The 55,134-nt window shown below is 65.2% G+C and carries 54 protein-coding genes and 2 tRNA genes (2 of these 56 only partly in view); 18 read left to right on the top strand and 38 right to left on the bottom strand.

Features of this window, described 5'->3' with window-relative positions; translation table 11 throughout:
• The 6 genes from trpB to AC1ROK_RS05035 form a co-directional block, all read right to left on the bottom strand.
• On the bottom strand, positions 1-494 hold the start of the coding sequence (gene trpB, locus AC1ROK_RS05060; protein WP_492844447.1) for a tryptophan synthase subunit beta. Its footprint begins 727 nt before the window's first position; only the first 494 of its 1,221 coding nucleotides appear in the window; the start codon lies at positions 492-494; the stop codon falls past the left edge of the window.
• A gap of 10 nt (positions 495-504) precedes the next feature.
• Positions 505-1,155, bottom strand: a complete 651-nt coding sequence (locus AC1ROK_RS05055; protein WP_492844445.1) for a phosphoribosylanthranilate isomerase — start codon at positions 1,153-1,155, stop codon at positions 505-507.
• A 10-nt stretch (positions 1,156-1,165) separates the two neighbouring features.
• Positions 1,166-1,513, bottom strand: coding sequence for a lipopolysaccharide assembly protein LapA domain-containing protein (locus AC1ROK_RS05050; protein ID WP_055047554.1), 348 nt, complete (start codon positions 1,511-1,513; stop codon positions 1,166-1,168).
• Between the two features lie 15 nt (positions 1,514-1,528).
• Positions 1,529-1,813 (bottom strand): integration host factor subunit beta, encoded by a 285-nt coding sequence (locus AC1ROK_RS05045; protein ID WP_055876189.1) that lies wholly within the window; start codon positions 1,811-1,813, stop codon positions 1,529-1,531.
• 35 nt (positions 1,814-1,848) lie between these two features.
• Complete coding sequence (gene sppA, locus AC1ROK_RS05040; protein ID WP_492844442.1) at positions 1,849-2,796, bottom strand: signal peptide peptidase SppA; 948 nt, start codon at positions 2,794-2,796, stop codon at positions 1,849-1,851.
• A gap of 255 nt (positions 2,797-3,051) precedes the next feature.
• Entirely contained in the window at positions 3,052-5,538 is a 2,487-nt protein-coding gene (locus AC1ROK_RS05035) for an ATP-binding protein (RefSeq protein WP_492844440.1), read from the bottom strand.
• Positions 5,539-5,667: 129 nt separating this feature from the next.
• On the opposite strand from AC1ROK_RS05035, the gene AC1ROK_RS05030 reads away from it, so the two are divergent.
• Positions 5,668-5,862 (top strand): hypothetical protein, encoded by a 195-nt coding sequence (locus AC1ROK_RS05030; RefSeq protein WP_492844438.1) that lies wholly within the window; start codon positions 5,668-5,670, stop codon positions 5,860-5,862.
• Between the two features lie 18 nt (positions 5,863-5,880).
• Here AC1ROK_RS05030 and AC1ROK_RS05025 read toward each other — a convergent pair whose 3' ends face one another.
• From AC1ROK_RS05025 to AC1ROK_RS05015, 3 genes are all read right to left on the bottom strand, one after another.
• A complete protein-coding gene (locus AC1ROK_RS05025; RefSeq protein WP_492844436.1) occupies positions 5,881-6,387 on the bottom strand; it encodes a GNAT family N-acetyltransferase in 507 nt (168 codons plus the stop codon).
• A 148-nt stretch (positions 6,388-6,535) separates the two neighbouring features.
• Positions 6,536-8,233: a 30S ribosomal protein S1 gene (rpsA, locus tag AC1ROK_RS05020; RefSeq protein WP_492844434.1), complete on the bottom strand. Its 1,698-nt coding sequence runs from the start codon at positions 8,231-8,233 to the stop codon at positions 6,536-6,538.
• A gap of 194 nt (positions 8,234-8,427) precedes the next feature.
• A complete protein-coding gene (locus AC1ROK_RS05015; protein ID WP_492844432.1) occupies positions 8,428-9,060 on the bottom strand; it encodes a (d)CMP kinase in 633 nt (210 codons plus the stop codon).
• Between the two features lie 188 nt (positions 9,061-9,248).
• Between AC1ROK_RS05015 and AC1ROK_RS05010 the strand changes: the two genes are divergently transcribed.
• Positions 9,249-9,671: a TIGR02300 family protein gene (locus AC1ROK_RS05010; protein ID WP_492844430.1), complete on the top strand. Its 423-nt coding sequence runs from the start codon at positions 9,249-9,251 to the stop codon at positions 9,669-9,671.
• A gap of 196 nt (positions 9,672-9,867) precedes the next feature.
• Positions 9,868-9,943, top strand: a tRNA-Ala gene (locus AC1ROK_RS05005).
• Positions 9,944-10,170: 227 nt separating this feature from the next.
• Here the strand turns inward: AC1ROK_RS05005 and AC1ROK_RS05000 are convergent.
• Both AC1ROK_RS05000 and AC1ROK_RS04995 read right to left on the bottom strand, forming a co-directional pair.
• On the bottom strand, positions 10,171-10,677 hold the full coding sequence (locus AC1ROK_RS05000) for a hypothetical protein (RefSeq protein WP_492844428.1): 507 nt from the start codon (positions 10,675-10,677) through the stop codon (positions 10,171-10,173).
• 346 nt (positions 10,678-11,023) lie between these two features.
• On the bottom strand, positions 11,024-12,142 hold the full coding sequence (locus AC1ROK_RS04995) for an epoxide hydrolase family protein (protein ID WP_492844426.1): 1,119 nt from the start codon (positions 12,140-12,142) through the stop codon (positions 11,024-11,026).
• A gap of 419 nt (positions 12,143-12,561) precedes the next feature.
• Between AC1ROK_RS04995 and AC1ROK_RS04990 the strand changes: the two genes are divergently transcribed.
• From AC1ROK_RS04990 to AC1ROK_RS04980, 3 genes are all read left to right on the top strand, one after another.
• A complete protein-coding gene (locus tag AC1ROK_RS04990; RefSeq protein WP_492844424.1) occupies positions 12,562-13,839 on the top strand; it encodes a VpsF family polysaccharide biosynthesis protein in 1,278 nt (425 codons plus the stop codon).
• A gap of 103 nt (positions 13,840-13,942) precedes the next feature.
• On the top strand, positions 13,943-14,953 hold the full coding sequence (locus AC1ROK_RS04985; RefSeq protein ID WP_492844422.1) for a sterol desaturase family protein: 1,011 nt from the start codon (positions 13,943-13,945) through the stop codon (positions 14,951-14,953).
• Positions 14,950-16,158 (top strand): GNAT family N-acetyltransferase, encoded by a 1,209-nt coding sequence (locus AC1ROK_RS04980; RefSeq protein WP_492844420.1) that lies wholly within the window; start codon positions 14,950-14,952, stop codon positions 16,156-16,158. The genes AC1ROK_RS04985 and AC1ROK_RS04980 overlap by 4 nt, the downstream gene beginning before the upstream one ends.
• A gap of 125 nt (positions 16,159-16,283) precedes the next feature.
• Here AC1ROK_RS04980 and AC1ROK_RS04975 read toward each other — a convergent pair whose 3' ends face one another.
• Positions 16,284-16,541, bottom strand: coding sequence for a DUF1344 domain-containing protein (locus AC1ROK_RS04975; protein WP_492844418.1), 258 nt, complete (start codon positions 16,539-16,541; stop codon positions 16,284-16,286).
• A gap of 215 nt (positions 16,542-16,756) precedes the next feature.
• Here AC1ROK_RS04975 and AC1ROK_RS04970 point away from each other — a divergent pair, with 215 nt between their 5' ends.
• The 5 genes from AC1ROK_RS04970 to AC1ROK_RS04950 all read left to right on the top strand — a co-directional run bounded on the left by AC1ROK_RS04970 (position 16,757) and on the right by AC1ROK_RS04950 (position 22,520).
• Entirely contained in the window at positions 16,757-17,437 is a 681-nt protein-coding gene (locus AC1ROK_RS04970) for a response regulator (protein WP_492844416.1), read from the top strand.
• Complete coding sequence (locus AC1ROK_RS04965; RefSeq protein WP_492844414.1) at positions 17,421-18,794, top strand: sensor histidine kinase; 1,374 nt, start codon at positions 17,421-17,423, stop codon at positions 18,792-18,794. The genes AC1ROK_RS04970 and AC1ROK_RS04965 overlap by 17 nt, the downstream gene beginning before the upstream one ends.
• A gap of 124 nt (positions 18,795-18,918) precedes the next feature.
• The gene (locus AC1ROK_RS04960; protein WP_492844412.1) at positions 18,919-19,320 is read left to right on the top strand and encodes a hypothetical protein; all 402 of its coding nucleotides are present in this window, start codon (positions 18,919-18,921) and stop codon (positions 19,318-19,320) included.
• Positions 19,321-19,542: 222 nt separating this feature from the next.
• Positions 19,543-20,802 carry an Hsp70 family protein gene (locus AC1ROK_RS04955; protein ID WP_492844410.1) on the top strand — a complete coding sequence of 420 codons (1,260 nt, stop codon included), beginning with the start codon at positions 19,543-19,545 and terminating at the stop codon, positions 20,800-20,802.
• 59 nt (positions 20,803-20,861) lie between these two features.
• Positions 20,862-22,520, top strand: a complete 1,659-nt coding sequence (locus AC1ROK_RS04950) for a vWA domain-containing protein (protein WP_492844408.1) — start codon at positions 20,862-20,864, stop codon at positions 22,518-22,520.
• An 8-nt stretch (positions 22,521-22,528) separates the two neighbouring features.
• Here the strand turns inward: AC1ROK_RS04950 and AC1ROK_RS04945 are convergent, their stop codons facing one another.
• On the bottom strand, positions 22,529-22,738 hold the full coding sequence (locus AC1ROK_RS04945) for a hypothetical protein (protein ID WP_492844406.1): 210 nt from the start codon (positions 22,736-22,738) through the stop codon (positions 22,529-22,531).
• A 259-nt stretch (positions 22,739-22,997) separates the two neighbouring features.
• Here AC1ROK_RS04945 and AC1ROK_RS04940 point away from each other — a divergent pair, with 259 nt between their 5' ends.
• Positions 22,998-23,429, top strand: coding sequence for a hypothetical protein (locus tag AC1ROK_RS04940; RefSeq protein WP_492844404.1), 432 nt, complete (start codon positions 22,998-23,000; stop codon positions 23,427-23,429).
• Between the two features lie 197 nt (positions 23,430-23,626).
• Here AC1ROK_RS04940 and AC1ROK_RS04935 read toward each other — a convergent pair whose 3' ends face one another.
• Together AC1ROK_RS04935 and uxaC are read right to left on the bottom strand one after the other, a co-directional pair.
• Positions 23,627-23,953: a cupin domain-containing protein gene (locus AC1ROK_RS04935; protein WP_492844402.1), complete on the bottom strand. Its 327-nt coding sequence runs from the start codon at positions 23,951-23,953 to the stop codon at positions 23,627-23,629.
• 8 nt (positions 23,954-23,961) lie between these two features.
• Positions 23,962-25,368, bottom strand: a complete 1,407-nt coding sequence (gene uxaC, locus AC1ROK_RS04930; protein WP_492844400.1) for a glucuronate isomerase — start codon at positions 25,366-25,368, stop codon at positions 23,962-23,964.
• A 112-nt stretch (positions 25,369-25,480) separates the two neighbouring features.
• Here uxaC and AC1ROK_RS04925 point away from each other — a divergent pair, with 112 nt between their 5' ends.
• On the top strand, positions 25,481-26,383 hold the full coding sequence (locus AC1ROK_RS04925; RefSeq protein WP_492844398.1) for a hypothetical protein: 903 nt from the start codon (positions 25,481-25,483) through the stop codon (positions 26,381-26,383).
• A 214-nt stretch (positions 26,384-26,597) separates the two neighbouring features.
• Here the strand turns inward: AC1ROK_RS04925 and rlmN are convergent, their stop codons facing one another.
• The 3 genes from rlmN to AC1ROK_RS04910 all read right to left on the bottom strand — a co-directional run bounded on the left by rlmN (position 26,598) and on the right by AC1ROK_RS04910 (position 29,397).
• Positions 26,598-27,599 (bottom strand): 23S rRNA (adenine(2503)-C(2))-methyltransferase RlmN, encoded by a 1,002-nt coding sequence (gene rlmN, locus AC1ROK_RS04920; protein ID WP_492844396.1) that lies wholly within the window; start codon positions 27,597-27,599, stop codon positions 26,598-26,600.
• 194 nt (positions 27,600-27,793) lie between these two features.
• The gene (locus AC1ROK_RS04915) at positions 27,794-28,360 is read right to left on the bottom strand and encodes a TetR/AcrR family transcriptional regulator (RefSeq protein ID WP_492844394.1); all 567 of its coding nucleotides are present in this window, start codon (positions 28,358-28,360) and stop codon (positions 27,794-27,796) included.
• A 62-nt stretch (positions 28,361-28,422) separates the two neighbouring features.
• Entirely contained in the window at positions 28,423-29,397 is a 975-nt protein-coding gene (locus AC1ROK_RS04910; protein ID WP_492844392.1) for a helix-turn-helix transcriptional regulator, read from the bottom strand.
• Between the two features lie 86 nt (positions 29,398-29,483).
• Here AC1ROK_RS04910 and AC1ROK_RS04905 point away from each other — a divergent pair, with 86 nt between their 5' ends.
• The gene (locus AC1ROK_RS04905) at positions 29,484-29,735 is read left to right on the top strand and encodes a hypothetical protein (RefSeq protein ID WP_492844390.1); all 252 of its coding nucleotides are present in this window, start codon (positions 29,484-29,486) and stop codon (positions 29,733-29,735) included.
• Between the two features lie 201 nt (positions 29,736-29,936).
• Here the strand turns inward: AC1ROK_RS04905 and AC1ROK_RS04900 are convergent, their stop codons facing one another.
• Positions 29,937-30,899, bottom strand: coding sequence for a complex I NDUFA9 subunit family protein (locus AC1ROK_RS04900; protein ID WP_492844388.1), 963 nt, complete (start codon positions 30,897-30,899; stop codon positions 29,937-29,939).
• 153 nt (positions 30,900-31,052) lie between these two features.
• Here AC1ROK_RS04900 and AC1ROK_RS04895 point away from each other — a divergent pair.
• Positions 31,053-31,137 (top strand) — tRNA-Leu (locus AC1ROK_RS04895).
• A 591-nt stretch (positions 31,138-31,728) separates the two neighbouring features.
• On the opposite strand, the gene AC1ROK_RS04890 is transcribed toward AC1ROK_RS04895, so the two are convergent.
• From AC1ROK_RS04890 to AC1ROK_RS04880, 3 genes are read right to left on the bottom strand one after another with little or no spacing between them, the layout of a single operon-like run.
• Positions 31,729-32,640: an aminotransferase class IV gene (locus AC1ROK_RS04890; RefSeq protein ID WP_492844386.1), complete on the bottom strand. Its 912-nt coding sequence runs from the start codon at positions 32,638-32,640 to the stop codon at positions 31,729-31,731.
• 8 nt (positions 32,641-32,648) lie between these two features.
• The gene (locus AC1ROK_RS04885) at positions 32,649-33,119 is read right to left on the bottom strand and encodes an ureidoglycolate lyase (RefSeq protein ID WP_492844384.1); all 471 of its coding nucleotides are present in this window, start codon (positions 33,117-33,119) and stop codon (positions 32,649-32,651) included.
• 8 nt (positions 33,120-33,127) lie between these two features.
• Positions 33,128-34,432 (bottom strand): aminotransferase class III-fold pyridoxal phosphate-dependent enzyme, encoded by a 1,305-nt coding sequence (locus AC1ROK_RS04880; protein ID WP_492844382.1) that lies wholly within the window; start codon positions 34,430-34,432, stop codon positions 33,128-33,130.
• Positions 34,433-34,531: 99 nt separating this feature from the next.
• Here AC1ROK_RS04880 and AC1ROK_RS04875 point away from each other — a divergent pair, with 99 nt between their 5' ends.
• On the top strand, positions 34,532-35,545 hold the full coding sequence (locus tag AC1ROK_RS04875) for a hypothetical protein (RefSeq protein WP_492844380.1): 1,014 nt from the start codon (positions 34,532-34,534) through the stop codon (positions 35,543-35,545).
• Positions 35,546-35,740: 195 nt separating this feature from the next.
• On the opposite strand, the gene AC1ROK_RS04870 is transcribed toward AC1ROK_RS04875, so the two are convergent.
• Together AC1ROK_RS04870 and AC1ROK_RS04865 are read right to left on the bottom strand one after the other, a co-directional pair.
• Entirely contained in the window at positions 35,741-36,691 is a 951-nt protein-coding gene (locus tag AC1ROK_RS04870; RefSeq protein ID WP_492844379.1) for a dihydrodipicolinate synthase family protein, read from the bottom strand.
• On the bottom strand, positions 36,688-37,383 hold the full coding sequence (locus AC1ROK_RS04865) for a hypothetical protein (RefSeq protein WP_492844377.1): 696 nt from the start codon (positions 37,381-37,383) through the stop codon (positions 36,688-36,690). Before AC1ROK_RS04865 ends, AC1ROK_RS04870 begins: the two co-directional genes overlap by 4 nt.
• Positions 37,384-37,468: 85 nt before the next feature.
• Between AC1ROK_RS04865 and AC1ROK_RS04860 the strand changes: the two genes are divergently transcribed.
• Positions 37,469-38,668: an NAD(P)/FAD-dependent oxidoreductase gene (locus tag AC1ROK_RS04860; protein WP_492844375.1), complete on the top strand. Its 1,200-nt coding sequence runs from the start codon at positions 37,469-37,471 to the stop codon at positions 38,666-38,668.
• 10 nt (positions 38,669-38,678) lie between these two features.
• The gene (locus AC1ROK_RS04855; RefSeq protein WP_492844374.1) at positions 38,679-39,695 is read left to right on the top strand and encodes an amidohydrolase family protein; all 1,017 of its coding nucleotides are present in this window, start codon (positions 38,679-38,681) and stop codon (positions 39,693-39,695) included.
• Between the two features lie 180 nt (positions 39,696-39,875).
• Here the strand turns inward: AC1ROK_RS04855 and AC1ROK_RS04850 are convergent, their stop codons facing one another.
• The 14 genes from AC1ROK_RS04850 to AC1ROK_RS04785 all read right to left on the bottom strand — a co-directional run.
• Positions 39,876-41,051 (bottom strand): alpha-hydroxy acid oxidase, encoded by a 1,176-nt coding sequence (locus tag AC1ROK_RS04850; RefSeq protein ID WP_492844372.1) that lies wholly within the window; start codon positions 41,049-41,051, stop codon positions 39,876-39,878.
• Between the two features lie 4 nt (positions 41,052-41,055).
• On the bottom strand, positions 41,056-41,958 hold the full coding sequence (locus AC1ROK_RS04845) for a hypothetical protein (protein ID WP_492844370.1): 903 nt from the start codon (positions 41,956-41,958) through the stop codon (positions 41,056-41,058).
• 243 nt (positions 41,959-42,201) lie between these two features.
• Positions 42,202-43,128, bottom strand: coding sequence for a dihydrodipicolinate synthase family protein (locus AC1ROK_RS04840; RefSeq protein WP_492844368.1), 927 nt, complete (start codon positions 43,126-43,128; stop codon positions 42,202-42,204).
• A 32-nt stretch (positions 43,129-43,160) separates the two neighbouring features.
• Positions 43,161-44,201, bottom strand: coding sequence for an ABC transporter ATP-binding protein (locus AC1ROK_RS04835; protein ID WP_492844366.1), 1,041 nt, complete (start codon positions 44,199-44,201; stop codon positions 43,161-43,163).
• Positions 44,185-45,219, bottom strand: coding sequence for an ABC transporter ATP-binding protein (locus AC1ROK_RS04830; protein ID WP_492844365.1), 1,035 nt, complete (start codon positions 45,217-45,219; stop codon positions 44,185-44,187). Before AC1ROK_RS04830 ends, AC1ROK_RS04835 begins: the two co-directional genes overlap by 17 nt.
• Positions 45,220-45,223: 4 nt before the next feature.
• Positions 45,224-46,159, bottom strand: coding sequence for an ABC transporter permease (locus AC1ROK_RS04825; RefSeq protein WP_492844363.1), 936 nt, complete (start codon positions 46,157-46,159; stop codon positions 45,224-45,226).
• A gap of 2 nt (positions 46,160-46,161) precedes the next feature.
• A complete protein-coding gene (locus AC1ROK_RS04820) occupies positions 46,162-47,124 on the bottom strand; it encodes an ABC transporter permease (RefSeq protein ID WP_492844361.1) in 963 nt (320 codons plus the stop codon).
• 82 nt (positions 47,125-47,206) lie between these two features.
• Positions 47,207-48,829, bottom strand: coding sequence for an ABC transporter substrate-binding protein (locus tag AC1ROK_RS04815; RefSeq protein WP_492844359.1), 1,623 nt, complete (start codon positions 48,827-48,829; stop codon positions 47,207-47,209).
• Between the two features lie 74 nt (positions 48,830-48,903).
• Positions 48,904-49,647 (bottom strand): FCD domain-containing protein, encoded by a 744-nt coding sequence (locus AC1ROK_RS04810; RefSeq protein ID WP_492844357.1) that lies wholly within the window; start codon positions 49,645-49,647, stop codon positions 48,904-48,906.
• Between the two features lie 595 nt (positions 49,648-50,242).
• Positions 50,243-51,184, bottom strand: a complete 942-nt coding sequence (locus AC1ROK_RS04805; protein WP_492844355.1) for a nucleoside hydrolase — start codon at positions 51,182-51,184, stop codon at positions 50,243-50,245.
• Between the two features lie 44 nt (positions 51,185-51,228).
• Positions 51,229-51,939, bottom strand: coding sequence for a GntR family transcriptional regulator (locus AC1ROK_RS04800; protein ID WP_492844353.1), 711 nt, complete (start codon positions 51,937-51,939; stop codon positions 51,229-51,231).
• 27 nt (positions 51,940-51,966) lie between these two features.
• Positions 51,967-53,235, bottom strand: coding sequence for an adenosylhomocysteinase (locus AC1ROK_RS04795; RefSeq protein WP_492844351.1), 1,269 nt, complete (start codon positions 53,233-53,235; stop codon positions 51,967-51,969).
• Position 53,236: 1 nt separating this feature from the next.
• A complete protein-coding gene (locus tag AC1ROK_RS04790) occupies positions 53,237-54,484 on the bottom strand; it encodes an adenosylhomocysteinase (protein ID WP_492844349.1) in 1,248 nt (415 codons plus the stop codon).
• A gap of 125 nt (positions 54,485-54,609) precedes the next feature.
• A protein-coding gene (locus AC1ROK_RS04785; protein ID WP_492844347.1) for an amidohydrolase family protein crosses the window boundary here: on the bottom strand, positions 54,610-55,134 show its 3' end. Its footprint extends 813 nt past the window's final position; only the last 525 of its 1,338 coding nucleotides appear in the window; its start codon lies beyond the right edge, outside the window; the stop codon is at positions 54,610-54,612.

Raw genomic sequence — 55,134 nt, 5'->3', positions numbered from 1 at the left:
GCGCCGAGCATCTTCATGCGCAACACGTTGGGATATTGCCGCTCGACGTCGGTGGCGCCCATGAACACCACGCAGGGCAAATCGAACTTGGCGCAGACCGTCGCCGTCGCCACGCCGTGCTGGCCGGCGCCGGTCTCGGCGATGATGCGGGTCTTGCCCATGCGCTTGGCGAGCAGGATCTGGCCGAGCGTGTTGTTGATCTTGTGCGAGCCGGTGTGGTTCAGCTCTTCGCGCTTGAAGTAAACCTTGGCCCCGCCAAGCTGCTCGGTCAGCCGCTCGGCGAAATAGAGCGGCGAGGGGCGGCCGACATAGTGGGTGGCGAGGTGCTTGATCTGAGCCTGGAACGCAGGATCGGCCTGTGCCGCGCGATAGGCCTTCTCGAGGTCGAGGATCAGCGGCATCAGCGTTTCGGCGACGAAACGGCCGCCATAGAGCCCAAAGCGGCCCTGCTCGTCGGGGCCGTTGCGAAGGGAATTGGCCCCGGTCGCGGTCACTGCTGAACTCCTACCCGTGTGCGGCTCGCGCCTGCTCGATGAAAGCCCGGATCAGCGCCGCGTCCTTGACGCCGGGCGCGGTTTCGACGCCGGAGGAGACATCCACGGCCATCGGTCGAACGGCCCGGATTGCCTCTCCCACCGTCTCGGGCGTGAGGCCCCCGGAAAGCATGAATGGAAGGCTGGGGTCAAGCGCCTTGAGCAGGCTCCAGTCGAACGGTACGCCGTGTCCGCCGGTGCGATCGGCCCCTTTGGGCGCCTTGGCGTCGAGCAGGATGCGATCGGCGACATCGGCGAAGTCGGCGACATGCGCCACATCGTCGGCGGTGCTGATGCCGATGGCCTTCATGATGGCGATGCCGGCCTCGTCGCGGATCGCCTCGACCCGATGCGGCGTTTCGGGGCCGTGCAACTGGATCCAGTCGGGCGACAAAGCGGCGATTTCCATGACGCAGGAATTGTCCGGATTGACCAGGACGACGCAGGTTTCGATCCGGCCGCGTGCTGCCGAGATCAGCTCCTGCAGCGTTTCGAGGTCGACATGCCGGGGGCTGCGCTCGAAATGCATGAAGCCGACTATGTCGGCGCCGGCGTCGATGGCCGCGTCGAGCAGGGCCGGGGTCCTGATGCCGCAGATCTTGACGATGAGGGGGTCGGACATGTGCCTTGGATCAGTTGGGAACGAAATCTTCGGCGCCAAGCGCCGGGGGTTCGGGCGAGCGGCGGGCAACCTCCAGCTCGCGATGCAACCGTTCGGTCTCGCGCTTGAAATGGCGCTCGTCGCGGCGATGCGGCCCCTGGGCGAACCAGGTGGCGACGCCGCCGAGCAGCACGCCGACCAGCAGCACGGCAAACAGCACCAGGAACAGCGGCACGCCGACACCCGGCGAGCTCAGGGCTTCGACCGGCGCGAAGGGGTTGAAGTTCACCACCACCAGCTGGCGGTTGGCCAGGGCGAACACAATCAGCACCGCGCAAAGCGGCACCAGCACGAACCAGCCGACAATGCGTCTAATCATCGGAAATGCCAGACATCATCCCGCGCGATTGATCCGCTCACGGATTTCCTTGCCGGCCTTGAACTGCGGCACGTACTTCTCGCCCACGTCGACGGTTTCGCCGGTTCTGGGATTGCGGCCGACACGCGCCGGCCGGTTCTTCACCGAGAAGGCACCGAAGCCGCGCAGCTCGACGCGGTCACCGCGGGCCATCGCATCGCCGACCTCATCGAGGATGGCGTTCACGATGTTCTCGATATCGCGCTGAAACAGATGCGGATTCTCGTCGGACAGTCGCTGCACGAGTTCGGACTTGATCATACCGCCCCCCGGCGCACTCCACGGGTCGATGGGGTTCACATCGATGGGTTAGCCTGCCAAAGCGAGACCAAACCGTCAAGGGACATCGCCCCGTCGACACTCGAACGCATCACTTCGGCAGCGCTCTGGCCGAGCCAGCGGGTGACGCCTAACCAGCCTTCGGCCGGCAACGGAAAGTAATCGACGACCGGCAGGTCGGCGGCGATGGATTTGTCGGACTCGAGCCAAGTAATGGCCTCGGCTTCGCCGCCGATCGCATCGATCAGCCTGCTATCGACGCCCTGGCGGCCGGTGATGATGCGGCCATCGGCCAGCGCCAGCGTTTCGGGCCGCGGAATGGCGCGGCGTTCGGCGACGATATCGACGAACCACTCGAACGAATCGTTGACCAGCGCCTGCAGCGAGGCGCGAACCTCGCCCTGCATCGGCTCGTTGAAGTCGGGCTCAGCCTTAAGCGGGCCGGTCTGCACCTTGTCGAAGTTGACCCCGATTGTGCTCAGGAGCTTGCCCGCATCGACATGCTGGTAGAGCACGCCGATGGAGCCGACGATCGACAGCCGGCGGGCAAAGATGCGGTCGGCGGCGATGGCGGTCATATAGGCCGCCGAAGCACCGAGCTCGCTGATCACTGCGACCACCGGCTTCTTGGCGCGCAGCGCACTCAGCGCCTCGTAGAGCTCTTCGCCGCCGGCCGTGGTGCCGCCGGGGGAGTTGATGGCGACGACCACGGCTTTCACCGCATCGTCCTCGGCGAGCTTGTCGAGGATCTTGAGGCGGGCCGGGTCGGTCATGATGGTGCCGGTAATGCTGACCCGGGCAATGCGGTCGCCGGGGCCGCCCTGCTCCATGGCGAAGCGGCCGACAAGAGCCAGGACGGCCGCGGCCAGCGCCAGGAAGAACAGCACCCGCCAAAGGCGGCGCGAACGGCGCAACCGGGCATTGGCGGGGATCAGGTGCGCGGCATCGCCGGAGGTGTCGGTCATCGGAGCCTCATGCAGGAGTGCAGCGAGGTAACCCGCGGGCCACGGCAAATGCAAGGCGGGGCTGGGTCGCGGGCCAAGGCTCTGCAAGTCCCCCAAACTCGGTGTCATCCCCGCGAAAGCGGGGAACTCCGTTTGCGATCTAGCGGCAAGCCAAGAAGACAGAGGTTCCCGCCTTCGCGGGAATGACCCGGTGGGTGTAGCCGGGATCACGCAGTGGGTGGGGAAGAGTCAGTGCACCATTGAATATCGACCGCCTTACACCTTCAGCCGCTGCCGCTCGGTCTTGATGAAGCCGGCGAGATGATCGGCCTCGAACAGGGTGAGCGCCCTGCCCTGCTGCAGCAGGCGGTCGCGCTCGGTTCGGCCCAGCGCTGCCTCGAGCGTGGCGGAGAGCCGATTGCGCTGCATTTCCTCGGTGGCCTGGCGGCCATCGATCCAGCCCTCGAAACTCTTGTCGGTGAAGCCGACCAGGAGCGCCGCGACATCGAAGGCGCCGCGAGTCGCGAGGAGTTCGGCGGCGTTCTGCAACAGGCACCAGTGCCACTGGCCGCCATCGCGCGGCACGATCTCGGCCGCCTCGTAGAGAGGGGCGACCGCGCCGTCGAAATCGCCCAGCGCCATGCGGTAGGCGGCGTTGTTGTTGAGATGGAAGCCGAGCAGCAGGCTGCGGCCGGCGGCACGCAATTCGGGCATAATCTGATTGGAGAGCGACAGCGCACGAACCGTGTCGCCGCCCTTGTGCAGCATTTCGGCAAGGTTCATCACCGAGCGGAAGCGGCCCTTGGGGTTGCCGACATCGAGATGCATGGCAAGGCCAGCTTCGGCGCGGGCGAGCCCCGACATGGTGTCGCCACGGGTCCAGGCCTGGGTGCCGATGCCCACCAGCGCCCAGGATTTCACCTTGCTGGGCGGCATGTCGGCGATCAGCGTTTCGAGTTCGGCGACCAGCGGCTCGGCATCGCCCTGATGATGAAAGAAGATGGTGATCCAGGCGGTGAGCACCAGCGCCTGGGTGTAGCGCAACCGGTCGTCGCTCTCACGGAACCAGGCCAGCGCCGGCTCGAGCCCCTGATAGGCGCGGACATCCATGGCGTTGTAGCGGCCGATCTCGCCCAGGGCCAGTTGCAGCCGCGCGGCAGTTTCGGGCGGCACGGCGCCGACCAGCGACATGCCGGCCTCGATGGTCGCAAGCCCCTCGGCGCCGAGCTGCTCTTCCATGAAGTAGCGGTAGGAGCCGGCGGCGATCTCGACATAGGTCGGCCAGTCGGCGCGGTTCTTGGTCCAGGCCAGGGCAGCGCGGAGGTTATCGCCATCCGGGCGGTAGATCTGGTCCCAGCGCTCGTCGGGCAGCACCTCCCAGCGCAGCACGCTGTCGGCGAACAGGTCGCGGATATAGGCGGCGTGCCGGTCGCGGGTGATGATGTCCTCGCCGGCCTCGGCCAGCTTGTCGAGGGCGAAATGACGGGTGGACTCGAGCAGGCGGTAGCGCGCCCGGTCCTGCCCGTCGCGAACGACGAGGGAGCGGCGAACCAGTTCGGCGACCCGCACCTCGGCCCCCTCGCCCGCCACCGCGTTGACAGCGGGGATGGAGAAACTGCCCTGGAACACGCCGAGGGCGCGCAGCGTGCGCTGATCTTCGGGCTCCAGCAGGTCGTAGCTCCAGGCGAGCGACGCGGCGAGCGAACGATGGCGCGGCAGCGCCGGATCCCAATCGGCCTCGAGGCTGGCCAGCTGCTGCTCGAGCTGGCGGTCGACGGTTTCGATGCCGACGGTGGCGGCGCGGGCGGCGGCCATCTTCAGCGCCAGCGCCACCCCGTCGAGGCGGCGGCAGAGCCGGGCGACGATCGGCAGCTCGTCGGCGGAGAGCTTTTCGCCGAACGCCTCATAGCAATAGGCGAGGAACTGCGCCGACGCGGCGTCGGCCAGCTCGCCCTCGCCGCTGACGGCGAAGGGCAAAAGCTTGAAGACGTGCTCGTCGGGCAAGGCCAGCGGCACCTGCGACGTCGCGAGGATGCGGATATCGGGCACCTCGGCCAGCAAGGCGCGGATGACGCGGGCCGCGGCGCCGCGAACATGCTCGCAATTGTCGAAGATCAGCACCGCTTCGGTTGGCCTCAGATACTCGACGATCGACTCGAGCGAGCGGCTGCCGGCGCGGAACGGCACGGCGAGGGTCTGGATCAAGACGCTCTCGATGAACTCGCCGCTGCCGAGCGAAGCAAGGTCGACCATCCACACGCCGCCATCGACCGGACCGAGCGTCTCGGCCACTGCGACGGCCAGCGTGGTCTTGCCGACGCCGCCGGGGCCGAGGATGCTGACCAGCCGGTGCTGGTCGAGCAGGCGCGCCACCGCCTCGATTTCGGTTTCGCGCGCGACGCAGTCGGCGCGATAGCGCCCAAGGTTGCCGTCGGCGCCGGCGGCGAGCGGCCGCATCGGCTCATCGTCCTCCACCGGCGCGGGACCGACATATTTGTAGCCTCGGCCGTGCACGGTGGCGATGAAGCCGGGGCCGAGCGCCTTGCGCAGCGCCGACATATGGACCTGCAGGGTATTCTCCTCGACCACCACGCCGGGCCACACCGCATCGAACAGGGCCGCCTTGTCGAGCAGCTGATTGGGCTGGGCCAAGAGGGCGTCGAGCAGGTCGAAGGAACGGCCCGAAAGCTCGATCAGCCCGTCGGGGCCGATGAGCTCGCGTTCACGCGGCCGGATCCGGTAGTCGCCGAAGCGTTTTTCCATTGCGCCACCATAGCCTGATCCCCTGATTCAGGTCGATCAGGACTGCTTCAGAACTCTTCAGGATTGCCCCAAGGACTGCCGGGCCGGGCCGGGCGATGATCAGCGCATCAGATCGGAGGAGACGGACAAATGCTGTACCAGCCCAAGCCCCGCAACCCTGCCGCAGCGCTCGCCCGGCAGGTTCTCGTCGCCATCGCCGGCGTGTTCGGCGGTCTCGGCCGCGGCCAGTCCGACGGCGCCTATCTCGACGGCATGCGCGGCGGCGAACTCGAAGACCTCGGCCTCCGCCGCGGCGACGACGGTAGCTACCGGACGTTCAAGTGACACCACTTGCAAGCAAGCTCAGTCGAGCTTGCGCACCATGTAGCGGGCGGCTTCCTCGTAGCTCAGCAGCTTGCCGTAGAGCTCGGGGACGTCAGTGATTTCGAAGCCGTGGCGTTGCCAGAACGGGATCGAGCCGTTGACGGCGACCAGCGTCATGGTGGGGTAGCCTTCTACGCTGGCGTGCTTGACCAGCGCCTGGACGATCTTGGACGCCGCGCCGACCCGGCGGGTGACCGGCAGCAGGCAGAGATCGTGCAGATAATAGGTATCGGGCTCGGCCGGCAGCGCCTTCAGCAGGGTGTTGAGGGGCGGCAGCGTGCCATAGAGCCAGGGGTGGCTCAGCACATAGCCCGCCGGCTTGTCGGCGATCTCGAGCAGATAGCAGCCGTTGCGGTAGAGCTTCAGGCGCTCGGCCAGCACCTCGGGCGTTTCGAAGAAATCGACATGCACGGTATCGGCAATGCCCTGCACGGCCGGCAGGTCATAGCTGGTCATGGCGCGCCAGGCGACATCCTTCAGAAGCATCGGTTCCCCCAAACAAAGGGCCCGCACCTGTTGGTGCGAGCCCTCCGGAGCGCTTTCAGGAAAAGTTGCAGACTTTTCCGGTTCGAAAAGCGCGACCAAATCAAACAGATGCAGACCCGCGGGGTGCCGAAGCACCCTGCGGAAACGCTTACTTCTCGTCGCGGCCCTTGAGGGCAGCGCCCAGGATGTCGCCGAGCGAAGCGCCCGAGTCCGACGAACCATAGGCGGCCACGGCTTCCTTCTCCTCGGCGATTTCAAGCGCCTTGATGGAGAGCTGGATGCGCTGGGTCTTGCGATCGTACTGGGTGACGCGCGCGTCGACCTTCTCGCCCTTGGAGAAACGCTCCGGACGCTGGTCGTTGCGGTCACGCGACAGATCGGCGCGGCGGATGAAGGCGGTCATCTCGGTGTCGTTGATGCGCACTTCGATGCCGCCATCGTTGACCTCGGTCACCGTGCCGGTCACCACGGAACCCTTGCGGATGCCGTCGCCGCCGGCATCGGCCACTTCGCCGACCGCCAGCTGCTTGATGCCGAGCGAGATACGCTCCTTCTCGACGTCGACGTCGAGCACCTTGGCCTGGACGATATCACCACGGTTGTAGGCCTCGAGAGCCTGCTCACCCGGCTTCTGCCAGTCGAGGTCGGAGAGGTGGACCATGCCGTCGACATCGCCATCGAGACCAATGAACAGACCGAACTCGGTCTTGTTCTTGACCTCGCCCTCGACAACGGTACCGCTCGGGTACTTGTCGGCGAAGGTTTCCCACGGGTTGGCAAGCGTCTGCTTGAGGCCCAGCGAGATACGGCGCTTCTCGGGATCGACCTCGAGCACCATCACTTCGACTTCCTGCGAGGTCGAAACGATCTTGCCCGGGTGGACGTTCTTCTTGGTCCAGCTCATCTCGGAGACGTGGATCAGGCCTTCGATGCCCGGCTCCAGCTCGACGAACGCACCGTAGTCGGTGATGTTGGTCACGCGGCCGGTGAACTTGGCGCCGACCGGATACTTGGCGGCAATGCCATCCCACGGATCGGCCTGCAGCTGCTTCATGCCCAGCGAGATACGGTGGCTCTCGTGGTTGATGCGGACGATCTGCACCTTGATGGTCTCGCCGATCGACAGCACTTCGGACGGGTGATTGACCCGGCGCCAGGCAATGTCGGTAACGTGCAGCAGACCGTCGATGCCGCCGAGGTCGACGAACGCACCGTAGTCGGTGATGTTCTTGACCACGCCGTCGACGACCTGGCCTTCCTCGAGCTGCTGGACGATCTCGGAGCGCTGCTCAGCGCGGCTCTCTTCGAGGATCGCACGACGCGACACGACGATGTTGCCGCGACGCTTGTCCATCTTCAGGATCTGGAACGGCTGCGGCACATTCATCAGCGGGCCGATGTCGCGGATCGGGCGGATATCCACCTGCGAGCGCGGCAGGAAGGCAACGGCGCCTTCGAGGTCGACGGTGAAGCCGCCCTTGACCTGGTTGAAGATGATGCCTTCGACGCGCTGGTTGGCGTTGTACATCTCTTCGAGCTTGACCCAGCTCTCTTCGCGGCGAGCCTTCTCGCGCGACAGCACGGCTTCGCCGACAGCGTTCTCGACGCGGTCGACATAGACTTCGACGACCGAACCCACCTTGATGGTGCCGTCACGGCCGGCGGCGCCGAACTCCTTGAGCGCGATGCGCCCTTCGGTCTTCAGGCCGACGTCGATGATGGCGAGATCCTTCTCGATCGCCACGACGGTGCCCTTGACCACGGTCCCTTCCAGCGGCTCGTTCTCGAGGAACGAGTCCAGCAGCAGGGATTCGAAATCTTCCTTGGTAACAGTTTGAACTGCCAAACGACTTCTCCAATGCGCCCGGTGGCTTGAGTTGAAAGGCCCGGTTGCCAATCGCCATGAAAAGGCGATCCGGTGCGCTGGCGCGCGAGCCATGTGGGGTTAGGATGGTTTTCCGCTGCCGGCTCTTGGAACATGCCGGGGGACGAAAGCCGCAAGGTTTGGTTTAGCAGCTCGGACTTTGGTAGTCGCCGAAGCTACGCCTTGCGCGCCATGACCCCGTCGACAATGGCGACGGCTGCGCGGAGTGCGGCCTCTATATCCAAGAGCGTGGTGTCCAGCAAGTGGGCATCGGCTGCGGGATAGAAGCCGCCATTGGGATTGGCGCTGTCACGCGCATCCCGCTCTTCTATCTGGTGATAGAGGGCGTAGCGATCAACCACCTGGCCACGCGCCTCGAACTGGCGGGCCCGGCGCTCCATGCGCGCCTTGCTGTCGGCCTGGATAAAGAGCTTCACGTCGGCATCGGGCGCGATCTTGGTGCCGATATCGCGGCCATCGAGCACGGCGCCGCCGGGCTGGGTGGCGAACTGGCGCTGGAAATCGAACAGGGCGGCGCGCACCTCGGCGATCACCGCCACCTTGCTGGCCAGCGCCCCCGCCTCGGCTGAGGAGAGGACCGCCGGATCGAGATGGGCGGTATCGACGGCGCGCGCGGCGGCGATTGCCTCAGCCTCGAACCTGGGGTTGTTCTCGTAGGCGGCGACAGCGCGGCCGACAGCGCGATAGAGCAGCCCGGTATCGAGATGCGGCAGGCCATAGTGCCGGGCGAGACCGGCCGCCAGCGTGCCTTTTCCGGACGCTGCCGGCCCATCCACCGCGATGATCATTGCCCCTCCGCATCCAAGCTGTTCGCCGCCCTGCCTATCATGCTGGCCGGGCGGGCTGCCAGCATGCCGCCACGCTACCCCCAGAGATCGGTCGACCGAGGTCGCACTTTGGGTTTGACAGGGCGAAACTTTCACCCTAACCGGACGTTTCCCTGCGGGTGGCCCCGCCTTTCTACACGAGGAAGCAATTGGCCAACGACGAACGCGGTACGAAACGGGAAGATCCCGATACCGGCAAGAAGTTCTACGACCTGAATAAGGATCCGATCGTCTCGCCTTACACCGGCAAGTCCTATCCGCGCTCCTATTTCGAACAGAACGCCGTTGCGGCGGTGCGGGCCAAGGCCGTGGCCGAGCGCGACGACGAGGATGACGAGGAAGAGATCGAGACCGAGGAAGCGGCCGAGCCCGGCGCGCCCGAGATCGTCTCGCTCGAGGACGCCGATGCCGAAGAGGCCGGCGCCGATGACGGTGAAGAGATTCCTGATGTCGAGGACGTCGAAGACGTCGAAGACATTGGCGATGACGACAGCGACGTGTTCCTCGAAGAGGATGAAGACGAGGACGAGAACCTCGACTTCGACGTCGGCGGCGGCGGGGACGAGCGCTAAGCCCGGCCCCTCCGGCGCGGGTTTGGGTGCAAAAGTCGAGAACTTTTCCCCACCGCGCAGAGCCCACGAAATACCGCTTGCATGCGAGGGGTGACGTGGGTAGATAGCACCGCGCTTCGACGGGAAACCGCCGCGGCGCATTCCCAAAGACACGATTTGCTCGTGTCGCCGGATGTGATCCTCAGGGATCGTTGATGGGGCCATAGCTCAGTTGGGAGAGCGCTTGAATGGCATTCAAGAGGTCGACGGTTCGATTCCGTTTGGCTCCACCAATCTCCGGCTTTCCAGTAACGTCCATCGGCGTTCTGGATCGTCCGGCGAGGCCTGACAGGTCAGGCGAATAGTCCCGTTTTCCAATTGTTCAGATGTCCGTGCGCGAGACGCACCGCGCCTAATGCGTGTTTTGCGGGAGGGCTGCTGGGACTCAGCGGCATTCTGCGTCAAATACCGCTCGGACTGTGGTAGCTTTATCGACGCCTGCGCCCGAGATGGGGGGCGCCTAGTCTGCGCGGGCCATGGCGAGAAGCGTGCTTGGCCCACTCAGGTCCGGGCACTCTTCATTACTGGGCAACATGCACAGGTCGACAAACCAATCGCTCGACGCGCCGCTGTCGCTGTCCCACTCCATGCTCCCCATCGGCATAGTATGTCCGACCACCTTGGCACCCAGCTTCTTGATGCGTTCCTCTGTTGCCCTGGCAGAGCGTTCGGCGCCGCTCACTACACGGTCCAGAATGTTGCCTCCCCCGGGATACCGCATCGCGCACTTCTCAGCGGCGCCACCGGGACGCCCGAAGTACGCAAGCGTGACCTCGGCGATTTCATCTGGGGGCGGCGTCTTCGTGCCATCGATGACGTGGAAGCCTGGCGGCAGTCCCCGCTGCAACTGGCCAATGACGGCCGGTTCGTCACTGCAAACATAAATTTCCGAATGAGGTCGCACCCCCCCATACTGCGCCTCTGCATCGCCGACCCCAACCAAGGTCAACGCCATAACAACCGCCAAGAACGCTCTCAACAGGTCCCCCGAGATGATAGTGCCTTGTTGATATAGAAGCCCGTATGGGACCAGAATACCAGCCTATCGATAGGCTGACGACGAGGGTTCTGAGGCGGCTTTGAGGGGTTGTTCGTGCCCACTGAAACAGGAATACCTCCACTACTTTCTATTCCGGTCAGGTAAGCCTCCTACCCTCTCCGCCCACCTCGCGGGACGTGTCCATTGCGATGGCTCAAGGGTGCGGCTCTTGGCACATGTGGGTCGATTTGAGAGTCCCTGAGCGCTCAACAGGTTCAAGCGCCGGGGTGGATGTCCCCCCGGCGCTCTCGATCGAGTAGTCTTGCCCCTGCGATCACCGCTTGAGCAGCGCGGCGAACTCGCTGAGGTCACGGGCGAAGAATTCGGGATCCTCCCAGGCCGCGAAATGGCCAGCTTGCTGCATGTCGTGGAACTGCACCACATTGCCGGCGGTTTGACGATCCGCCCATTCGCGCGGCAGGCGCACGCCGCCCGGGATCGGAACCTCCGTCGCTACCGCGACCGGAATGCCGGTGTTGGTGCCCTTGATGGTCGGTGGCTGCATGGCGTTCTGGCTGTAGATTCGGAACGACGATGCCGCCGTCTCGGTCAGCCAGTAGATCATGATGTTGGTGATTAGCGCGTCGCGACCGAAGCGCCTATCCGCTTCGTCGCCGACGCCCATGCCGGCCATGAAGCTCATGATCCACGCAGCGAGCCCCACCGGCGAATCGTTCATCGCGAAGGCCAGGCTCTGCGGCTTGGTGGCGTGCACCAGGTTGAAGGCGCCATGCGTGAAGAACCACTGCTGGATGGCGCCGGCATAGGCCTGCTCCGGCGGGGTCAGCGCCGCGAAATCCGTGCTCTGATCAGGATAGCCGACGTCGGTCACGTGATAGCCGAGCAGCACTTCAGGATGGCGCTGCGCCAGCGACATGGAGATGATCGAGCCCCCGTCGCCGCCGGCGGCGATGAACTTGCCGTAGCCCAGCGTCTCGGTCATCAGGCGGGCGAAGAGATCGGCAACCTTGTCCATCGGCAGGGCAGTCCTGCCGGAGAACCCGGTCCCGGGAATGGACGGGACGACAACGTGGAACTGATCGGACAGCCGCTCAATCACCCGGTGGTAGCGGTAGAACGAATCCGGCCAGCCGTGGAGCAGCAGGAGCGGGACCGCATTCGGGTTGCTCGAGGGACGATGGACGAAGTGCAGGTCCACGCCATCGAGTTCGACCTTGAAGTTTCCAAGCGCGTTGAGCCCGGCTTCGGCCCGCCGCCAGTCGTAGTCGTTGATCCAGTAATCGGTCAGCTGCTTGAGGTACTCGAGATTGGTCCCGATGGCCCAGCCCGCATCATCAGGCTGATCGGGCCAACGGGTGTGCTGGAGCCGATACTTGAGGTCGGCGAGCTGCGGTTCCGGGATGGCGATCTTGAAGGCGGTCGGATTGGTCATGGTAGTCGTCTCCTCTGAATGAGCGGCTTTGGATGCGAAGCCAGCGAGCAGGGCTGAGGCTGCGAGGGCCTTGGAAAACTGACGGCGGTTCATCTCTCATCTCCACGCTTGTCTGATGGGATGAGGCTACGAGGAGGCGCCGCGAGGGGATTGCAAAAATCCGACAATCACCGGCTGGCACTGACCGACGCTCACGCGGGCGCAGAGGCAGGCGCGACTTGCGTAGCTGCAATGCGAGGGCTGTCCCCGCCGCGTCCCGAGCAAGTGCTGACAGCTGCCTGCGGCGCCGGCTTCCGGGGTGCCTGCGCCGATGCGTACACCGGTACAACCGATCTTAACGCCGCATTTCCGAAGCTGAACTAGCCTTGGCATTGTCGCCACTGTGCCGGCGGCTGCAGCTGATCCAGCCGGGTGCCCCAATGAGTTCCACGTCGGCCGGGTTCGACAGATCGCCGACTGATACCGCGCAGCAGCAGAATGCAGTGTCGCTGCTGTTCTTCTTCTGCGTCGCCGCGGCATTCATCACCCGCTTTGCTGTGTCGTCGCAGCTGATGAACCGGGTCGTGGCCTACACCACCGAAGCCGGACCGTTTTACGAGAAGCTGCATTTCGGCACCTATGCCGTGCTGTTGCTGCTGCCGGTCGTGCTGCTCAGCCGGCCATTCCTGCTGCGCGGCGACGAGATCGGCAAGTTTCGGGCACTGATGCGTTACAGCGGGCTGATGCTGCTGCTGGTGCTGTTCATGTTCTTCACCGGACGGGCAGGCTCGTCGGTCGTCCTGATCGATACCTACCTGGTGACCGGCGCTGCAGGCCTGATCATGCTGGCGCTCAACCCGACGTCGCGCCGGCTGCTCGGCGACGTCACGCTGGGCCTGCTCATCCTCAGCGCCGCCCTCGGGACAGTCGAGGCGCTGACCCAGCAGCGGATCATGCCTTACGATGCAGTGGAGCTGGGGTTCCGGCCGGTCGGTCTCTCCGAGCACCCGCTGGCGCTTGGCACCACCTGCGCCATCGCCGTAGGTTTCGTGGCGCTGACCAATTGGCGCGTCTGGATCCGTGTGGCCTGCATCATCGTCCTGTTCATCGGGGCCGCGGCCTCCGGCGCGCGCATGGCGCTGCTGGTGACCGTCATCGAAATCTTCGTCCTGATCATCGTGGTGCCGTGGCCTCGTCTGTCCCAACGCCACCAGCGGCAGGCCAAGTTGTTCGTCCTGCTGGCTGCAGCTGCGGGTGGCGCGGTGCTGACCGGCATCCTGCTTTCCGCGGGCCTGCTCAGCCGCTTTACCAGCACCCTGTTCGACGAGAACTTCTTCGTTCGGGTGAGCATTTATGACGTGTTCAAATATGTGAGCTTCGAGCAGGTCATGTTCGGCATGGACGGCAAGGAGCTCATCAGGATCGTCACCGAAAAGCTCCACATGCCGACGATCGAGAGCGCTCAGGTCGTCATCGTGCTGCTGTTCGGCCTGCCGGTGGCGCTGCTGTTTGCCTGGCTGGTGATCTGGATGATGCTGCGCATGTTGCGCCATGCCCCGCTCGCCGCCTGGATCGGCGTGGCGGCGACGCTGCTGGCGGCGCTTTCCAACAACACGTTCTCCTCCAAGACCCCGATCGTCATGATGATGATCGTGCTGGTGCTGGCCTACAACTCCAACGGCATCGAGGCCGCCGCCAAGAAGCCTGCCCAGGCTTAGGTACGGGGCCGCCCCATATTAAGGACGATTCGAGTAGGGGCAGGCATCCGCGGCCCTGGTCTGGCATCTTGGCGGCCAGTTTCTGGATCCTCTCGAGGCCGCGATGATTTCCGACATCGTCGATTTGGTAGTCACCAAGCTCGTCAACGCCGTCAGCGGCGAGAACGGCATCACGCTGCTCATCCTGTTCTCGACGGCCTTCATCAGCGCCCTCGTCGCCTATTGGCGCACGGTGGAGGACAAGTCGTTCGGCGACTTCTTCAGCTTCGCGCTGCCCAAGGAAGTGATCCTGCACCCTTCGGCGCGCGCCGACCTGCTGTTCTACATCACCAAGCGCCTGCTGATGCCGCTGCTGCTGATCCCCACCGGCGTCGTCTTCATCGCGCTGGTCGGTTATGGCACCAACCAGCTGATCAGCTGGATCTTCCAGATCCACGGTCCTCTGCTCGAGGGCCCGACACCCTGGTGGGTGCTGGTGCTGTTCACCGGCTCGATGCTGATCGCCTACGACATCTCGTACTATTTGTACCACGTCGCCCAGCACAAGGTGCCGTTCCTGTGGGAGCTGCACAAGGTGCACCACTCGGCCGAAGTGCTGGTGGGCATTACCAAGGATCGCGTCCACCCGCTCGACGACCTGATGAATCGCGTGTGGGACGGGGTTATTCCCGGCATCTGTTTCGGGGTGTGGAGCATCATTGCGCTCGATCCGGTCGAGCTCACCGTGTTCGGCATCAATGTCTATGCGATGCGCAACCTGCTGATGATGGATTTCGTCCGGCACACCCACTACAAGATCTCGTTCGGGCCGCTCGACAACTACATCCTGTCGCCGCACTGGCATCAGTTGCACCACAGCGCCGACCCGCGTCACTACGACAAGAATTTCGGCCTCCTGCTGTCGATCTGGGATCGGATGTTCGGCACGGCCTATGTTCCCGACCCCAACGAAGAGATGAAGTTCGGCCTGCTCGATCGCGACAAGGACGACTACCAGTCGCTGTTCGGGCTCTACCTGCTGCCGCTCAAGAAGATGGCTGGCCACGTCGCGCGCTGGTTCGGCCGGCGCCCCGCGCCGATCACTCCGCCCCCCACGGAACCCACACAGCCATGAACGTCCATCTTCCCGTGGTGCGCCTCGATGATCGTTTCGAGGACTACCGCCTTGAGGACTGTCGCCTCGAGATCGTCGACAGCGATGCCCGCCTGGCCGAGATCGGCGCTCAATGGAACGCCCTGTGGCGGCGCGGCGATGGGCTGATCTTTCAGAGCCACGACTGGGTTGCGGCCTGGTGGCGAACCGTTCCCAACCGGGACAGCCGACAGCTGCGTATCGGGTTGATCTGGCGCGACGAGGAGGTGATGGCCATCCTGCCGTTGGCCATCCAGCGCCGCAAAGGCCTGCGGTTCCTCGAATGGGCGGCCAATGACTGCAGCGACTATGCCGATATCCTGATCGATCCGCACTGTCCGCCCGCGGCGCTCGATCGGCTGTGGCGGCAGCTGGTCGCGGCGGGCGGCTTCGATCTCTACTTCCTCAACCGCCTGCGCCCCGAGGCCAAATTCCGCGCCATCCTCAATGCGCCGGATGGCCCCAGACTGTCCGCCAGCCACCGCACCGAGACCTGCTCGCAGGTGGCCGGAGACTGGACGACGGGAGCCCAGTGGTTCGAGGCGCAGTCCAAGAAGACCCGGCAGAATTACCGCCGCGGCCGCAAGGCGCTGGATGAGAGCGGCAGCGTCGCCTTCCGGCTGTTGCCACTCGACGAGCCCGTGGCTCCAGTCCTCAAGCGGCTCAGCGAGCTCAAGCGCCAATGGCTGGCCGACAGCGGTCGCGTATCACCGCTGTTCGATGAGGGGGCTCCGGCGCTGCCGGCATTGGTCGAGGTGCTGGCGGAGGCCGGCGTGCTGCGGATCTTCGTCCTGGAATGCGAGGGAAAAACCATCGCCATCTCGGTCAATTTCGTTCAGCACGGGACATTGATGGCGTTTCTCACCAGCTACGATCCGAGCTTCGAGCGGGGCTCGCCCGGAATGGTGCTGCTGATGGATTATGTCCAGTGGTCGATCGACCAGGGGCACAAGATGGTGGACTTCCTGTGCGGCGAAGAGCCGTTCAAGGTCAGGTTCGCCACGAGGTCGGTGACGCTGACCTCGGTGATGGGACCGCGGACGCTCAAGGGCCGGGTCGCCATGCTGCTTGACCAGACCCGCCGCGGCCTGCGGTCGGCCCGCGATGCGCGGCGTGCACGCCGGGCCGCGTCGCCGCATCAGGTCGCCTCCGGTCTGGATGGCGAGGCAGCGCGCGAGCAAGGCTAGCTCCAGCGCTGCACCCGGCCGGATTACCACGCCTTGCGTTTCACCCCCTCGCGGTCGGCACAAAAGAGGCGAGGAGCCGGGACAATGCTCCTCGCCTGCAGACCTGTCGGTGATCGGGAGACTGATCAGCCGGCAGTGATCGCCGACGCCTGGTTCACCTTGCCGCTGAGCGTATAGGTGATGGCGACGTTCTCGCCGGCCTTCAGCTTGGAGAAGTCACACTTGGGCGCGAACTGGTAGACCGCCTTGTCAGCCAGGGTGACGGTGCACGCCTTGCTGTCCATCGACTGGATGGCGCCGTGGGCGGTGCTGGGGGCGGCCAGCGCCATCGAGGACGCGCCGATGGAAGCGACGAGCATCAGGGGAACAAGGAACTTGCGCATGACGATCTCCTTTTCGTCCGGTTCGCCACGCCGGCTTGGGTGGCGGCCGATGCGTGGTGCAGCGGCGAGACAGAAGCTGGGACCGGCCGATTGCTCCCTCCTTTCCTGAAACTTACATATTCGTAAGCCGACAGGATGGCCGCACCGGGTGTAGGTTGCGACCAGGCGGCAATGCCCTGGTCGGGCGCGCCGCGCTTCAATGTCGAGGTAGAGCGGTGAAGGTCGTTGTCGCCGAAGACGACCGGACGTCGTCGGAGTTCATCCGCAAGGGCCTCAACCAGCAGGGGCACAGCGTCGAATCGGTATTCGACGGCCGCGACGCGCTGACCTTCTGTCTCTACAATAGCTGCGACGTGCTGGTGCTCGACCGGATGATGCCCGGCATGGACGGGCTGTCGGTCGCCAAGGCACTCAGGGCCTCGGGCCGCACCATGCCGATCCTGTTCCTCACCTCGATGGGCGATGTCGACGACCGGGTCGAGGGGCTGATGGCGGGCGGCGACGATTACCTGGTCAAACCCTTCCACTTCTCCGAGCTGATGGCGCGGATCACCGTGCTGGCGCGGCGGCCGCAGACGGCGGAAGCCTCGACGCGGCTCAGCATTCACGACCTCGAACTCGACCTGATGGACCACACCGCGACGCGGGCCGGCACCCGCATCGAACTGCAGGCCAAGGAGTTCGCCATCCTGGCGCTGCTGATGCGCAATGCCGGGCGGATCGTCACCAAGACCATGCTGCTCGAGCAGGTGTGGGACTTCAATTTCGACCCGCAGACGACGGTGGTCGAAACCCACATGAGCCGGCTCAGGGCCAAGATCGACAAGCCGTTCGAGGTGCCGCTGATCCACACCACGCGCAACACCGGCTACTCGATCCATGCACCGCGTCAGTAGCATTCTCGCCGGGGCGGCGTTCCGCTCGGCGGTATTGTTGCTGCTGCTGTTCCTCGCAGTGTTCTTCGTTGCCGGCGTGGTGATCGTCAGCCAGACCAGCAGCGAGGCCGAGAGCGAGATCCGGGCGCTGGTCAGCAACGAGTTCGAGCTGTTCCGCGAGGCGGCCGATACCGGCGACCTGGATCAGTTGCGACAGCTGGTGGACAGCTCGGCCGCCGCGGCCGGCCCACGCTTCTTCATCGTCGCCCTGTACCGGCCGGACGGCACGCTGCTGGCCGGCGACGATATCCCACGGCCGGCAAAACTGGGCTGGAGCACGATCAGCTCGGGGATCAACGCCAAGACACCCTCGGAACAATACCTGGCGCTGACCGAAGACATCGGCGGCAACCGGGTGACCTTCGGACGGACGCTGTTCTTCGTCGAGGTCGGCTCGGCGGCGCTGTGGCGGGCGCTGATGCTGGCCAGCATCGTGGTCGGCATCGGGGCGCTGGCGATCGGCTACCTCGCCAGCCATGGGGTCTCGGCCAAGCTCGACCGCATGGCCGAGACGCTCGAGCGCGTGGCGCGCGGCGACAGCCGGGTCCGCCTGCCGGTCGGCCGCTCCAATGACCAGGTTGACCGGGTATCACGGCAGATGAATGCCCATCTCGACCGATTGAGCGACCTGCTCGGTACCATGCGCAACACGGTGATCTCGATTGCGCACGATCTCAAGTCGCCGCTCAGCCGGGCCTATATCCTGCTGCAGGAGGCTGAGGAGGCGCCTAGCGAGGCGGAGCGGAGCAAGCTGCTCGAGGAAGCACAGGTCGAGATCGAGCGGCTCAACGCCATTTTCGACACGGTGCTGAGGATTTCGCGCATCGAAACCTCCGATGACCAATCCGGCTTCGCGGCATTTTCCGCCCGCGAGCTGGTGAGCGAAACGTTGCAGACCTTCGAGCCGGTGGTCGAGGAGGCGAACCAGGTGCTGGTCGAAGCGCCGGCGCATGGCGACGCGACCATCGTCGGGGATCGGCGCATGGTGGTGCAGATGCTGGTCAACCTCATCACCAACGCCTCGCGCTACAGCCCGCCCGGCGCCCGGATCGAACTCAGCGCCGGTATCGAGGACCGGCATCCGGTGCTGGTGGTGGCCGATAACGGGCCGGGAATCCCGCCTGACCGGCGCAGCGAAGTGTTCGAGCCGTTCCGCCGGCTCAATCCGGAACGCGACGAGAAGGGCTCGGGATTGGGCCTGGCGCTGGTGCAGGCCATCGCCACACGCCACCGGGCCAGCGTGCGGCTCGAGGATAACGGTCCCGGCCTCAGGGTGATCGTCCGCTTTCCGATCGCGGAAGCCGCCGCGGCAGTTTGAGGATTTGTAAGTTTGGCGAGAGCGTCGCGCAAACCCCGCACGTGATAACCCTTTCCGCCGATGCCGTTGCACCGACCGCCGGCCCTCCTCCGCCGACGCCAACCACCATGCGGAGTTCCATGAAATGAACAAGCTCTCCAGCCTTTCCGTCGTCGCCCTCGTTGCCGCGCTGATCGCGGCCAATCCGGTGCTCGCCGCCGTGCCGAAGTTTGCGAATGGCGCGCCCGGCACCGCCATGAGCGTCGACGACTTTGCCAGCCAGCTGGCTAGTTTCAACGCCAGGGATGTCACCGACCTCCTGGGCGCCAAGAGCGTCACGGTCTACAACTACAATACCGCCTGGACCGACAAGGCCGGCAAGGCGGTTGACCTGTTGACCGAGGATTCGCAGAGCATCGGCCTGTTGCGCGAGGCGCTGAACAAGAACCCCGCCGCGGTGAAGCTGCTCGCCGACAACAAGATCAAGGTCAACCAGGTGGTCGACATCATCGACGTCGGTGGCCACGTGCAGCTCTATATCCAGTAACGCGCATGGCGGACGCCATGACAGATTCCTGATCTGTCGCGGCGTCCGCCAACCACTCGCGGGAGCTCGGCCCATCGCCGGTTCCCTGCGACAATTGCGCTCCCCCGCGCGGATTCCGCCGCGGGCGGGCGCGCCCTCTCGACAGCTCCCGCCATACCGCCTATATCGCGCGCCCCCGCTGCCCCTCCTCGGTGCAGCTTCGAGGCAGCCCAGGAGGACAGGATGGCGCGAACCCATTGCGGCATGGATTTCGGCACTTCCAACTCCACCCTCGCGGCGGCGGGCGGCAATATGGCGCCGCGGCTGCTGCCGCTCGAGGACGGCAAGCCGACCATCCCGTCGGCGATCTTTTTTTCGTTCGAGGAGGATCGCACCTTTTTCGGCCGGCAGGCGGTGAGCGAATATGTCACCGGGGCCGACGGGCGGCTGATGCGCTCGATCAAGAGCGTGCTCGGCACTTCGCTGTTCAACGACACCACGCGGGTAAAGCGCGACGCGCTGAAATTCTCCGAGATTCTGGGACGCTTCATCGCCGAACTGAAGCGACGCTCGGAGGCTTCGCTCGGCCATGAGATCGAAGACATCGTCTGCGGCCGCCCGGTGCGTTTCGTCGATGACGACGACAAGGCCGATGCCGAGGCGCAGCGCCAGCTCGAAGGCGCGGTGCGGGCGCAGGGTTTCCGGCACATCGAGTTCCAGTTCGAGCCGATCGCCGCGGCGCTCGACTACGAGCAGCAGGTGAGCGGCGAAGAACTGGGGCTGGTCGCCGATATCGGCGGTGGCACCTCGGACTTCACGGTGATCCGGCTGTCGCCGGAGCGGGCGCGGCGCGCCGACCGCAAGGCGGATATCCTCGCGACGGCGGGCGTCCATGTCGGCGGCACCGATTTCGACCGGCTGCTGTCGCTGAAGAAAGTGATGCCGCTGATGGGCTACGGCACCGAGACGGCGGATGGCAAACGTCCCCTGCCCTCGGCGCCCTATTACGATCTCGCCACCTGGCACCGGATCAACCGGCTCTACAACCAGAAGACCCTGCTCGAGCTCAACTCGACCTACCAGGAGGCGCGCTTCCCCGACCTCGTCGGCATGCTGATCGCGCTGGTCGAAGACCGACAGGGGCACCGGCTGGCCGGTCGGGTCGAGGAAGCCAAGATCGCGCTCAGCGAGGCACCGCAGACCGAGTTCCGCTTCGTGACGCGCGACGTGAAGCTCGAGACGCCGATCACCATCGAGCAGTTGCACGCCGCCCTCGACGGCGCTACGGCATCGATCGCAGCGGCAATCGGCAAGACGCTGACGGCGGCGGGGGTGCCCGGCAGCCGGATCGACACGCTGATCCTCACCGGCGGTTCGACCCGAGTGCCGGCGGTCGGCAACATGCTGAGGGCGCTGTTCCCCGAGGCCCGGGCGGTCGAAACCGATGCCTTCGGCAGCGTCGGGCTCGGCCTCGCCCTCGATGCGATGCGGCGGTTCAGCTAGCCTTCAGCTTTGCCTCGCTACCCCTTTCCATGTGCTCTGTGCACCCGAGGGGGATTCCGATGCTGCTGCCGATCCGTTCGCTGCTGTGGGGGTTTGCCGCCCTGCTGCTGTTCGCCATGCCGACGCTGGCCGCAGAGAAAGCGATCATCATCCTTGATGGCTCCGGCTCGATGTGGGCGCAGATCGACGGCAAGGCCCGGATCGAGATCGCCCGCGAGACGCTGAACCAGGTGCTGGCGGGCGTGCCCGCAGAGCTCGAGCTCGGCTTCATGAGCTACGGGCACCGCGAGAAAGGTTCGTGCGACGACATTGAACTCTTGGTGCCGCCGGCCGCCGGAACCGGCGCGGCGATCAGCCAGACGGCCGCGGCGATCACGCCGAAGGGCAAGACGCCGATCTCGGCTGCGGTGCAGCTCGCGGCCGAGGACCTCAAATACACCGAGGACAAGGCGACGGTGATCCTGATCACCGACGGGCTCGAGACCTGCGAGGCCGATCCTTGCGCGCTGGCGAGCTCGCTCGAAACTCAGGGCGTCGATTTCACCACCCATGTGGTCGGCTTCGGGCTCACCGACGAAGAGGGCAAGCAGGTGGCCTGTCTCGCCGAGAATACCGGCGGCAAGTACATCGCGGCGGGCGACGAAGAGACGCTGACCGAGGCGCTGAAGAGCACGGTGGCCGAGGTCGCGGCGCCGGCTGAGCCCGAACCGGCGCCTGCCCCGGAGCCCACCAAGGCCGAGTTCAATTTCGATCCCGATGCGAGTCTCGCCGAAGGCGGCGAGTCGCTGGACGAAGAGGCGGGCCTGGTCTGGGAGGTCTACAAGGCCAATCCGGATGGCAGCATCGGCGAGTACGTCACCACCGATTACGGCATCAACTGGAAGACCAATCTCGCACCTGGCGCCTATGTGGTGCGCGCCACGCTCGACTTCGCCAAGCTGGAACAGCCGGTGACGATCGAGGCGGAAAAGGTCGCCGAGCCGCTGTTCGTGCTCGATGCGGGCCGGCTGATCATCCGGCCGCTGCCGGCCGCCGGCGCCGAACCCGACCCCAATGCTGCGGTGTTCACCGAATTCCCCGGCGGCGCGAGCACGACCAACTACGGCGAGACCAAGCTCTATGTGCCGGCCGGCGAGACCAGGGTCGAAGTGAGCATCGGCAGCGGCAAGGTGTCCGAACTGGTGCCGGTGCAGTCCGATACCACGGTGGTCAAGGACATCGTCGTCGGGGTCGGCGTCGCGGCGGTCAACGCCTTCTATGTCGAGGGCATGAAGGTCGAGGACGGCAACCTGTTCGAGGAAATCCTCGAAGCCAGGAAGGACATCCAGGGCAACCGCAAGTCGGTGACCTACAACTATGGCCCGGACCACAATTTCGAACTGCCGCCGGGCGACTATGTGCTGGTGTCGACGGTGGGCGGCGCGACGCTCGAAACCCCGTTCAGTATCGCAACGGGTGAGCGGACAGAGGTCAGCGCCATCCTTGGCGCCGGCGTCGTGGCGATCACCGCGCCCGGCACCGACAAGGTCGAGGTGTTCGGGGCCAAGGCGGATATCCAGGGCAATCGCAAATCCTTCACCTACGGCTTTGGCGGGGCATTGCAGACCACGCTGACGGCCGGCGACTACCTGGTCGTCGCGTCGCCCGCCGAGGGCGAGCCGAAGCAAACCAGCATCAGCGTGGTGGCCGGCGAACGGCTGGAGGTCACGGTCGAATAGGCTGGGGCTCAGGCGGCGCGGTCGCGCAATTGTTCGAACGCCGCAGCGTAGAGATCGATGAGCTTGCGGGCGCGCTCCATGGCAACGCTGCGCCCTTCGCGCAACAGGGCCGTCGCCTTGGTGGGAAGGATCGCGCCGGTGCCCGGCTCGAGCAGAATGGCATGCCATTGGGCGGCACGCGTCACGCGGATGGTGTAGCCGCGATAGCTATCGTCCAATGCGTAGTCTCCCACGTAGTTGTGCTGGCTGCGAGTGCGACGCTGCACTCGGGGTTGCACTCGCTCAACGACCCGCCGATCACAACTGTCCGGCGGTGTGGATTGTGGGGAGAACGAGAAACGTGATCGGGAGCGTCACGATTCAGAGGAAATCGTTCCGTCGCGAGCTTCGTCCCACAGGAGCGTGATGACGGCACGGCTCATCGCGGCTTCAGCGGCGCCAGCGCATGCTCCCGCTCACCACGGAGGGAGGACTCCAATGCTCAGGTCATTCATGCTCGGCTTCGCGCTCGCCTCTGCATTGGCGATGCCGGTGGCCGCCGCAGAGGTTGAGCTTGACGCCGACGAAAACGGGCAGATCGAATTCGTCATGCCCTCGGGCAATGTCGGCTGCATCGTCACCCCGGAAGGGGGCACCGACGTCTATCAGCCGGAAGGCGGAGGCCCCGAGATGATGTGCGACCGGGTCGAGCCGGAATACGTCCGTGTCAGGCTCGGCACCGATAGCGCCGAAGAGCTCGACGAGGTTGCCGACCCCAGCTGCTGTGGCGCCGAGCAGGTGCTGCACTATGGCGAGTGGGCGTCGATCGAAGGCTTCGTCTGCTATTCCAAGCCAACCGGCCTCACCTGCACCACCGAGGACGAGGCCCACGGCTTCAAGATAGCGCGCGCCGGCATCGAAACCTGGTGACGGGCACGGCTTGGATTCGCTGATCTGACCGCCTGCCATCCGGCAGCGCTCCAAACTCGGTGTCATCCCTGCGAAAGGGGACCTCCGTTTGCGATCGTGCAAAGGCCAAGAAAACAGAGGTTCCCGCTTTCGCGGGAATGACCCGGTGGGTGGGGCACCACCCGTATGCGCCTTCACGAGGACAGGCTGAAAGCGCCCTACAAAAAATCGTCGCGGCGCGGCGTAAAGCTGTCGATCAGCTTGCCGGCTTCGAGCGCCTTGACCCCGTGCACCAGCCCCGACGGCACAATGTAGGCGCCGCCCTTGGCGATGGTCTGGGTGACGCCGTCGATGGTCACCTCGAACACCCCTTCGGCGACGTAGCTGGTCTGCAGGTGCGGATGCGAGTGCAGCGCGCCGACGCCGCCCTCTTCGAAGGTGAATTCGACCAGCATCAGTTCGGGCAGGTCGAGGATGACGCGGCGGGTCGAGCCGTTCAGCTCGGTATGCTTGCCGTCGCCGGGCTGCGCAAAGAGAGGAGACATTCTGTCACTCACAGTTTGTAGGCTTTCCTGACCAGGTTGTAGGCGAGGTCTTTGGCGACTTCGTGGGCTTCGTCCTCGTCGAGCCGATGCTCGGTGACGAGGCGGGCGAGAAAGGCGCAATCGACGCGGCGGGCCACATCGTGGCGGGCCGGGATCGAGGGGAAGGCGCGGGTGTCGTCGTTGAAGCCGACGGTGTTGTAGAAGCCGGCGGTTTCGGTGGCCATCTCGCGGAAGCGCCGCATCCCTTCCGGGCTGTCGTGGAACCACCAGGGCGGCCCGAGCTTCAGCGATGGATAGACGCCGGCCAGCGGCGCCAGTTCGCGCGCATAGACGCTCTCATCGAGGGTGAAGAGAATGATCGAGAGTTTCGGGTCGGTCCCCACCGCATCGAGCAGCGGCTTCAGCGCGCCGACATAGTCGGTGCGCGAGGGGATATCGAAGCCTTTGTCGCGGCCGAACTTCTGCAGCATGGCGGGCGAATGGTTGCGCCAGGCGCCGGGATGGATCTGCAGCACCAGCCCGTCGTCGATCGACATGCGGGCCATCTCGGTGAGCATCTGGGCGCGGAACAGGGCGCGCTCGCGGGCATCGGCCTTGCCGGAGCGGACCTTGTCGTAGAGCTGCCCGGCTTCCTTGGGGAGGAGGTTCGCCGTCTCGGCGGTCGGGTGGCCATGGTCGGACGAGGTGGCGCCGAACTGTTTGAAATAGGCGCGGCGCTTGCGGTGCGCCTCGAGATAGCCGTTCCAGTGGCCGGTATCCTCGCCGGTGATCTCGCCGAGCTTGTCGAGGTTACCGGCGAAGCCGGCGAAATCCGGGTCGACCACCGAATCGGGGCGATAGGCCGGGACCACCCGACCCTTCCAGCCACTATCGCGGATCATCCGGTGCCATTTGAGGTCATCCAGCGCCGCGTCGGTGGTGGAGATCACCTCGAGGTTGAAGCGCTCGAACAGGGCGCGCGGGCGATAGTCGTCGCGCTCCAGCCGCTCGGCGATCTGGTCATAGACGGCATCGGCGTTCGCTTCGCTCAGGCGCTCGGTGACGCCGAACAGCGTCGCCAAGGTATGGTCCAGCCAGGAGCGGGTCGGGGTACCGCGGAACAGGTAGTAGTTCTTGGCGAACAGCCGCCAGATCTTCCGGCCGTCGGTTTGAACCGCCGAGCCGTCGGTGGTGGGGACCCCCAGGTCCTCGAGGCGGATGCCCTGGCTGAACAGCATGCGGAAGACGTAGTGATCGGGGACGATCAGCAACTGCGCCGGATCGGGAAACTTCTCGTTCTCCGCGTACCAGCGCGGCTCGGTGTGGCCGTGCGGCGAGACCAGCGGCAGGTCCTTGATCCCCGCATAGAGCGCCTGCGCCAGGCCACGCGCCTTGGGTTCGGCATCGAAAAGCCTGAAGTCGTCGAGCAAAGTCATGGTCAGATCGTCCTCCCGAACCACTTGGTTACTTAGCACGGGCGCCGATGTCAAAGCCGGGGACTTGATCCTCGGTATCCAGCTTGCGATGGGTCACTGAGGAGGACTGGGAATGAGCGGCATCATCGAGCGGATCGAGCGCGAAAGCGGCGTCGAGGGGTTGGCGGAGATTCTGGCCGAACGGCTGAACCCCTCCGACCTGCAGTCGCTGCTGATCGAGGTGACCCGCCGGCGCGCCGGCAAGCGCAACCCCGCCGAACTGCTCAAGGATTTTGCCACCAGCCGCTTCTTCGGGGTGGCGCGGCCAGATCGGGCGGCATTGCTGGCCTGGGAGCAACTCACGCTGTCGCTTTGCGAGGACCGGTTCGAGCCGGTCGAATTGTCACCGGTGACTCCACTCGGCGCCTGCTCGGTGGTGGCGAGGGTGGACCAGGACTGGTCGATCGGCACGACGCGGCGCGGCGAGGTGGTATCCGACCCGACCAATGTGCTGGCGCTCGAGGCGGCGCGGCTGCGCCAGGCTGGCGGCGAGGACGTGCACCTCGCCACCAGCCATCGGGTGGTGCGGCCGCAGAACTATGGCGATGGCAAGATGCTGGCGCACTTCCGGTTGTTTGCCCTGCTGAGCGCCGGACGCGATCGCGGCGGCTATGGCTTCGAGGCCAAGGCGCTGCGGGGACAGGTGGGGCTGCTGCTCGAAGCGTTCGGACAGTTTCTGGCGCCGGGCACGGCGCTACGGCTGGGCTACACGCGCACCAGCGCACCCAACGTCGACGCGCGACTCGAGGCGCTGCGCGGCGCCGCCGAAGCCAATGGCGCCGAGTTGTTCGAGGAAGTCGGCCGCGAGGCGGCGGGCGGCTATTATGCCGGCTTCTGCTTCCACATCTTTGCCGGCGACATGCAGCTCGCCGATGGTGGCGTCGTCGACTGGGGCGCCAAGCTCACCGGCAACGGCAAGGAGCGCACGGTGGTCTCCGGCTGCGGCGTCGAGCGGCTGCTGGCGCTGCGGGGGTAGAACTTTTCAGGCACCCGAGCGTAGCGGGCTGTCGACGTCAGGTAGGTCTTGCCGATCAGTTGAACCAAACACGGTGTCATCCCTGCGAAAGCAGGGACCCAACTATCCGCCCGTGCAGGCTGCGAAATGGGTCCCTGCTTTCGCAGGGATGACACCCGGTGGGTGGTGCAAGGTCGAGCCCAACCACTGAGCCGGAGCAACCAACCCGAAACCCCTAAGCCGCCCGCGCCACCGGCTGGCCGCGGAGGTCGCGCAGCCAGAGCTGGCCGCAGGCGGCGTCGATGCGGTTGCCCTGGGTGTCACGTACCACGACGGGAATGCCGGCGCGCTCCAGCCCGGTGCGGAACTGCATCAGGGCGTGATCGGAGATGCGGCCGAAGCCGAGGCCATCGACTTCGTTCCAGCGCATCAGGTTGAGCCGCGCCGGCTCGTTGCGGAACATGCCGATCAGCCGGCGGAGATCGGCGTCGCTGTCGTTGGTGCCGGGGAGTAGCAGGTAGACGAAGGTGACGATGCGATTGTGCCGCCGCGCCCAGCTCAGCGCGCCGCCGATCACGTCGGCGATGGCGTGTTTGCGCGCACCGGGGATCAGCCGACCGCGCATCTCGTCGGTGGTGGCATGCAGCGAGATGGTGAGGTTGAGCCCCAGGTGCTCTTCGCGCAGCGCCTTCAGCCCCTTAGGGATACCGATGGTGGAGACAGTGATGCCGGTGGTGGGAAAGTCCAGCCCGCGCCGATCGCGCAGGATGCGGATCGCCGCCAGCACGTTGTCGTAATTGTTGAGCGGCTCGCCGATGCCCATGAAGACGATGCGGTTCACCTTGGATCCGAGCCGCACCACCTGCTCGACGATCTCGCCGGGCGAGAGGTTGCGCTTCAATCCCGCCTGCCCCGAAGCGCAGAACTGGCAGGCAAAGGCGCAACCGACCTGCGACGAGATGCAGGCGGTGAAGCCATCGCGCCGACGGATCAGCACGGATTCGACGGCATAGCCGTCGCGCAGCCCGAACAGGTGTTTTTCGGAGGTGCCGCCGAGCTGGCGGTCGCGTCGGGTCAAGGCGCGCGGGGCGATGTCATGCGCAGCGGCCCAGCGGCGCAACGGCCTGGGCAGGTCCTCATGCGGCGAGAACAGCTCGCGATAGCTGAGGCGCGGGCCGTTGTTGAGCGCGTCGAAGACGGTGGAGCTGAGGTCGAGGGCGAAGGGTGCGGGTTGCATCCATAATTTATAACTTACACGTCGGTTATAAATCAAGACGGCGTACTGGAGCAGACGGCCCCCTCCCGGCCTCCCCCATAAAGGGGGAGGTGCCTCGCTGGTTCATTGGGCACGATCGAAGACAGATGCTCGACTCTTCACCTCCCCCTTTATGGGGGAGGCCGGGAGGGGGCCGTCTCTATCAGTCGGCGGCCCTACTCCAGCCGCTCGCCCGGATAGAGCCGCTCGATCACCTTGCGTGTCTCGGCCTCGGTGTAGCCGGCGAGTGTCCCCTGCGGCTCGACCAGCCAGAGCATGCAGGCGCCCTGGATCACCATCTGGATCAGCGCCGCCGACTCGGCCCGATCCGGCGTCTCCGGCAGCCGCTCGACTATGGCCGCCCGCACCAGCTGGTTGCGTTCGCGCGCCAGGGCATTCAGGCCGGGATCGTTGACGTCGCCCCAGGCGAGCAGCAGGTAGCCGGCAAAGCCTTCGCCCGAACCCATGCCGCTGATCAGGTCGCGCAGCATGGCCCAGAGCGGGATCAGGCCCTGCTCCCTGGGTGCGGCCGCGAAATAGTCGCGCACCTCCTGGGTCGAGCGCTCCAGGGTCTTCAGATGCAGTGTGCGCTTGTCGGTGAAGCGCTGGATCAGCGCGGCACGGCTCAGCCCCACCGCCTCGGCCACATCGGAAAGGGTGAAGCGCTCCGGCCCGAGCCGCAGCATGACGGCGTGGGTGGCATCGAGAACCTGATCGTCGGAGACGAGCTTGGGGCGTGGCATGCGGCGATTGATAACCGGCGTGGCGGTTACTTGCCAGTCTCATGCTCGAGCGAAGGCGCCGATCACACTGTCTTGACGCCGTAGCGCCGCGCCATCTTTTCGATGTTCTTGACCACCCGGCTGCGCAGTTCAGGCGGCCCCAGCACTTCGACTTCGTCGCCGATCTTGGTGAACTCGTGGCTGGCCCAGCCGACTTCCTCGATCGGCACCTCGAACTCACACCAACCTTCGGCATCCGGCGTCAGCACCAGCGCCTCGACGGCGCGGCGCACCGTGTCGCTCAGGTCCCGGAGCTTGCGCAACCCTGTCGCGGTGGCACGCACATGGGCGGTGCCGACATAGATATCGCGCTCGAACTGCTTGGTGGCTTCCTGCCAGTGCGAGGGCAGGTCAAAATCCTTGGGCCGGGTGAAAGTCTGGCCGGTGGGGCCGAGCGCCTGGATCTGCGACAGCCGGTAGGTGCGAATGTTGCCGTCGCGCTGCGCCACGACGTACCAGACGCCGCCCTTCAGCACGAGGCCGAGTGGCTCGATCACCCGATCCTTCACGTCCTTCCAGCTCTCGTAGCGGATGGCGATGCGGGTTTCGCTCCACACCGCCTCGGCGACCAGCTTCAGGAATTCGGGCTTGTAGCCGGGCTGGAACCAGCCGCGCGGATCGAGATGAAAACGCGAGCTCATCCGCCGCGCCTCGGCCTGCCAGTCGGATGGCAGCGCCGCGAGCAGTTTCAGCTCGGCCTGCGCGGCTTCCTCGCCGAGCCCGAGTTCACCGGCGGGGCCAGGCAGCCCGGAAAAGAACAGCGCCCGGGCTTCGGGCGCGGTCAGGCCGTTGAGCCGGGTCTTCCAGCCATCGAGCAACGCGAAGCCGCCATTGCGGCCGGTCTCGGCATAGACCGGTACGCCGGCGGCGCTGAGCTGGTCGATGTCGCGATAGACCGTGCGGACCGAGACCTCGAGTTCCTCGGCCAGCGACTCGGCACTGGTCCGCCCCCGGGTCTGGAGGATCATCAGAATGGTGAGGAGGCGACTGGCACGCATTATTCCTCTCTACACCAGCAACCCTGACAGCGGGTGTCAGTCTTAGCGGCATAGAGTCGTTTCGTGAAGATTCGAGGAGACGCGAAATGGCTTTCGAGCAGGTGAAGAGCGAGCGGGCTCGCGACGCGGCGGAGCTGCGGCAGGCGGTGGCCAGCATCAACGTGTTGCGCGCCGACCTGCCGGCGCAGGGTTTTGGAGCGTGGTTCCGCACCCTGGTGCTCAGGCGCTATGCCAACACCATGCTGAAGCGCACCCTCAGCCGTCCGCGCCGCACCCATCTCGACCAGCTGTCGCCGCATCTGCTGAGGGATATCGGCATACCGCCGGATGGGCGATGAGGGGTGGCATCGAGCAGCGGGCCAGCATCGAGTTCCAAAGATACCCCCTCCCCTGTCCCCTCCCCGCAAGGGGGAGGGAGACGCCAAAACCACGGTCGGTGAGAGACGAAGACGTGTGAGCGCAGGTCACCTCCCCCCTTGCGGGGGAGGGACAGGGTGGGGGGTATCTTCCCGCACCGGCCTTTGGGCTAGACCTTGGAGCTACGCCGTCTGGCGGTCGAACTGGCCGTTCTTCATGAAGCGCCACAGATAGCTCGGCAGAATCGCGTCCATCGCCGTGGGCGCGATGTCGAAGGCGGCAAGGGTGCGCTTTTCGTGCTTGGCCGCATCCGACACCACGTTGTCGGCCTGCAGCTGGTCGACCTGGTCGCCAGTGATGAGCGGCGAAGGCAACAGCGACAGCGGCAGCGCCATGAGCTTGGCCAGCCCAGCCGGCAGCGGCAGCAACAGGTTGGTGCGCTGCGTGTCGGTCAGCACACGCGCCACCAGCTCCTTGTGAGTCGCAACCTCCGGGCCGCCGAGCTCGTAGATCTTGCCGCCCTTCACCTGGCCCTCGGCCGCGCGGCAGATCGCCTCGGCGAGGTCGCCGACATAGATCGGCTGCAGCCGCGACTTCGCGCCGATCACCGGCAGCACCGGCAGCATGCGGGCCAACATGCCGTAGCGGTTGAAGAAGCCATCGCCCGGCCCGAAGACGATCGATGGGCGGATCACCACCGCCGACGGGAAGGCAGCGAGCACTTCGGTTTCGCCCAGCGCCTTGGAGCGGGCATAGCCGCTCGGCGCCTGCGTGTCGGCGCCGAGCGCCGAGACATGCACCAATTCCTTGACGCCGAGCGCCTTGGCGGCCTCGGCAACGTTCTTGGCGCCCATGGCATGCACGGCACGGAAGCGCTGCTTGCCGCTCTCGTGGCCGATGCCGACGAGGTTGATGACGACGCCCGCGCCGCGGATGGCGCGCTCCACCGATTCGCGATTGCGGATATTGGCCTGGATCGGCATCACCTGCCCGACGGCGCCGAGCGGCCGGACGTGGCCGGCGAGATCGGGGCGGCGCACCGCGACGCGGATGCGATAGCCGCGACGGGCCAGCAGCTGCACCACCTGAGTCCCGACAAAACCGGCGCCGCCGAAAATGGTGACCAGGTTCGAGGTGGTTTCCATGGCTTGAGGCGGCTCCGGGCAAGGCAATCGGGCTAGGGTTTTGCCGCTTCTAGCCTGCACGCCACGACGTGTCGAGTGGACGAGGTGTGGTCGGGCAAGAAAGCGAGTTGACAGCCCCCTCCCAGTCACCTAGTGAACGGCGCCCATCGGATTGCCCTGGTGGCGGAATTGGTAGACGCGCACGGTTCAGGTCCGTGTGTCGAAAGACGTGGAAGTTCGAGTCTTCTCCAGGGCACCAATGGCAAACGCAAAGGCCTCCCTCACGGGAGGCCTTTTGTTTTGTTGGGTTTTCGCAACCGTTGGGAGCAGGTCAAGAAGCCGTCACAGGGCGTCAGCGTTGCGATAGCCGCCGGATGCACCAGCGTACGTCGTCCATGAGCCTTGCGCCGACGCTATCTACGCGCACTAGACTTGGATGAGCCGTTGGCATCACCATTGTCACCCGGCAATTCGAAGGACGCACTATGTTCCAGAGTGACTGGGAAAACCGTCTGGTGAAGCTTGTCGACCAGTATCCCGACTTATCAAGCGGCGCTGTTGCAGCGACCCGGGGTTTGCTAGCAAGACGTGGGGCTTCCGCACGCCAACCCGACGAGATGGCGCGCGGCTACTGGCCTACCATCTGCCTAGTGTGGTCAAGCAGCCTACTTGGACAGGTGGAGATTGAGGTCAGCGCCACGGAGTATGAGTACTACGGCCCCAACGGAGAGGTGGACATTCGTCACTTTCCACACGAGGGGGGAGCCGTCGTGCCCGACGATCTGCTGGCCCTCATCCCCAACTAGGATCAACGGGCTATCCACGCGTGGCAATCCAATAGTTCGCGCCCCTACCCCCGCTGCGCCTCAGCCTGCCCGACAATGTCCAATCCCACCAACTCGCTCCATGCCCCCAGCAGCCGCTTGGTCACCGGCCCCACCTTCCCATCCCCCACCGGCAGGCCGTTGAACTTCGTCGCCGGCATGATGCAGTAGGGCGTCGAGGTGAAAAACATCTCGTCTGCCGTCGCGAGGTCGTAAGGCAAAAGGCTGGTTTCCTCGGTCGGGATGCCCAGCCCCTTCGCCAGTTCGAGCGCCGTGGCGCGGCTTACGCCGGCGAGGCAGTTGACGGTGGAGGGGGTGCGAAGCACGCCCTTGGTGACACAGAAGATGTTGCCGCCCTTGTTCTCGGCGACGTGGCCATCGAGGTCGAGGATGACACTTTGCGCCTGGGGGTCGACCAGCTTGGCTTCCATCTCGGCCAGCGTGTAGGCGAGGCGGCTGCGGTTCTTGATGCGGGGGTCGAGCGACTGGCTCGGCACCATGCGGCTCATCGGGGTGACGCCGTGGCAGCCCTTCGAATAGAAATCCACCCAGGGCAAGAGGTTCATCGGCTGGGTGAAGATCATCACCGTGGCGGCGCCCAGTTGCTTGGTCGGATCGGCGCCGGCAACCGACAGGCCGCGCGAGATGTTGTGGACGATCCAGGCGTCCTCATGCGGGGCGTAGTTCGGCCGGTTGGCCTCGAACACCTCGAGCGTTACCCGCTTCATTTCGGCGGGGCTCAGCTGCGGATCGATGCGCGTCAGCTTCAGCGACTGGTAGAGCCGCTCGATATGCTCATCGAGCTTGAACGGGACGTGGCGGAAGGTGCGGGTCGATTCCGTCATCGTATCGCCCAGCATGATGGCGCTGTCGAAGATGGAGATCCGCGCTTCGTGTTCGGGCACCAGTTCGCCCGAGATATAGACCAGTCGCGTCATCACGTGCCTCACACGCTGAGAACGATGGGAGCCTCGAGTTCGAAGACGACGCCGTCGGCCGTCGGGCCGGCCTCGGAGCGCCACATCATCATCCCCACCTCGGCCGGCCGATCGAGCACGGTGAGCCCGGCATGCCAGACGTCGCGATGGATGCAGACGGCATCCTCAGGACCAGCGAGGAAGGCGCGGATATTGGCGAGGTCGGGCGACCCGTCAGCGAGCGTCGGGGCGAGCAGCACGATCCAGCGGCCGACCTTGAGCGGCACGAAGGTCTGGGTCGAATGCGGATGGCGCTCGAGGAAGGTGATACTGATCGCCTTGGGGTCGACCGGCTGCGGGCAGAGCACGGCAAAGGCGTGCTGGCCGGGCACGTCCCCCGGTTCCAGCACGGCAGGGATGGTGGTGAACTTGCCGCCCTCGGCGCGGACGAGCGTGGCAAAGGGAGCGAGGTCGGCGGAGGCGAGCGGCGGGAGGGACATGCAGGATCTCAGTTGAGCCGGGTGAAACCGCTATGGGCGACGGGGCCCTTGAGCAGCGCTTTGACGTCGCGGCCATCCTCGCATTCGCGGATGGTTTTGAAGATCGGCTCGAGCGCGGCGAAGTAGCCGTCGACGATCTCGGGCGTGTGCTCGATGCAGGTATAGACGCTGGTGGCGGCAAGGTAGCCGGCGGCCAGCATCTCCTGGGTGATCAGGGTCTTGTAGGCAAGGCCGTTGGGCGACTTGATGCTGAAGCCGGTAAGCGCCGGCACCCCCGCGGTGCTGAGCGGCAGGTCGTATTTCTGGCCCAGCGCCTGCCAGCGCGCGGTGATGGCGCGGCCGGTATCGGTGATCTTCTGCCAGGACTGTTCCTTTTCCATCACGTCGAGGGTGGCGAGCGCCGCCACCGAGCCGATGCGCTCGGTCCAGAAGGTCGAGGAAATGAAGGTGTTCTGCGCTGCTTCCATGATGTCGCGTTTGCCGATGACGCCGGTGACGGCATAGCCGTTGCCGAGCGCCTTGCCGAACACCGCCATATCGGGATCGACGCCATAGACCTTGTGCAACCCGCCAAACGCCTGGCGGAAACCGGAAGTGCACTCGTCGAAGATCAGGATGATGTTGTGCTGGTCGGCAAGCTTCCTGACGCTGACGAGGAACCCCGGGTCGGGGTCGTAGTTGCGCGACACTTCCATCTTGATGACGCCGATCTCTTCTTTGCGGATCAGCGCCTCGAGCTCATCGAGCTTGTTGTAGTTGAAGGTGAACACCGAGCCGCGCAGCGACCTGGGCACGCCATGGGGGCTGAGCCCCGGCAGGAGGTGCCCGGCGAGCTTGCTTTCATCGCCGAGGTTGCTGGCGAGATACCAGTCGTGCCAGCCGTGATAGCCGCAAAGCGCCACCCCGTCCTTGCCGGAAGCGGCGCGGGCGATGCGGATGGAGATGGCGTTGGCCTCGCCGCCGGACCGGGCGAAACGGGCCATGTCGGCCCAGGGATGCAGCGCGATCATCCGCTGCGCCAGCTCGACTTCCTCGGGGGCGTTGAGGGTCGCCATGTTGCCGAGGTCAACGGTACGCTTGACGGCGTCATCGACTTCCGGCCGGCCATAACCCAGCGTGTTGCAGCCGATGCCCATGATCGACATGTCGATATATTCGCGCCCGTCTAGATCCCAGACGCGACAGCCGGCGGCCCTGGAGAAATAGGCCGGCCACTGTTCGGGGAGGAACATTTCGGGGCGCTTCGACAGCAACATATTGCCGCCAGGTATGACGGTCTTCGCCGTCTTCCAAAGGTCCTGCCCCTTGCCCATTCCGTCTCCCCCTTTTAGCCCGCTGCGGCGAGCATTGACGTGAATGCTATATTGTTATGAGAATAACCTATTAGCCGTCAAGGAAGAGCCTGATACTGCATGCAGATAAACTGGCGGAAGGAAGCCGGCGCGCGGATCGAAGGCAGCCGCGAGCTCGATCGTTCCAAGGTGCAGGCGCCGTGCATCGTGCGCGCACCGGAGGGCGGCTATCGGCTGTTCTATACAGCGGTCGGACCGGGCAAACCCTTCGCCGATTGCCAGGGTTACATCCTCAGTGCGGTATCGCGGGACGGGCTGCGGTTCGAGCCGGAGCCGGGCATTCGCGTGGCGCCCGGCCCGGCCTTGGCGCACATGGCGCTGCGGGTGCTGGCGCCGAGCCTGACGCCACTGCCGGATGGCCGTTGGCGGATGTATTTCGAGGGCCGCGGCCGGGCCGACCGGCCGACGGTGATCGGCAGCGCGATTTCCGACGACCAGTTGAACTGGACCGTGGAGCCGAGCGTCCGGCTCGATGGCGGGGTCGGCGCGCCGCGCTTTCTGCCGCTCGGTGACAGCGGCGGGCGGGTGTACGTGTTCCGGGCGGAGTACGCCGATGGCAAGCGGGTCGGCACGCCGGTGGTGAGTGCGGTGACGCGCGACGGGCTGAGCTTCACGTTCGAGCCCGGCTATCGGATGCGCGACCGCATGGATGGGCTCGACAGCGCCGGGATCACCGCGGCTGAGGTGATCGCGCCGCGGGCACTGAGCGAAAAGTGGACGATGCTCTATTCGGCCTGGCAGGACCTGCCGCCTGGGGTCACTCCGCCGGTGCATCCGAGCCTCGATGCTGAAGCGGTGGCGCGCGGCTCGAGCGCGGATTTCGCCGCAGCCTCGATCGCCGCCGATATGTCCGGCTATCGCTCGCGCATCCTTATGGCGGAGTCAGAGGATGGGCTGGATTGGCGGCGCAGCGGGGTCGTCATCGAAGGCGATGGCTATGGCGGCGAGGAGATCGACGCAGTGCATGCCGAGGACATGTCGCTGATCGAGTTGGGCGATGGCCGCTACCGCATGTACTACGCCTGCTGCGACGCGCATGGCGTGTGGCGGATTGCCAGCGCGATCAGTGGGTAGGAGCCGGACCACTACACGCCACCGGCTTGCCTTCTCCCCTTGAGGTCAGCGGACGAGGGCGTAGCCCTCGCCGCGAGGTGGCGCGCAGCGCCGGATGAGGGGTACGCGCAACGAAGTGTAGCGCTCCGAGCGAAGCGAGCGGCGATCCAGTACGCGGAGAGATACCCCTCATCCGCCCTTCGGGCACCTTCTCCCTCAAGGGGGGAAGGCAATAGCTGCACCGCCAGGGCCACCCGGCAACCACTCCGGGAACTCAGCCGCCAGCCGCGCCCGATACGCCTCGAACACCGCGTCCCCCACTGTCTCGTACGGCGGCAGCAGCTTCAGCGGGAAATCCGGTTCGCTGAGCTTCAAGATAGTCTTGTCGTAGGCGCCGTCGACAAAACTGCCGCCGGCGCTGTCGAGCAATGCGTGCAGCACGCCGCAAAGTTCGCGGTAGAGGGCAGCGAAGCGCGGCCAATCGCCGGTGGCGCCGGCATTGAGATACTCGAAAGCGCGTGCGGGGTGGCTCGACGAGATCGAGGTCAGGAGCCCGCATGCCCCCAAGGGCGCGCCGATATAGTAGCCCTGCTCGGTGAGGAAATGGCGCAGCTGCGGCGCGTGCTTCATGAGGCCGGAGATCAGGAACGGATCGCCGCCGCCATATTTGGAGGCGACGAGATTGGGGTGGGCGTCGGCGAGCTCGGCATAGAGCCGCGGTGAGACCAGGCGCCCCGAGCGCATCAGGTTGTAGTGGAGGAATTTCGCCTCGGGGAAACCGCCGCAGAGCTCGGCGAACACCCGGCGCAGTTCGGTATCGGTCACCACCGACCAGTTGGGCAGCGAGATCTGAAAACTATCGATACCGAGGGTGCGGCAGTACGCGATGCGCTCGAGCATGGTGGCAAGCGACTGGCTGACGATGCCGACCATCGGCGCGGCGCCGCCGACCTCCCGCATGGTCTCGGCAAAGATCGCGGCGACCCGCCGGAACATGCCGTCGGTGACCGCATAGCCCTCCCCGGCCGTGCCGAAGATGTAGAGATCGGGCAGCCCCGCGCTGACGAGAGTTTGGATGGTGCGGCGGAACAGCGGCTCATCGAGCGTGCCATCATCGCGCCAGGGCAGGCAGACCGTCCCGAGCACGGTGCGGGGATAGCGGCTCATGACGCGAAATCGATCTGCACGCGGTCGACCTCGACATAGCCCTGGGCGATGCTGGAGGGCCAGATCGGGTAGTCGCGGCCGGCGCGCAGCCGATGCGGATCGCCGCCGATCTCGCCCATCGGCCGGGGTTGCACCGGGAACATGATGATGTGGATGTTGACGTTCACCTTGGCGAGGATATCGAGCAGCGGCTTCTCGCCATAGGTGTCGGTGCGATCGTGACGCGAGCCGATGCTGGTCCATTGGCTCTCGTCAGGCACGGCGGTGACGGTGGTCTCGGTCCATTCCGGGTTCACTGCAAAGGTCTGGCCGGTCAGCACCCAGCCCGAAACGATCCCGTCCTGCGAGCCCTGGATCAGCAGCGACAGTTTCGTGCCGGCGGCTTCGAGCTCACCGCGGGTGCGCAGGGTGATCCTGGCATTGGTGAAATCGGTGGGGAATTTGCCGCCGGTGAAGCGGTTGGCGCCCGAGACCTCGCGCACAGACTCGCCCGAGGGGCCATGGGTCACCATGCACATCAAGAGCTGCAGGTAGCCGCCGCCGGGCGGCGCGTGGTTGTAATCGACCCACCAGGGCCCCTGGCAGCGCACCACGCCGTTCCGGATCGGCAGCGCGGCGGGCGGGGCGAAATTGTCGACCACACGCATCCAACCGCCCGGCCCGTCATCGAAATCCTCGACATACGTCGTCATGGCACCCCCTCGCCCCTTGCCCGCAATATTATCTTATCATTATAACATCTGCAGCAGTGTCAAGTGGACGATCGGGGGGATCGAGTTGACGGGCAAGCATGCGATCATTGTCGGCGCGGGGGTCACCGGGCTCTCCACCGCCTACCACCTGAAGCGGATGGGCTATGGCGAGGTGACGCTGCTGGAAAAGGACCGTGTCGGCGCCGGCTCGAGCAGCCGCGCCGCGGGCATCTCCACCGGGCTCCTCTGGTCGAAGACCGGGGTGCTGGCCAGGAAGACGGCGCTCAGGTTCTTCCGGCAGTTCAGCTCGGAGTTCGACGGCTACAGCTTCCACAACGAGCATGGGTGCCTGGGGCTGTTCAGCCCCGAGCTATGGCCGGCGCGCGAGGCGCTGCTGCCGCTCTATGACGAATACGATGTGCCCTACCAGATCCTCTCGCCCCAGGAGATGCGGCGGCGCTGGCCGCAGCTCAACCCCCGGGCCGACCAGACCGGGTTGCTCGACCCCTTGGGCGGTTACAGCGAGCCGGACGCCTATCTGCCGGCGCTGACGGCGCGAGTGAAATCGCTCGGGGTGAAACTGGTCGAGAACTGCGTTGTGCATGAACTGCTGACCGCGGGCGACCGGGTCACCGGGGTGCGCACCGATACCGGTGTGCTCGACGCCGATGCAGTGGTGGTCACCAATTATGCCTGGATCCTGCCGCTGCTGGCGACATCAGGTATCGCCATTCCGGCCAAGACATTCGTCCACCAGCGCTATGTGTCGAAGCCCCTGCGGGCGCAGCTCCAGATTCCGCCGGTCAACGCCGACCCCTATCTCGGTTATGTCCGCCCGGCCGATGGCAACCGCGTGCTGATCGGCGCCGAAACGCCGGATCGCGATGACTGGAAGGTGCGCGATTTCGGCTTCCAGCTGACTGAGATCGAAGACGATCCGCGGGTCCTGCCCGATGTGCTCGAACGGTTCGGCGATTTCGTGCCGGCGCTCGCCGAAGCCGAGTGGGAAACCCGCAAGGTCGGGCTCTTGTCGTTCTCGATGGATGGCGAGCCGATCATCGGGCCGTTCGGCCGGGTCGAAAACCTCTATGCCGGGGTGTGCTTCCATTCGGGCGGCTTCAGCTACAACCCGGCCTCGGGCTTCTACCTCGCCGAGTTCGTGGCCAAGGGCAAAACCTCGATCGATCTCACCGCCTTCTCGCCCGACCGGTTCTCCGCGGCGGAGACGGCCGACTACCTCGCTTCCACCGTGCCACAACGCAACGCCGCCCGCCGGCGGCATTAGGAAACCAGCTATGCGCGATCTCGAACCGACCGACCTTGACCGGCAGATCTGGGAGGACGAGCTCGCCGATTTCGTCCCCCAGAGGGTGTTCGACGTCCACACCCATATCTATCGCTGGGCCTTCGATCTCGACCCGAACCGGCTCACCGGGCCATTTGCCAGCAGCATCGGCGCATACTTTCCCGAGGTCACCTGGGAGCTGGCCGACGAGGTGGATGCCACGCTGTTTCCGGGACGGCAGATCGAGCGGCTGTCCTTCCCGTTCCCCTTCCCCAACCCCTGCGATTTCGAGGGTTCCAACAGCTATGTCGCCGCCGAGGTGGCGAAGGGTGGCGGCCGCTCGCGCGGGCTGATGCTGGTGCACCCGGGAATGAGCGCCGCCGAGGTCGAGGCCGAGATCCGGCGCACCGGACTGATCGGGCTCAAGCCCTATCGGTTCTATGCCGCCGACCCGGTGCAGTGCCGCATCACCGACATGCTGCCCGAGGCACAGATCGCCGTCGCCGACCGGCTGGGGCTGATCATTATGATGCACCTGGGCAAGCGCGACGCCATCGCCGACCCCGAGAACATCGACGACATGGTGCGGCTCAGCGAAAAGTACCCCGGCGCCAAATGGGTGCTGGCGCATTGCGCGCGCAGCTATTCCGCCTGGGCGATCGAGAAGGCGGCGGCGCTGCTCAGGGGCCTGCCAAACGTCTGGTACGACACCTCGACGGTGTGCGATTCCGATGCGCTCGATGCGCTCTATACCGGGGTCGGCGTGGAGCGGGTGATGTATGGCTCGGACGATATGATTGGGCCGATGCGCGGCAAGTACATCACCTATGGCCGAGCCTGGGCCTATTTGTCGCCGACCAACCACTCGATGGGCCTCAGCCACTGCGACGGACGGATGACCTATATCCGCTATGAGCAGTTGCGGGCGATGAAGCGCGGGGCGCGGCAGATCGGGTTGAGCCCGGCGCAGCGCGAGGCGCTGTTCTATAGGACGGCACGGGGGTTGGTGGATTCGGTGAAGCTCTGAGGCACGGGCCTCTCCTGATCCTCCCCCGCGTGGCGGGGGAGGATTACCGACGCCGCCGGAGTTAGTTGACCGCCCTCTCTCAGTCGTCGCTTCCCTCCCCCTTGAGGGGAGGGATTGAGGGAGGGGGTGGTGAAGTCAACACCGTGGCCACCTCACCACCCCCACCCCCAGCCCCTCCCCTCAGGGGGGAGGGGAGCTTGGCTGCACCAGATCATTCGACTCGATATTGTGCGCCCCCAGCTGCGTCACGTCGGTCTCGCCCATCAGCCCCAGCGCGCTGTCGGCTTCGGCTCTCATGATGTCGATGACCCGGGTGACGCCGGCTTCGCCGGCGACGCCCAGGCCGTAGAGCATAGGGCGGCCGATGAACACGGCGCGGGCACCGAGCGCCACGGCTTTCAGCATGTCGTGGCCGGAGCGGATGCCGCTATCGAGGTAGATCTCGCAGTTACCGCCGACCGCATCGACGATGCGCGGCAGCACGCGGATCGAGGACGGGGCGCCGTCGAGCTGGCGGCCGCCATGGTTGGAGACGACGATGGCGTCGGCGCCATGGGAGACCGCGGCGCGGGCATCGTCGGCGTGGAGGATCCCCTTCACCACCAGCGGCCCGCCGAAGCGGCGCTTGATCCAGCCAAGATCCTGCCAGTTGAGCGTCAGGTCGTCCTGCTGCGCCATCCACTGCGCCAGCTCGGCGACGGTAGTGGCGCCGGGGACGTGGCCGGCGAAATTGCCAAAACTGCGGCGTGGCGTGCCGAGCATGGCCAACGCCCAGGCCGGCTTCAGCGCCAACTCGGCGACGAATTTCGGAGTGAACCTCAAGGGCACGGTGAGCCCGTTGCGGACGTCCTTGTGGCGCTGGCCATAGTGCTGGCAATCGACGGTAACGACGAGGGCAGCGCAGTTGGCGGCGCGGGCCCGGTCGATCAGCCGCTCGGTGAAGGCCCGGTCCTTGCGCACGTAGAGCTGGAACCAGAACGGGCGGCTGGTGGCCGCGGCGACGTCCTCGATCGAGCAGATCGAGACGGTTGAGAGGGTAAAGGGGATGCCGGCCTTCTCAGCAGCGCGGGCGGCTTTGATCTCGCCATCGGCCACCTGCATGCCGGCGGCGCCGGTGGGGGCGAGGCCGAGCGGCAACGACAGCGGCTGGCCGAGCATGGTGGTCGAAAGGCTGCGGCTGGAAATGTCGCGGCCGACGCGCTGCTCGAGGCGGATCCTGCTGAAGTCGGAGCTGTTCTCGCGGTAGCTCTGCTCGGTGTAGGCGCCGGAATCGGCGTACTGGAAGAACATTTTCGGGACGCGGCGCTCGGCCACGCGCTTGAAGTCGTCGACGGTCAGCAACCGGTCGAGACGCATGTTCTCACTCTCCCGAGACGAACCAGCGCATGTCGTAGCGATGCGTGCTGCGATCGAAGGCGAGGGTGTGCGGATCGCAGCGCCAGCGCTCGACCTGGCCATCGGTGCGCGCCACCAGCCAGCAGAAATCCCAGCCGCCCGACTCGTAGCGTAGCGGGATGGCCGGCTTGATGCGAACCGCCGGGTGGGTACCGGTGATGAAGAGTTTCCTGTCGGTGTAATAGTAGCAGGAGCCGCAGTGGATGAAGGCTTCGTGCTCGGGCGCGGTCTCGCCCGGCGGCACCAGCCCGACGCCGAACTTGCTGATCGCCACCTTCACCGGCGAGCCGCGGAGGAACGCCTCGTTGAGCGCCTCGACCGAGCCGGAAACCGGCCGTCCCTCGTGATCGTGCGCCAATACCTCGCGCCAGCGGTCGTTGACCATGAAGCGGTAGCTGTCGAAATCGTAGACGAAGTTGCTCGATGGGGCGTTGGTGCCGGCGTCGAAATTGTCGAACTGGTGGTAGCGCGGCATGTCGGACATGTCGTCGAGCGGCGAGGGCCCACGCGTTCCCGTCGCCGGCTGGCCATCGAGATAGGGCCGGGCGATCGCCTGCGTGCCGTCCTGATTGTAGAGGAAGAACGACATCGAGGGCCGCGGACCGAAGCCTTCGGGGAGTTCGACCGGCATGCGCAGCGTCATGATGCCCGCCGCCCAGCGGTCGTCGAGCAGCCAGGTCTGGCGGAACTCGGCCACCTCCTCGATCAGCTCGTTGCTGGAAGAGCTGGTGTCGATGTGTTCGTTGTGGCGGAACGCCGTGCCGATGCGGAGATCCGCCCCGCGCCGAATGGCGTCCACCAGGTCGGTGGTGCTGCCGCTGCGGACCGAGCGGTCACTGTTGAGGGTGAGGACGGTGCGCAGAGTCATCAGAAGGCCCCCTCACCCGCGACTGCGTCGCGACCTCTCTCGCCAACAGTAGAGGCGTGGGGATAGCTCGGCGCGGAAAGAGTACCCCCCACCCTGTCCCTCCCCCGCAAGGGGGGAGGAGACCAGAACACTGGCGCCGGTGGGAGCGTCTCCCTCCCCCTTACGGGGAGGGGACAGGGGTGGGGGTGCTCTGTGCACACCGGCCCATCGGCCGCGTCGCCGCGATACGCGCCAGCCTTCCTCTCAGAGCGCATTCAGAAACGCGACGCCCTCGAGCTTCCGCTCATCGCGCAGCCCGCGGAACTCGGCCTTGAGCTTTTCATCGGCCGCCTGGTCGATGAAGCCGCCGAGAGGGCTGCGCGTATAGCCGGCGTCGCACCCCATCCAGGCCATGGCGCGCTTGATCGAGGGGATGCCGCCACGGCTCAATGAGAAGAAGATCACGGCATTGCCGATCTCCTGCAGGCGCTTGGCCTCGGCGAGATTGCCGGCCGCCACCGCATCGCGCAGCGCAATCCAGATCTCGGGCATCGAGTTGTAGAACGAGCCGATGATCCCGTCAGCGCCGAAGCTCAGGCCCGACATCGCCATCTCGTCGGCGCCGGAATAGACGATGAAATCCTGCCCGATCTCCTGCTTGATGCGGATGATGTCGTGATGCGTGGTGGCGGTGTACTTCACCCCGGCGACGCCATCGATCGACGAGAGCCGCTTGATCATGTCGAAGCCGAGCGCCGCCATCGGCACGTTGTAGGCGATCATCGGCAGCTTGGTCGAACGGGTGATGTCGACGTAATAGCCGTGGATCTGGTCGGCGGAAAAGCCCCAGTAGATCGGCGGCACCGAGGAGATGGCGTCGACGCCGGCCTGCTCGGCGTGCTGCGCCAGGTCGATCGAGTGGAAGGTGCTGATGGCGCCGATATGGGCAATCACCGGCACGCGACCACGGTTCTCCTCCATCGTCACTTCGACGACGCGCTTGCGCTCGTCGGGCGACATCAGGAAGGACTCGCCGGTCGAGCCGGTAATGTAGAGCCCCTCGACCTTGCGCTCGATGAGGAAGTTGACGACGGCGCGCAGGCGCTTCTCGTCGAGCTTCTCGTGCTCATCGAACGGGGTCACCATCGCCGGAAGGACGCCGGTGATGGACGTTATGTCGAAGGCGGGCATTTGGGGCTCCGTTGGGGGCTGGGGCCGGGCGATCAGGCCGCGGCTTCTTGAGCGTCGATGAGGTGGCAGGCGGCGTAGTGATCGTCACGGCCGTCGATGGAATAGCGCTTCAGCGTCGGCACGGTGGTCTTGCAGACGTCCTGCCGGAAGCGGCAGCGCGGGTGGAACGGGCAGCCCGACGGCGGGTTGACCGGGCTCGGCACATCACCCTCGAGCACCACGCGATTGCTCTTCCGATCGAGGTCGGCGACCGGGATCGCCGAGAGCAGCGCCTGGGTGTAGGGGTGGAGCTTGCGCTCGAACAGATCCTCGGAGCGGCAGAGCTCGACGATCTTGCCCAGATACATCACCGCGACGCGGTCGCAGATGAACTCAGTGACGCTGAGGTCGTGGGTGATGAAGACATAGGTGAGATTGCGCTCGCGCTTCAGCCGCATCAGCAGCTCCAGCACCTGGGCGCGGATCGACACGTCGAGCGCGCTCACCGCCTCGTCGCAGACGATCAGCTCCGGGTTGACGCTGAGCGCCCGGGCGATGCCGATGCGCTGGCGCTGGCCGCCGGAGAACTCGTGCGGGTAGCGGTCCATATACTCGCGGCGCATGTTCACCGCCTCGAGCAGGTCGCCGATGATCTTGCGGCGCTCCTCGCGGGTCTTCACCCCGTACTTGGTCAGCGGGTCCTCGAGCGAGCCGAAGATGGTGAAGGCCGGATTGAGCGAGGAATGCGGGTCCTGGAAGACGATCTGCAGCCGCTTGCGATAGGCGTGCAGTTCCTTGTCGCTGAGCTTGGTGAGATCGGCGCTCGCCTCGGCGCCCGAATAGGTGATCTCGCCTTCGGTGGCGCGCACCAGTTGCAGGATGGTCTTGCCCAGAGTGGTCTTGCCACAGCCGCTCTCGCCGACGAGGCCCAGCACTTCGCCGCGATAGATGTCGAGATCGACACCATCGACCGCCTTCACCTGCGCCACGGTGCGGCGCAGCACACCGGCCTTAACAGGGAAATGCGCCTTGACGCCCTTGAGGCTGAGAATGACGTCGCCCGGTTCCTGCTGCGCTTCAGTTGCGGACGCCATTGGCGAACTCCTCGTGGCGCACGCACATGACGCGATGCGTGGGGGACAGGTGGGTCTCGGCCGGCAGCGCGGTCTCGCAGGCGTCGAGCTTGTAGGCGCAGCGATCGGCGAACTGGCAGCCCTTGGGGCGGTTGAACGGATCGGGGGTCGAGCCCGGGATGGCGCGGATGTCCTGGTTCTTGCCGCGCCCCAGCACCGGCACGGAATCTAGCAGCGCGCGGGTATAGGGGTGGCTGGGGCGGCGCAGCACTTCATCGACGGTGCCGGCCTCGACGATGTTGCCCATGTACATGACGGCGACATCGTCAGCGAGTTCGGCCACCACGCCCATGTCGTGGGTGATCAGCATGATGGCGGTGCCGTGCTCGCGCTTCAGCGTCGCCATCAGCTCGAAGATCTGCGCCTGGATGGTGACGTCGAGCGCCGTGGTCGGCTCGTCGGCGATCAGTATCTTGGGGTTGCAGGCCATCGCCATGGCGATCATGGCCCGCTGCCGCATGCCGCCCGAGAACTGGTGCGGGAACTGCTCGACCCGCCGTTCCGGCGCCGGAATGCCCATCGAGCGCAGCAGGTCGATGGCCTTGTCCATCAGCTGCCGGCCGCGCATGGCGGTGTGGTAGCGGAGGTTCTCGGCGATCTGGAAGCCGATAGTGAACACCGGGTTCAGCGCCGTCATCGGGTCCTGGAAGATCATGGCGATTTCGGAGCCACGGATCGAGCGCATGGCCTTGCCGTTGCGCTCCAGCGTATCGAGCCGGATGTCGCCGCGCTCCGAGTGGTAGACGATCTGGCCTTGCTCGATGCGCGACAGCGTCGGCAGCAACTGCATGATCGCTGAAGCGGTGACCGACTTGCCGCAGCCGCTCTCGCCGACGATGCAAAGGGTCTTGCCCTTCCTGATCTCGAACGAGACGCCGTTCACCGCCTTGTTGCAGCGTTTGTTGGTGTAAAAGAACGTCTTCAGGTCGCGCACGCTGAGTGCGACGTCGTTGGCCGGTAGCTGGGTGGTAGTGGTCATGATGTCAGCCCTGCTGCGTCGGGTCGGTGGCGTCGCGCAAGCCGTCGCCGATGAAGTTGACGCTCAGGACGAAGAGCGAAATCGTGGTGCCGACCGGCAGCCAGATCCACCAGTTGTTCTGCAGCACGCCGAGGTCCTGCGCGACATTGAGGATGTTGCCCCAGGTGGCGATGTTCATCGGCACGCCCAGCCCGAGGAAGCTGAGGCCGGCTTCGGCAAGGATGAAGGCGGCGGTCGACAGCGTGATGTTGACCATGATCGGCCCGAGCGCGTTGGGCAGGATGTGCTTGAAGCAGATCAGCGGCACACTGAGCCCGAAGCTGCGCAGTGCCTGCACGTACTCTTCCTCGCGCAGCGACAGCATGCTGGCGCGGGCGAGGCGGTAAATGCCGCACCAGCCGCCGAGGATGAAGATGATCATGATGTTGCTGAGCGACTGGCCGAGGATCGAGACCAGCATCAGCACCAGGATCAGCTCCGGGAAGGCCATGATGATCTCGGAGATGCGCATGCAGATGACATCGAACCAGCCGCCGACATAGCCGGCATAGCAGCCGACGATCACCCCGATGATGGCCGAGACCACGGCGCTGCCGAGCCCGACGAGGATCGAGATGCGGCCCCCATAGAGCAGGCGGGCGAAGACGTCGCGCCCGGTCTTGTCGGTGCCGAGCCAATGCTCCCATGAGGGCGGCTGCAGCATGGCGCGGAGGTTGATCTTGGTCGGATCCCAAGGCGTGAGCAGCGGCGCGAAGATCGAAGCGAGAAGAATGACGCTGAACACCACCAGCCCGATCACCGCGAGCCGGTTGCTGATGAACTTGCGGACCAGCCGGCTGCCGGTGGGGTGCTTCAGCCGGCCGGCCTCCTCGAGTTCGCGGATGCGATCGAAGCGGCGGTCGAAACGGTTGCGGCGGCGCGGGATTTCGGCGAGGGCCATGGCTAGTTCCCCAACCGGACGCGTGGATCGATGATGGCGGTCAAGACATCGATAACGACGCTGACGACGAGCACGGTGACCACCGAGATCAGCGCGATGGCCATCACCACCGGATAATCCTGGTTACGCACCGAGAGGACGAACAGGCTGCCGACGCCGGGCCACTGGAACACCTGCTCGACGATCACCGAGCCGCCGATCAGCGCCGGCAGGCGGAAGCCGATGAGGACGACCACCGGGGTGAGCGCGACGCGAAAGCCGTGCAGCAGGTTGACCCGCCATTCCGGCAGGCCCTTGGAGCGGGCGGTCTTGATGAAATCCTTGTTGAGCGCATCGAGCATGGCGGCGCGCGCATAGCGCATGACCCCGGCCGTCATCATGATCGACAGCACCAAAGACGGCATCACCAGGTGCGGCAACCGATCCCAGAAAGTGACGTATTGCGGCATCGAGCGGCCGCCGACCGGCAGCCAGCCGAGGTTCAGCGCGAACACGGTGATGGCGATGAGGCCGAAGAAGAATTCGGGGATGGAAACACCGACCATGCCGACCACGGTCAGCGTGTTGTCGGTGGCCGAGCCACGCCGCAGCGCGCTGATAATGCCCAGGATGGAGCCGAACACGGTCGAGAGCACCAGGGCTATCGCGGCGAGCTCCAACGTCGCGGGCAGGCGCCGCGCCAACAGGTCGGAGATCGGCACGCCGCCGGTGAGGGTGTAGCCGAAGTTGCCCTGCAAGAGGCCCCACAGCCAGATGAAGTAGCGGACGAACAGCGGCTGGTTGAGACCGAGCGCTTCGCGCAGTTCCTCGAGGCGTTCGGGATTGGCGCCCGACATCTGTTCGGGGCTCAGCATGAAGGAGACGGCGTCGCCGGGGGTCGCGTCGAGACCGAGATAGATCAGGAAGCTGATGGCGATGGCCATCGGGATCATGATCAGAACGCGCCTGATGACGTAGGCTAGCACGCGGCTGTTTCCTTAGGTCGACTGAGCTGGAAGGAGGGGCGGATGCCGCGGACCAGCCGCGGCATCCGGAGCTGATCAGAACTTACTTGTCGTAAGTGTTGATCCACATCATGCGGGTGTAGGGGATATCCATCGGCGTCAGCTTCATGTGCGGCATGTCCTTCAATGCCTTCACGTCGCTGGTGACCTTGGTGATGGCGAAGTCGATGCGGTTGGCCGCAGCGTTCTTGACCATGTTGACGTCACCGTCGGCGCTGGCGAAGGCCACGACCTGCTCGATCTTGGGCTTGCCGAGGAAGTAGTCGTCGAACGGCAGCAGCGAGGCATAGTCACCGAAGGCCACGGTATCGACCTTGAACGGGCCGGAACCGACGGGCTTCTGCCAGAAGGCGTTCTGCTGCAGCACGGTCGGATCGGTGCCCTCGAAGTACTTCTTGGGCAGCGGTGCGAACTGGCTGAGCGAGATCAGAACGTTCGGGTCGAGCGTCGCGAACTTCAGCGTGATGGTATTGCCTTCGGTCGTGATGCCCGAGATGTGCTCGGCTTTCTTGGCCACATAGTCGGCAGCCCCCTCGAGCGCGTTGAGGGTCTTGCCCACCACGCCATGCAGGTTCGGCACGAACAAGGCCGCCTCGAAGCTCCAGGTGACGTCGTCGACGGTGATCGGCTCGCCATCGTGCCACTTGATGTTGTCGCGCAGCGTCAGCGTCACGGTCTTGCCGTCGTCGCTGACCGTGTAGCTCTCGGCGAGGTCGCCTCCGGCAATGCCGGTCATGGTCGGGTTGGCAAACAGCAGGCGATCGAAGACGAAGCGGTTGCCGACCCACAGGCCGAGATTGGCCCACGGATGCTCGAAGTAATCGACCGGCGCGCCGTTGGTGTAGAACACGTGCTTGCCCGAGGCGTCGGGCTCGACGGTCCAGTTCTGGATATCCCAGTTGTAGTTGAACTGCTCGTTGCCATAGGGGGCGCCGTTGCGGTTCAGCCGGTCGCTCTCCACCGTGAACAGCTGCTGGTAGTAGAGCGGCACGGTGTAGACGTTGTCGTTCATCAGCTTTTCGATGGCGAAGAAGGCTTCCTTCTGCTTCTCCGGATCGATGCTGGCATTGGTCGCGGCGATGGCTGCGTCCATCTCGGGGGTGCCCGGGAACTGGTCGGAGCTGGCTTTGCCGGTGGCGTAGTCGTTGTAATATTCCTGCATGACGATGGCGGCGCGGGCGCCATAGCCGAGGTCCCAGGAAACGAGCGACTTGTCGGTCGGGTTCGGCGGGATGGCGCCGAGGGTCTTGGCGACGTCGCCGGTCAGCAGGCGCGCATTCATGTTGATGCCGACATCGGCGAAATAGGCCTGCAGCGCCTGCATCAGGTTCGCGGTGATCTGGTCGTCGTAGTAGTAGACCATCTCGAGGGTGCGGCTCGAATCCCAGCCGGCTTCCTTGAGCAGCTCGCGCGCCTTGTCCGGATTGTAGTCGTAGGGGTTGAGGTCGGGGTTCTTGAACGGGCCGTTGGGCAGCATGCCGACCGCCTTGATGGCGTTGCCATCGAAGATGGTGTCGATGATGGTCTGCATGTCGATGGCATAGGCCAGGGCCTGGCGGACGCGCACGTCCGAAAGCGGATTGTTGTTGGTGGCCTGCGCGGATGCGGTGCCGATCGCCGAAGTCGACATGAGCAGCGCCATGCCAAGTGCCAGCAATTTCTTCATGTGAATGGGTTCCCTGTTTAACTCACGGATAGTGATCCACGATCCCGTGGACCCCGACGGCGCCGGCCTTCCCCTCATCCCTCCGAGGTGGAAACGGCCGCACGTGGTTCGGTGCCGACAAGCGATTCAATCCCGACAAGGGCTTGGCGCATGTAGGTGGCGTAGTTGCGCGACAGGTGAACGGTCAGCACCCTGACCGCCTCCTGCTCGTCGCGGGCGACGAGAGCGGTGACGATGGCGCGATGCTCGTCATTGCTGCGCCGGTTATGGGTCATGACATCGACCGGCGCCTCGCGGCGGCGCATCAGGCGATCAACGAACGCATCGTGCAGCGCAACGAAGATCGGGTTGCCCGGCACTTCGGCGAGCGTGCGATGGAAGCGGAGGTCGGCCTCGCGGAACTGCGGGTAGCTGCCGATGGCGCGCTCGCATGCCTCGATGGCCGCCAGCATTTTGCCCAGCTGCGCCTGCGTGGCGTACTGGGCGGCGTAGCGGACCAGACTCATTTCGAGAAAGAACCGGGCCTGCTCCAGATGGGCATTGCCCTCGCTGCCGCGAAAGAAGAAGCGCGCCGCCTCGGCAGCCCCGGCCATGGCCTGGGCCAGCGTTGGCGTGACGACGCGGGGGCGGAAGCCCTTGCGCTGTTCGATCAGCTTCATGCCCTCGAGCATGGTGATGGCCTCGCGCACCACAGTGCGCCCGACAGCGAAGCGCTCGCACAGGTCGCGCTCGGACGGGATCATCTCTCCGGCCTTGATCACGCCCGAGTGGATGTCCTCAGCCAGCGCCTGCGCAATCTCGGCAGCTTCGGTCGCCATGTCAGCGGTTCCCCAGTCCTCTACCGCTTTAGGGAACCATAGCTTGTCATATGGTGTCAAATTTTTCTGTTTTGGTCGACCAAACTGCCGCGATTGCCGTGAACGTGGCGGTAACGGCTGTCGACGGAAGGGAGGGACACATGTGCGGAACGGGGCGCGGCCAGCGCGCATCCGATCGACGATATCGTCCCGCTGCGTCACCAATTTCCCCCTGGTGGCCTGCATATGTCATTAACATAACAACATATCAGTTTGGGGTGGTCAAGCGACGGCTGCCGGAGTGGCCCGAGGGTTCGTCAGGCGGAACAAAGTCAGGATATCCGGGGATTTTGAGCTGGTGAATCTTCCACAATCAGGGCTGGAAACCGCTCACCTGCCGGCGAATGTGGAGGCCCCGGCCACCAGTATTCCGGGTTCCGACGGTGGGCGCGCCGCGACCTTTGTCCCAGCTGCGCTTGGCCTCGGCCTGTCCCCACTTATGAGGCGTCCAATCGCTCGCGTGGCACGGCCGATCGAGAGCATCGCCAGGGGCGATTGCGCCCGCCCTACCGGGCGACCGGCGCGACCTAGTCGCGACTTTCACGCTCCCGTCGGTCTAGGAAAGTCGCTCGGTGATCAGGGCAGCAACCGCTTTGCTGTCCGACGCCAGGGCGTATTGCACACCCGGTCGGTCGCGCCATGGCTCCGGAATCCAGTCTGCGCGGCGTGTGATGGCCCACGTTTTGCCGCGACCCAGCCCTGTCAGTTCCACGCGCACCGGCGCCGTCACCGTGTCAAACAGCTCGGGCCGGAGCATGAAGACCAGAGCAGTAGGATCATGCGCCATAATGCCGTCGACGCCATCGGCATTCCTGGCAAAACGCTGGTAGAGTGGAATGGCTCGAGCCAACACGTCATGCTTCATCCCAATGCGGCGGAGATGTTCGGCCGTGAGCACGACGTTTTCTGTCACGTCGAGCCCAATGAGACTGACATCCCAGCCAAAGGATAGTGCGATCTCGGCCGCTTCGGGGTCATTGTGGATATTGGCCTCAGCGCCGGGCGTTACGTTGCCCGCGCCGAGTACCGCGCCGCCCATGATGATCACGCGGCGCACCTGGCGCGCCACGTCGGGGTAGAGCCGGGCAAACAACGCCACATTGGTCAGCGGCCCCACCGCCAGGATGGTCAATGCATTGGGCGCGGCCAGCACTTCGCGGCGCAGCAGTTCGACGGCGGTCAGCTCGTCGTCCACGTCGTCGGCGGGATGACGCTGTACATCTGCATCGCCAAGTCCGTCATGGCCGTGGATGTGGGCAACCACGCCATCGGTATAGTGCCCGATCAGCGGGGTGCCTGCGCCACGGCCCACCGGCAGGTCAGCACGGCCCGCGAGGCGTAACAACGTGCGGGCGTTGCGGGTTGTGATGCCAATATTGGCGTTGCCGAACACTGTGGTGAGGCCACGCAATTCCACCTCCGGGGAATTGAGCGCCAGGGAGATGGCAATGGCATCGTCGATGCCCGGATCGCAGTCGATGATCAGTCGCTCGGACATGACAGCCCCTTCTCGACCTTGGGATGCGGCAGCCGCGCGCTGGCCTACTTGCTGCGGTCGGCGCCAGCGTCGATACGGTCCAGGGCGGTCAGAACCATATCAAGGCCTTCCGCCAGATGATGATGGATCGCTGCGCGTGCCTGCTCGATCGACGTGCCTTGGATCGCCTTGAGTACAGTTTCATGGTCGGCCGCGACCGAATCCAGCCCGTTCGGGTAGCTCTGGGTCCAGTTGATGATGACCTTGAGCTCGTTGCGGATGGTTTCGTAATGGCTTTCGATGCGGGCATTGCCGATCGCCGACACCAGAGCCTTGTGAAAGCTCGTGTCGTGAACGTACACGGCGGCGAAGTCGCCAGCAGCCGAGGCGCTGGCCATATTCTCGATCGCCAGCGCCATCTGCTGTTCTATTGCCACGCGTTGCGGCGACACGAGCAGACGCTCCAGCGCTGCAAGCTCGATGACCTCCCGAAAGCCGATGAGGTCTATGGTTTCATCGCGGCCCAGCCGACGAACGGTCGCGCCGTAATTGGGCTTGTGAGTGACGAGCCCCTCCTGTTCGAGGATACGCGTGGCTTCGCGTATGGTCGGGCGGGACACGCCAACGGCCTGAGCGAAATCCACCTCCTTGAGGCGCTGGCCAACGTCAAGTTCGCCATTGAGGATAGCTGAGCGCAGGCGGTCAACCACCTGCGCCACGGTCGACGTCGGCACGATGCCGAAATTGCCCGCCATCGGTCCGCTCTTCTTGCCCATTACCATAGCCGTTCTTACCCGCCTTTATCAGGCTACGTCTGCCCACTGCTTGAAGTAGTCCACCTGTTCCGGCGACAGAGCCTCAGGCGTGCAGCCCAGCGAGGCGAGCTTGGCCAGCGCAACCTGGTGGTCGATGGCCGCCGGCAGCGGCTGGACGCCAGGCCTCAGCCTGGCCCCGTTATGGGCGAGGTGGTGAGCCGATAGGGCCTGAACGGCGAAAGTCAGGTCCATCACTTCGATCGGGTGGCCGTCGAAGCGAGCGACATTCACCTGTTCGGCTCCTTCAATGACAAAGATGGTGCGTCCATCGGCCAGCCGGTAGCCCTCCACGCCATCGCGGACGCTCGAGCGTTGGACGGCCAACTCGGCCAGCGCGCTCAGGTCGACCTCTTCGGCACTGTGACCGGCATTGGACAGCACGACGCCGTCGCGCAGGGCGTCGATGTGCTGCCGACCGATGGCGTGCAAACCGCCCGTCGTCGTGACGATGATGTCGGCGGCTTGCGCCAGGCCGCGGGTATCGGCCACTTCATGCCCCTCGGCCCAGGCCTCGAGCAGCTTGACCGGATCGGGCTCGCTGACGATGACGCGGGCACCCATGCCGGCAAAGTAGCGGGCTATGCCGCGACCGACCCAACCGAAGCCGACCACGCCGACGCGCGAGCCGGTCACAAAGCGGTTGGTCTTGGCCAGGATGGCGGCCAGCGAGGAATGGCCGGTGCCGAAGCGGTTGTCGAACAGGTGCTTGCACTGGGCATCGTTGGCGATGAAGACGGGGCAGCCGAGGCGACCTTCGGCCTGCATCGCCGAGTAGCGCACCCGGCCCGTTGTCGTCTCCTCGGAAATGCCGCGCAGGCGCTGCATAGTTTCGGGACGATGAGTGAGCAGGCGACGGCCGAGCGCGGCACCGTCATCGATCAGCACGTCCGGAGCCTGTCCGATTACGCCGACGGCGTCGGCATCGAACTGATTGGCACCGGCACCATGGTGGGCGAAGACACCGATGCCGCGGCGCACCAACGCGGCGCAGATGTCGTCCTGCGTCGACACCGGATTGCTGCCGCCCACAGTGACTTCAGCCCCGGCATTATTGAGGATGCAGGCAAGCCAGGCGGTCTTGGCCTCGAGATGGATGGCCATGCCGATGCGCACGCCCTTGAGTGAGCCCGGGGCCAGCGTGGTTTTCGACAGATGATTGAGCACCGGCGAGTGGCGCGCTGCCCACTCGATCTTCACGTCGCCAGCCGGCGCCAGCGCGATGTCGGCGATCGAATGGGGAGGTAGGGGCGCGCTCATCTCAGTTCCTCCAATCGCTCATCAGGCTGCGCTGGCGGTTGGTCAGCTCGCCCACCCGCAGGCCCAGGGCCTCGAGCTTGACGCGGGCGACGCGTTCGTCGAATTCGGCGGGAATTTCGTGCACGCCAGCGGCCATCGAACCGGCATGGCGCGCTAGATGATGCATGCAGAGCAACTGGATGCCGAAAGTGAGATCCATGATCTCGATTGGATGGCCTTCTGCCGCTGTCGTCAGGTTGAAAACCTTGCCTTGGCCCATAACGTAGATGGTGCGCCCATCGTGCAGGCGATGCGCGTCCATATGCGGGCGGATGCGGTCGATGCGGACGGTCAGGGCCAGCAGCGCCTCGGTGTCGATCTCGGTGTCGATCCCACCGACATTTTCGAGAATAGCGCCGTCGCGCAGGTTCTCGATGGCAACTTGGCCGATGGTCAGCGGCGTGCCGGTGGCGGTGATGTGGACCTCGCAGTCGATGGCGGCCTGCTTATGGTCGGCCACTTCATAGCCTTCCGCATAGGCTTCGAGTGCGATGACCGGATCGATCTCGACCACGGTCACATGTGCGCCCAGACCCGACAGATAGCGGGCAAGACCTTTGCCAACCCAGCTGAAGCCGTAGACGGCGACGCGCTTGCCGCCGATCATCATGTTGGTGGCGCTGAGCAGAGAGGTCACGCCGGACTGGCCGGTGCCATAGCGGTTGTCGAACAGATACTTCATGCGCGCGTCGTTGGCGGCCATGACCGGCACCTTGAGTTCGCCGGCTTCATGCATGGTCTTGAAGCGCGTGACACCGCTAGTGGTTTCCTCGCTGATGGCGCGCAGGTCTTCGAGCAGGTGGGTGTGGGTGGTGTGGATCATCTTGCCCAGGTTGCCGGCGCCATCCATCAGGATATGCGGGCGCGAGGCCAGCAGGGCTTCGAGTTCGCGATAGGGGTCACTGACCGGCGTATCGGAGCGGCCATGCACGCTGACGCCGTTCTGCGCCAGGGCGGCCGCAACGTCGTCATGCACGTAATAGGGCTTGGTGCTGACAGTCACGTCGGCGCCGGCGCGGGCGAGCGTGATGCACATGAAGGCTACCTTAGGCTCAATTGGCATGTTCAGGCCAAGACGAACGCCCTTGAGTGAGCCATCGCTGAGGACTGTTTCGCCAATGGCCTTCATGACCGGCGCGCGGGCTTCCACCCAATCAATCTTGCCCTGACCCAGCGGCGCAAGGCCCGCGTTGAGGATACTGGACGACATAGAATTCACCTTGTTTTCTCGGAATGGGATCATGGCTTAGAGTTGGCTTGGCACGATCCGCTCGGTGGCGCGCTGCACCCTCCAGTCGAAGGTAGGCTCTGCCCGCCTGTTCATCGCGGGTTGAGTCATGAAGCTTTCCTCAGATGATCAAGGCGATCCTGCACGTAGGCCTTCGCTTCAGTGACATCCAAAGTCAGATGCTTGCCGTCGCGATAGATTTGCCTGCCATCGACAAACACCTGCCGCACATCGCTTTCGCGCGCACAGAGGGCCAGTCCCACAATGGGGTCGTCGACCGGGAACCAGTGCAGGGCCGAGCGATCGTAGAGCACGATGTCAGCCGTCCGACCGATGAGTATGGCACCGGACCGGGCGTGCCCTGCAGCGATGGCGCCGTTTTGCGTGGCGAAGCCGAGAGCCTGCTTGGCCGTCACTGCCGTAGGATCCATTGTCGACCCACGCTGGAGGACCGTCGCGATATACATTTCGCGCAACATTGAAAGTGTGTCGTTGCTCGCCGGCCCGTCCGTGCCGATGCAGACCCGTACTCCGGCCCGGGCCAGTCGGGCGACAGGAGCAATACCGCTTCCCAATCGCAGGTTGCTGCCGGGACAATGGACCACAGAAGTCCTTTCGCTGGCTGCCAGAAT

This window comes from Devosia sp. GW821-FHT12F11 (assembly GCF_058806655.1).
Note: the sequence above shows the minus strand (reverse complement) of the source record. Positions and strands in the feature narration are given on the sequence as shown.

What these genes read in the sequence shown, in the direction of transcription:
- AC1ROK_RS04955 (WP_492844410.1), top strand. Translation starts at nt 19,543, where the DNA reads ATGGCGCGAACCCATTGCGGCATGGATTTCGGCACTTCCAACTCCACC.
- AC1ROK_RS04975 (WP_492844418.1), bottom strand. Translation starts at nt 16,541, where the DNA reads ATGCGCAAGTTCCTTGTTCCCCTGATGCTCGTCGCTTCCATCGGCGCG.
- AC1ROK_RS04800 (WP_492844353.1), bottom strand. Translation starts at nt 51,939, where the DNA reads ATGGGCAAGAAGAGCGGACCGATGGCGGGCAATTTCGGCATCGTGCCG.
- AC1ROK_RS04960 (WP_492844412.1), top strand. Translation starts at nt 18,919, where the DNA reads ATGAACAAGCTCTCCAGCCTTTCCGTCGTCGCCCTCGTTGCCGCGCTG.
- AC1ROK_RS04845 (WP_492844370.1), bottom strand. Translation starts at nt 41,958, where the DNA reads ATGACTCTGCGCACCGTCCTCACCCTCAACAGTGACCGCTCGGTCCGC.
- AC1ROK_RS04835 (WP_492844366.1), bottom strand. Translation starts at nt 44,201, where the DNA reads ATGGCGTCCGCAACTGAAGCGCAGCAGGAACCGGGCGACGTCATTCTC.
- AC1ROK_RS04870 (WP_492844379.1), bottom strand. Translation starts at nt 36,691, where the DNA reads ATGAGCCGCTATCCCCGCACCGTGCTCGGGACGGTCTGCCTGCCCTGG.
- AC1ROK_RS04830 (WP_492844365.1), bottom strand. Translation starts at nt 45,219, where the DNA reads ATGACCACTACCACCCAGCTACCGGCCAACGACGTCGCACTCAGCGTG.
- sppA (WP_492844442.1), bottom strand. Translation starts at nt 2,796, where the DNA reads ATGACCGACACCTCCGGCGATGCCGCGCACCTGATCCCCGCCAATGCC.
- AC1ROK_RS05030 (WP_492844438.1), top strand. Translation starts at nt 5,668, where the DNA reads ATGCTGTACCAGCCCAAGCCCCGCAACCCTGCCGCAGCGCTCGCCCGG.
- AC1ROK_RS04875 (WP_492844380.1), top strand. Translation starts at nt 34,532, where the DNA reads ATGCAGATAAACTGGCGGAAGGAAGCCGGCGCGCGGATCGAAGGCAGC.
- AC1ROK_RS04980 (WP_492844420.1), top strand. Translation starts at nt 14,950, where the DNA reads ATGAACGTCCATCTTCCCGTGGTGCGCCTCGATGATCGTTTCGAGGAC.
- AC1ROK_RS04865 (WP_492844377.1), bottom strand. Translation starts at nt 37,383, where the DNA reads ATGACGACGTATGTCGAGGATTTCGATGACGGGCCGGGCGGTTGGATG.
- AC1ROK_RS05055 (WP_492844445.1), bottom strand. Translation starts at nt 1,155, where the DNA reads ATGTCCGACCCCCTCATCGTCAAGATCTGCGGCATCAGGACCCCGGCC.
- AC1ROK_RS04940 (WP_492844404.1), top strand. Translation starts at nt 22,998, where the DNA reads ATGCTCAGGTCATTCATGCTCGGCTTCGCGCTCGCCTCTGCATTGGCG.
- AC1ROK_RS04880 (WP_492844382.1), bottom strand. Translation starts at nt 34,432, where the DNA reads ATGGGCAAGGGGCAGGACCTTTGGAAGACGGCGAAGACCGTCATACCT.
- AC1ROK_RS04890 (WP_492844386.1), bottom strand. Translation starts at nt 32,640, where the DNA reads ATGACGCGACTGGTCTATATCTCGGGCGAACTGGTGCCCGAACACGAA.
- AC1ROK_RS04810 (WP_492844357.1), bottom strand. Translation starts at nt 49,647, where the DNA reads ATGGCGACCGAAGCTGCCGAGATTGCGCAGGCGCTGGCTGAGGACATC.
- AC1ROK_RS04925 (WP_492844398.1), top strand. Translation starts at nt 25,481, where the DNA reads ATGAGCGGCATCATCGAGCGGATCGAGCGCGAAAGCGGCGTCGAGGGG.
- AC1ROK_RS05025 (WP_492844436.1), bottom strand. Translation starts at nt 6,387, where the DNA reads ATGCTTCTGAAGGATGTCGCCTGGCGCGCCATGACCAGCTATGACCTG.
- AC1ROK_RS04885 (WP_492844384.1), bottom strand. Translation starts at nt 33,119, where the DNA reads ATGTCCCTCCCGCCGCTCGCCTCCGCCGACCTCGCTCCCTTTGCCACG.
- AC1ROK_RS04840 (WP_492844368.1), bottom strand. Translation starts at nt 43,128, where the DNA reads ATGCCCGCCTTCGACATAACGTCCATCACCGGCGTCCTTCCGGCGATG.
- AC1ROK_RS04905 (WP_492844390.1), top strand. Translation starts at nt 29,484, where the DNA reads ATGGCTTTCGAGCAGGTGAAGAGCGAGCGGGCTCGCGACGCGGCGGAG.
- AC1ROK_RS04935 (WP_492844402.1), bottom strand. Translation starts at nt 23,953, where the DNA reads ATGTCTCCTCTCTTTGCGCAGCCCGGCGACGGCAAGCATACCGAGCTG.
- AC1ROK_RS04825 (WP_492844363.1), bottom strand. Translation starts at nt 46,159, where the DNA reads ATGGCCCTCGCCGAAATCCCGCGCCGCCGCAACCGTTTCGACCGCCGC.
- rlmN (WP_492844396.1), bottom strand. Translation starts at nt 27,599, where the DNA reads ATGCAACCCGCACCCTTCGCCCTCGACCTCAGCTCCACCGTCTTCGAC.
- uxaC (WP_492844400.1), bottom strand. Translation starts at nt 25,368, where the DNA reads ATGACTTTGCTCGACGACTTCAGGCTTTTCGATGCCGAACCCAAGGCG.
- AC1ROK_RS04850 (WP_492844372.1), bottom strand. Translation starts at nt 41,051, where the DNA reads ATGCGTCTCGACCGGTTGCTGACCGTCGACGACTTCAAGCGCGTGGCC.
- AC1ROK_RS04900 (WP_492844388.1), bottom strand. Translation starts at nt 30,899, where the DNA reads ATGGAAACCACCTCGAACCTGGTCACCATTTTCGGCGGCGCCGGTTTT.
- AC1ROK_RS04910 (WP_492844392.1), bottom strand. Translation starts at nt 29,397, where the DNA reads ATGCGTGCCAGTCGCCTCCTCACCATTCTGATGATCCTCCAGACCCGG.
- AC1ROK_RS04985 (WP_492844422.1), top strand. Translation starts at nt 13,943, where the DNA reads ATGATTTCCGACATCGTCGATTTGGTAGTCACCAAGCTCGTCAACGCC.
- AC1ROK_RS04815 (WP_492844359.1), bottom strand. Translation starts at nt 48,829, where the DNA reads ATGAAGAAATTGCTGGCACTTGGCATGGCGCTGCTCATGTCGACTTCG.
- AC1ROK_RS05035 (WP_492844440.1), bottom strand. Translation starts at nt 5,538, where the DNA reads ATGGAAAAACGCTTCGGCGACTACCGGATCCGGCCGCGTGAACGCGAG.
- AC1ROK_RS04990 (WP_492844424.1), top strand. Translation starts at nt 12,562, where the DNA reads ATGAGTTCCACGTCGGCCGGGTTCGACAGATCGCCGACTGATACCGCG.
- AC1ROK_RS05050 (WP_055047554.1), bottom strand. Translation starts at nt 1,513, where the DNA reads ATGATTAGACGCATTGTCGGCTGGTTCGTGCTGGTGCCGCTTTGCGCG.
- AC1ROK_RS05015 (WP_492844432.1), bottom strand. Translation starts at nt 9,060, where the DNA reads ATGATCATCGCGGTGGATGGGCCGGCAGCGTCCGGAAAAGGCACGCTG.
- AC1ROK_RS04790 (WP_492844349.1), bottom strand. Translation starts at nt 54,484, where the DNA reads ATGTCGTCCAGTATCCTCAACGCGGGCCTTGCGCCGCTGGGTCAGGGC.
- AC1ROK_RS04855 (WP_492844374.1), top strand. Translation starts at nt 38,679, where the DNA reads ATGCGCGATCTCGAACCGACCGACCTTGACCGGCAGATCTGGGAGGAC.
- AC1ROK_RS04995 (WP_492844426.1), bottom strand. Translation starts at nt 12,142, where the DNA reads ATGACCAATCCGACCGCCTTCAAGATCGCCATCCCGGAACCGCAGCTC.
- AC1ROK_RS04805 (WP_492844355.1), bottom strand. Translation starts at nt 51,184, where the DNA reads ATGTCCGAGCGACTGATCATCGACTGCGATCCGGGCATCGACGATGCC.
- AC1ROK_RS04795 (WP_492844351.1), bottom strand. Translation starts at nt 53,235, where the DNA reads ATGAGCGCGCCCCTACCTCCCCATTCGATCGCCGACATCGCGCTGGCG.
- AC1ROK_RS04965 (WP_492844414.1), top strand. Translation starts at nt 17,421, where the DNA reads ATGCACCGCGTCAGTAGCATTCTCGCCGGGGCGGCGTTCCGCTCGGCG.
- AC1ROK_RS04950 (WP_492844408.1), top strand. Translation starts at nt 20,862, where the DNA reads ATGCTGCTGCCGATCCGTTCGCTGCTGTGGGGGTTTGCCGCCCTGCTG.
- AC1ROK_RS04915 (WP_492844394.1), bottom strand. Translation starts at nt 28,360, where the DNA reads ATGCCACGCCCCAAGCTCGTCTCCGACGATCAGGTTCTCGATGCCACC.
- AC1ROK_RS05045 (WP_055876189.1), bottom strand. Translation starts at nt 1,813, where the DNA reads ATGATCAAGTCCGAACTCGTGCAGCGACTGTCCGACGAGAATCCGCAT.